The organism is Silvimonas iriomotensis (genome assembly GCF_014645535.1).
GTDB classification, from domain to species: domain Bacteria; phylum Pseudomonadota; class Gammaproteobacteria; order Burkholderiales; family Chitinibacteraceae; genus Silvimonas; species Silvimonas iriomotensis.
Map to the genome: position 1 here is coordinate 57672 of NZ_BMLX01000007.1, position 56984 is coordinate 114655.

Genomic DNA, 56984 nt, shown 5'->3' on the forward strand with positions numbered 1-56984 from the left:
GATCGGCCTGGGCACTCTGGCCCGCGGCAAACGCCTGGTTCAACCGGGTAATGTCAGACGGATGCCAGGCGTGCAGCCGCGCATGCAGGCGATCCAGATCGGCCAGAATGCTGGCGGTGGCCGCTTTGGCTTGATCCTCGGACGTACCGTAAATGGTGATCTGCACGCTGGTGCCAAAGACAAAGCTCTCTTGCTGGTACACCGGCGGTTTGCCGCAAGCGGCCAGCAACAGCGTGCACAACAGCGCCAGCAAACGGACAAACGCGCGCATCAGGCGAGTTTGCGCTCAAGCGCGTCGATAAACAGCGCGGCGACATCAATGCCGGATTGATCCGTGATTTCCTGAAAACACGTCGGGCTGGTGACGTTGATCTCTGTGACGTGCTCGCCAATCACATCCAGACCAACCAGGAACAAGCCTTTGGCAGCCAGTTCCGGCCCCAGCGTCTGGGCAATCTCGCGGTCTTTGGCCGTCAGTGGCCGGGCCACGCCGGTGCCACCGGCCGCCAGGTTGCCGCGGGTCTCGCCTGCCTTGGGGATGCGTGCCAGGCACCAGTCCACCGGCTGGCCATCAATGATCAGCACGCGCTTGTCACCGTCCTTGATGGCCGGCAGATAGCGCTGCGCCATGATGGTGGCGGTTTCATTGGCAGTAAGCATTTCAATGATCGAGCCGATGTTCGCGTCATCCGGACGGATGCGGAAAATGCCCATGCCGCCCATGCCATCAAGCGGCTTGAGAATCACATCGCCGTGTTCAGCCAGAAACGCGCGGATATCTGCTGCGCGCTGGGTCACCAGCGTCGGCGCGGTAAATTGCGGGTGTTTGAGAATGGCCAGTTTCTCGTTGTAGTCACGCAGCGTCTGGCCCGGGTTGAATACGCGCGCGCCTTGCGCTTCGGCCAGCGTCAGCAGATGCGTGGCGTACAGGTATTGCTGGTCAAACGGCGGGTCTTTGCGCATCAGCACCGCGTCAAAATCCTTGAGCGCCAGGTGCTGCGGTTCTGCCAGCGCAAACCAGTGCTTGTATTCCTGGGTGGCGGTGAAGGTCAGCCGTTGCGCGGCGGTTTCGACGCTGCCGTTGTGCACGCGCATATCATCAGCCAGCGTCACCCACAGCTCCCAGCCGCGCTTGTTGGCTTCGCGCAGCATGGCGTAGGTAGAGTCTTTGTGGATTTTGAAACCGGCAACGGGATCAGCAATGACAAGCAGGCGCGTGGACATATCCGGTATTCCAGACAAGTGATGACAAAGGGCAGATTTGATACGGAACGAGGCGGTTTCCCGCCTCATTTCCCCAGAGCCTGTCTACGATCTGCTGCGCGTCCATGACTGGCTAAGCAGATCTGGAACAGGCAGTGCCTGCATCAGGCTGCGAACGAGAGTTGGGGCTCCGGCGCGGTGGCCTCAATTTCGTGCGAAGCCGCCAGCAGCGCCAGCCGCGCCACCACACCGTACGAGTAGAAACGGTTGGGCGCGCTATCCGGTGCACCGTCGCAATCGGGCGTGGTACACGGCGAGGCAAACGCCAGCGGCTCAAAATGCATGCCCGGCGCGTTCAGGTTTTCTTCCGGGCCACGGCCCGTGTGCACGCGGTAGAAGCCGCCCACCACAAAGCGGTCGATCATGTAGACCACGGGCTCGGCCACGGCATCGTTGATGCTCTCGAAGGTCGGCACGCCTTCTTGCACGATCACGTCGTGCACTTCCAGGCCTTCCTTGATCACCGACATCTTGTTGCGTTGCTTGCGATTCAGGCCAATGACCTCATCCGCCGACTTCACGCTCATGATGCCCATGCCATAAGTACCGGCGTTGGCTTTGACGATCACGAACGGCTCGTGGTCGATGCCGTGTTCCTTGTACTTGACGCGGATTTTGGCCAGCGTGCTGTTCACCGCATCGGCCAGTTGTTCTTCACCGGCGCGGGCGTGGAAATCCAGGCCGTCGACGTGGGCAAAGTACGGGTTGATGGTCCACGGATCAATGCCGATCAGTTTGGCAAAATCAGCGGCAACGTTGTCATAGGCCGCAAAGTGCGTGGTCTTGCGGCGCACTGCCCAGCCGGCATGCGGCGGCGGCACCACAATCTGCTCAACGCCATCCAGAATGCCAGGAATGCCGGCAGAGAGGTCATTGTTCAGCAGCACGGCACACGGATCGAACCCGGCAAGGCCGACGCGGTTGCCGTTGCGCACCAGCGGCTCCAGCGTCAGTTTCTGGCCATCAGGCAGATCAAACGTGGTCGGCTCGGTGATTTCGGGGTTAAAGGTGCCCAGGCGCACCACCAGACCGGCCATTTTCATGATGCGGGTCAGCGCGGCGACGTTTTGCAGGTAAAAGGTATTGCGGGTGTGGTTTTCCGGGATCAGCAGCACGCGGCGTGCGTCCGGACACATGTTTTCCAGCGCCGTCATCACGGCCTGGACACCCAGCGGGTGAAATTCTGGATTGAGGTTGTTGAAACCGCCCGGGAACAGGTTCATGTCCACCGGCGCCAGCTTGTAGCCGGCATTGCGCAGATCCACCGAGCCGTAGAACGGTGGCGTCGATTCCTGCCACTGATTACGGAACCAGTGTTCGATTTCCGGCTGGGCCGAGAGAATGCGGCGCTCCAGATCCAGCAAGGGGCCAGACAGCGCGGTGGTGAGATGCGGAACGGTCATGGGGAACACTCGTCAAAAACAGCGTCAGCCAGAAATGCGGGCGGCATCCAGATAATACAACCCGCATGAGCATGTTTCACGTTCATCACGTCATCAGGTGACGGGTAGTCGCCCTGATTACAACCAGCCTTTTCGCTTGAAGAACCAATAAGGTGCAATCCCGGACATCACCATCAGCACCAGCGCGAACGGGTAGCCCAGATGCCAGCGTAATTCCGGCATGTCGCCAAAATTCATGCCGTAGATGCTGGCAATCACGGTTGGCGGCAGGAACACCACGGCGGCAATCGAAAAGATCTTGATGATCTTGTTCTGCTGCAAATTGATCAAGCCCATCACCGCGTCCATCAGGAAGTTGATCTTGTCGAACAAAAACGCAGTGTGGCTGTTCAACGATTCCAGATCACGCAGTACCTCACGCAGGTCTTTTTCCTGGTTCTTTTGCAACACGCGACAACGCAGCAAGAAAGACAGCGAGCGGCGCGTATCCATCAGATCCAGCCGTACCTTGCCGTTCAAGTCTTCCTGCGCGGCAATGTCGGCAACCGTGTCGGCCATGGCCGAGTCGGTCATTTCGGCATTGCGGTCCAGCACGCGGCGGCTGACTTTATCCAGATCGGTGTACACGCCTTCAAGCACGTCGGCGGCGTATTCCACCGCCACATCGTAAATGGACAGGAGAACGTCCTCGGCAGTTCGCACAAAATCGACCTGCATGCGGGCGCGCATGCGAAACAGCCGGAAAGCCGCCAGTTCTTCAGTACGGATCGACAGCAGGCGTCCTTCGTTCAAAAGAAAGGACACGGTGACGACTTCGCCGCTGTCATGATGCTGATGCAGGAAAAACGAATTGAGGTGAATCCCCGCCTCATCGACAAAACAGCGTGCCGAATCCTCGATGTCTTCCATCTCTTCGTCATCAAGTTTGAGGTGAAACACCTCTCGCAGCAGGGCGCGTTCGTGCTCGTTCGGCTCAACTGAATCAATCCAGACCACATCAGGGCGGATCAGGTCTTCGGCCGACTCAACGGGCACCGGCCGCAGCCGTTTGTCTACAAAACCATAAGCGGTCAGCATGGGATCGTCCTGCAAGGTTACCGCGCGCATTATAAGAGAACCCTGCGCCGCGCGCCTGGCTGGCCGCCTTGTAAATGCTCTACACTCTGTAGATGCCCACGTACCAAGAACTGGCCCGCGACAGCGGCCTTGACCGCCCCGATATCCACGCCCTGTTTCATCATCTGGGCGGATACAACCGTGCCTTCCTGATCACCCATGGTGATGAAGCCGCCGACCCCGCATTTGCCGAACGCTTTACCGCGCTGGCCGCGCGCCGCCGCGCTGGCGAACCGGTCGCCTATTTGCTGGGCGAGAAAGAGTTCTACAGCCTCACCTTCCAGGTCGGCCCGGGTGTGCTGATCCCGCGGCCGGAAACCGAATTGCTGGTGGATCTGGCGCTGGAACGCCTGCCGCAGGGCGGTGCGCTGGTTGATCTGGGCACCGGCAGCGGCATTATCGCCCTCACCATTGCCCATGAACGGCCGGACGCAACGGTGACCGCGCTGGATGTCTCTGCTGCCGCGCTTGAGATCGCCCGCGCCAATGCCAGTCGCCTTGCGCCGCAAGTGCGCGTGCTGCAAAGCGACTGGTACAGCGCACTGGGCCATGAACAATTTGCGGTGATTGTCTCCAACCCCCCTTATATCGAGCAGGATGATCCCCATCTGCAACAGGGCGATCTGCGGTTCGAGCCCCGCTCGGCCCTGACCGATGAGGCCGACGGGCTGGTGCATATCCGCAGCATCATCAACGGTGCCCGCCCGCGTTTGCTGGCGGGCGGCTGGCTGCTGTTTGAACACGGGTTTGATCAAGGCCTGGCCGCCCGTGACCTGCTGGAAGCGGCGGGTTTTGACCAGGTGCAGACCTGGCAGGATATCGCCGGCATGGACCGGGTCAGTGGCGGGCTTGCCCTGGCTTGACCGGAAAGCGTAAAATACCCGAGTAAATTAATCAGTTAAGGGCGCTGCCATCATCGCGGTGCCGCAACATACAGCGAGTTACCCTATGAGCATTCAGGAATCCATCCGTCAGACCGTCACCGAAAACCAGGTCGTGCTGTTCATGAAAGGCACGCCGACTTTCCCGCAGTGCGGCTTCTCTTCCGCTGCGGTCAGTATTCTGAAGTCCTGTGGCGCTGATTTTGTGGCCGTGAACGTGCTGGCCGATAACGATGTACGCCAGGGCATCAAGGAATACTCCAACTGGCCGACCATTCCGCAGCTCTACATCAAGGGCGAGTTTGTCGGTGGCTCGGACATCATGCGTGAGCTGTTCAGCTCTGGCGAGCTGCAACAAATGCTGCAACAAGGCTGATTGCCGGCGTCTGCAGACAACAAAAAACCCCGCCGATGCGGGGTTTTTTGCTGCGTGGCGTCAGTGACGCTCAGTGATGCCAGTAACCACCACGCCAGCCCCAGCCGCCACCCCAACCCCGGTAATAACCGTAGTTGATCGACAGTGCCGGGTACACCAGCGGCGCAGCAACCACCACCGGTGCAGTCTGGTACACCACCTGCGGTTGTTGCACCACCACGGTTTGCGGTTGATCCACATAGGTCGTGGTCGTTACCGGCGCAGTCTGCGCGGGCGGTGGCGAACCGCCATCCACACCAATGGATACCGGCACCTGGCGGCCCGGATCATAAGCCATGCGCGTGGTATAGCGCTGACCTGCGTATTCATAGGTCACGTCGTAGCCGACGGTGCGTTGCTGCTGGGTTTGCGTCGTCGCACAACGGTGGACCGTCTGGGTGGACACGCCGGCATTCTGGTTGGCGATATTGTCACCAGCCAGCGCACCCACGACGGCACCCGCCGCCGTCGCCGCGACATTGCCGTTGCCCTTGCCCACGGTATTGCCCAGCAAGCCGCCAAAAATACCGCCCAAAAGCGCGCCACCATACGTGCGCGGCTGCTGTACCTGGACTTGTTCATCCCAGCATGACTGTTGCGGCACCGACACCTGCTGCACCACCGGCACGGTGCTGATCACGCGACCGTACTCCGCGGCTTGTGCCAGACCGGCAACCCCGGCAAGACTCATCAGCAGAACGACTTTTTTCATTTTCCCACTCACTTGCAGCACCCGGCTGCGTGTTGTTCCCGTGCGCTCATGGCGCCGGTATTCCTATTTTGTGCCTGATGCGGTTCTCGCACCAGGGCGTAGCTCACACCCCGAATCTACGCTGTTTACAATGACTTGGAGCAACAAACACGACGTCCGGTTCGTGCTTTTTCGTATTCTTTACAAATGAAAGCCGGCAGATACAAAACCGCCCCAGCGGTTATCATGCAAACACCATTGCCAGCCACTTCGGGGTCCGCATGCCTTACTCTCTGGCCAATCAACTGGTCGTTGCCATTTCATCGCGCGCGCTGTTCGATTTCGAATCAGAAAACACGCTGTTCGAATCCGGTGATGCGACGGCCTACAAGGCGCTCCAGCTCAAACTGCTCGACAAACCGGCGGCGCCGGGCGTGGCCTACGCGCTGGTGCAAAAGCTGCTGGCCCTGAACGACGGCGACGCGCATCGGGTCGAGGTGGTGATCCTGTCGCGCAATGATCCGGTCAGCGGCTTGCGGGCATTTCGTTCTGCCCAGCACCACGGCCTGACGCTGGAACGCGGCGTGTTCACCCAGGGGCGGCCGCCGTTCAAATATCTGAACGCGCTGCACGCCAACCTGTTTTTGTCCATGAACGAAGCTGACGTACGCGATGCGCTGGCCGCCGGTTTCCCGGCGGCGCAGGTGTACCCGCAATCCGTGCACGCCGCTGGCCGGCACCCGGACGAAATCCGCATTGCCTTTGACGGCGACGCCGTGTTGTTTTCCGATGAAGCCGAACGCATTTACCAGCGCGATGGCCTGCCGGCTTTTCACCGGCACGAGCGGGATCATGTCACGCGCCCGCTTCCGCCCGGCCCGTTCAAACCGCTGCTCGAAGCCCTTCACCGCTTACAACGCGCCGAAGCCCCGGTGCGTTTACGCACGGCCCTTGTGACCGCCCGCAGCGCCCCGGCCCACGAACGCGCCATCCGCACCTTGATGGACTGGCAGATTGAAGTGGACGAAGCCATGTTCCTGGGCGGACTGGAAAAAGGCCCGTTCCTGCGCGAGTTCGAGCCGGACTTTTTCTTTGACGACCAGACCGGCCACTGCATTTCCGGCGCGCTGGCAGTGCCAACCGGCCAGGTCATTGCCGGCGTTGCCAATGACCCGGACGAATCTGGCGCACTCAAAGCGGGCGCCACAGTCATCAACAAAGTCTGAAACGCCCGAAAAACAGCCACGCGAAATTCGCATCGCATTAAATCGGTGCGTTTATTGCCAGCCTCAAACATCGCATGAACCATTTTGGTTCACAAAACGCACTTGTTTGTAATTAAAATCGAACAATATCAATACAAATCAAGGCGTTGAATTTCTGGCACACAGATTGCTTTTGGTGCACACCTACAAAAGTGCGCCACATTGAGGCGCACATTGCCCGACTCTGTGGAGCTTTTTTGTGAATCAACTTCCTGCCAGTAGCGACGTGCTGTTCATTCTGCTCGGCGCCATCATGATTCTGGCCATGCACGCCGGCTTTGCCTTTCTGGAACTGGGCACGGTACGCCAGAAAAACCAGGTCAACGCCCTCGTCAAAATCCTGACGGACTTCGCGGTCTCGGCCATTGCCTATTTCTTCATCGGCTACGGCATTGCCTACGGCGTGCATTTCATGGTGCCGGTGCACGACCTCAACGTGGGTCAGGGCTATGGCCTGGTGCGCTTTTTCTTTTTGCTGACCTTTGCTGCGGCGATCCCGGCCATCATCTCTGGCGGCATTGCTGAACGCGCACGTTTTCACCCGCAATCGGCCGCGACCTTCATGCTGGTCGGTTTCGTCTACCCGTTTTTTGAAGGCATGATGTGGAACGGCAACTATGGCGTGCAAGCCTGGTTGCAGAACCATTTTGGTGCGCAGTTTCATGACTTTGCCGGCTCGGTCGTCGTGCATGCCGTCGGCGGCTGGATCGCCCTGCCCGCCGTGCTCTTGCTGGGCGCCCGCAAAGGCCGTTACCGCAAGGACGGCGGCGTCAGCGCGCACCCGCCGTCATCAATCCCCTTCCTGGCGCTGGGTGCCTGGATTCTGATCGTAGGCTGGTTCGGCTTTAATGTGATGAGCGCGCAACGCATTGGCGGTATCTCTGGCCTCGTGGCGCTGAACTCGCTGATGGCCATGGTCGGCGGCACGCTGGCAGCCATGTTCGCCGGCAAGAACGACCCCGGCTTTATCCACAACGGCCCGCTGGCCGGCCTTGTTGCCGTCTGTGCCGGCAGCGATGTGATGCACCCGCTGGGCAGCCTTGTGGTCGGCGCCATTGCCGGCGGCATGTTCGTCTACCTGTTCACCATCACGCAAAACCGCTGGAAGATCGACGACGTGCTCGGCGTGTGGCCGCTGCACGGCCTGTGTGGCACCTGGGGCGGGATCGCGGCCGGCATCTTCGGCCAGACCTGGCTGGGCGGCGCCGGCGGCGTGAGCTTTGTCAGCCAGTTGATCGGCACCCTGATCGGCATTGTGATCGCCTTCGCCGGCGGTTTTGCCGTGTACGGCACGCTCAAGAAGCTGGTGGGTTTGCGACTGAGTGAAGAAGAGGAATATAACGGGGCAGACTTGTCCATCCACTACATTTCCGCCACGCCGGAAAGGGAAAGTCACTGGTAAACCCGGTTTACGCCATAAAAAACGCCGTCTGCATTGCAGGCGGCGTTTTTTTTGATCCGTCAATCCGGCAACGGCAGTGCCAGTGTTTCTTTGACTTCTTCCATCACCACATAACTGCGGGATTCCGCCGCGCTGGGCAGGCGCAGGAGGATGTCGCCCAGCAGGCGCCGGTAGTGGCTCATGTCGGGCAGGCGGGCTTTGAGCAGGTAGTCAAAGTCGCCAGAGATCAGGTGGCACTCCAGTACTTCGGGGATGCTGGCCACGGAGCGGCGAAAGTCATCAAACACTTCGCCGGATTTGCGCCCCAGTTTCAGTTCTACAAACACCAGCAGCGGCGCTTCCAGCAATTGGGGGTTGAGCCGGGCGTGGTAGCCGGTGATGACGTTGGTTTCTTCCAGCCGCTTTACACGCTCGGCACAGGGTGTGGCGGTCAGGCCGACGCGCTCGGCCAGTTCGGTGATCGGCATGCGGGCATTGGCCTGCAATAGCCGCAAAATCTTGTAATCGACGCGGTCCAGAGACCGTCCAGCCTGATAACGCGTGCGCATCTCAATGTAGTCCCTGTTTTTGACCTCAAATATGGAGAATATCACTCCGTAAGGCTTCATATACTCGGCTTATTCTCCAACTATATGACATACAACAGTGTGTCAAAAAACCACTGGGTCGAGCGATGAAAGCAATTGTGATTGGTGCGGGTGTAGTCGGTGTCACCACCGCTTATTACCTCAAGGCAGCGGGTTGCGATGTAACGGTGCTGGAGCGGTTATCCGGCCCGGCAGATGAAACCAGTTTTGGTAACGCCGGCCAGGTGTCGCCGGGTTATGCCGCGCCGTGGGCAGCGCCGGGGATTCCCTGGAAAGCCGTGAAATGGCTGTTGCACCCGGAACACGCGCCGCTGCGCATTCGCCCGGATGGTTCTTTCTTCCAGCTGGCCTGGATGGCCCGCATGGTGGCCAACTGTACCGAGGCCGCCTACGCCCGCAACAAAAACCGCATGGTGCCGCTGGCCGAGTACAGCCGCGATTGCCTGCGCCAGTTGCGCAAAGATCTGAACCTGAATTACGAAGAGCGCTCGCTCGGTACCTTGCAGATTTTCCGTAACGACAAACAACTGGCCGCCGGCAAACGCGACGCGGGCCTGCTGAACCAGATGAACGTGGCCAACCGCCTGCTGGATCAAGACAGCCTGCTGGATGTGGAACCGGCGCTCAAGGCCGTCGCGCACAAGCTCACTGGCGCGCTGCAACTACCCAATGACGAAACCGGCGACTGCAAGCTCTTTACCGAACGCCTCGCCGCCATTTGCGAGGGCATGGGCGTGAAGTTCCGCTATGGCGTGACGGTGCAATCGCTGGTCGCCAACAAGGGCCGCATCGACGCGGTAGAACTGGTGGGTGGCGAATCTGTGGTGGCCGATACCGTGGTGCTGGCCGCCGGCTGTGCCTCCCGCGCGCTGGCCTTGCCGCTGGGGCTGGACCTGCCGGTGTACCCGGTCAAGGGTTACTCGATTACCGTGCCGCTGACCAACCCGGAGGGCGCGCCGCGTTCGACCGTGCTGGACGAAACCTACAAGATTGCCCTCACCCGCTTTGATAACCGCCTGCGCGTCGGCGGCATGGCTGAGGTGGCCGGGTTTGACAAGCGCATTGACCCGACCCGTGTCGAGACGCTGAACATGGTCACCAATGATCTGTTCCCGCACGCCGGTGACGTGCGTCAGGCCACGCAATGGACCGGCCTGCGCCCGATGACGCCGGACGGCACGCCGATTGTGGGCGCGACCCCGTACGAAAACCTGTTCACCAATACCGGCCATGGTACGCTGGGCTGGACCATGTCTTGCGGTAGCGCGCGGGTGATTGCCGATGCCGTCCTGGGCCGCCGTTCAGAGATCGACGCCCGTGAACTGGGGATGGTGCGTTATGACAAACGCAATGCCCGTATTCACAGCGGCAATGGCGCGCAGGGTCAGATAAAATGGGCTGATTGATCTTCATCAATCAACCAGCGACCCAAGCCTGCCATGAGTTATCTACGCCAGTTCCCTGCCACGCGCATGCGCCGCATGCGTCGTGACGATTTCTCCCGCCGCCTGATGCGCGAAAACGTGCTCATGCCCAGCGACCTGATCCTGCCGGTCTTTGTGCATGAAGGTGAAAACCGCGAAGAAATCGTCGCGTCCATGCCGGGTGTAAAGCGTCAGTCCATCGACCTTTTGCTCAAGACCGCCAAAGAGGCAGTGGAACTGGGCGTGCCGGCGCTGGCCTTGTTCCCGTCCATTGATCCTGCGCTCAAGACCGAAGGCGCAGAGGAGGCCTGGAACCCGGCGGGTCTGATCCCGCGCACCGTACACGCGCTCAAGCAGGCTTTTCCGCAGCTGGGCGTGATCACCGATATCGCGCTGGACCCGTACACCAGCCACGGTCAGGACGGCCTGATTGATAGCGACGGTTACGTGCTGAATGAAGAAACCGTTGAAGCGCTGATCAAGCAGGCGTTGTGTCATGCCGCAGCGGGCGTCGATATGGTCGCCCCCAGCGACATGATGGACGGCCGCATTGGTTCTGTCCGCGCCGCGCTGGATGAAAAAGGCCATGAAATGACCAGCATCCTGGCGTATTCCGCCAAGTATGCTTCGGCCTTCTACGGCCCGTTCCGTGATGCGGTTGGTTCTGCGGCTACGCTGGGCAAGGGCAACAAGTTCCAGTACCAGATGGACCCGGCCAACTCAGATGAGGCGCTGCATGAAGTCGCCATGGATCTGACCGAAGGCGCCGACATGGTCATGGTCAAGCCAGGTATGCCGTATCTGGACATCGTCCGCCGCGTCAAAGAAGAATTTGGCGTGCCGACCTTTGTCTACCAGGTCTCTGGCGAATACGCCATGCTGCAGGCGGCCATCCGCAATGGCTGGCTGGATGAAAAGAAAGTGGTGCTGGAATCTTTGCTGGCGTTCAAGCGCGCCGGTGCCGATGCAATCCTGACCTATTACGCGCTGGATGCCGCGCGCTGGCTCAAGGGCCAGGTCTGATTGGCCGGCCGTATCCGGCCCACCGCGCAGTAACAAAAAACCCGCCAGTGGCGGGTTTTTTGTTACTGGTTACCGGCAACGCGATACAACTGCGCCGGGATGCGATCCGAAAAAGTAGACCATGCGATGGCACTGCCGCACAGGACGAGCAACAACACAAAATGGGCGGCTTTCATGCTTTTCCTTCTTTGCCTGGAACTGATCTGGATCAGATTCCTTGCCAGCCACTCCGGTTCAACGTGCGTAAATAATCCCTGTTCCCCGCTATTCCCTGCAAATAAAGGGGCGGCGCAAAACGGCGGCGTCGGTTAAAGTGGTGAACATCACTTGCATTTGTTCTCCCCCTCAATGAGTAGCAGCTTGATGCTGGTTGTACTGGCCGTCGCACTGGTTTTGCTGAACGGCTTTTTTGTGGCCGCCGAGTTCGGCCTTGTGAAACTGCGGCAGACCCAGGTCAAGGCCATGGCCCGCATGTACGGTCTGCGCGGCCGTATCCTGGAAAAAACCCACGCCGATCTGGATGCCTATCTCTCGGCCTGCCAGCTGGGGATCACGCTTGCATCACTGGGCCTGGGCTGGGTGGGCGAACCCGCTTTTGCGCACCTGATCGAGCCCGTGCTGGGCTGGGTGGGCGTGACCAGCGCCGAAGTCATCAGCGGCGTGTCTTTTGCCGTCGCCTTCTTCACGATCTCGTTCCTGCACATTGTGGTGGGTGAGCTCGCGCCCAAATCCATGGCGATCCGCAAATCCGCCACCATTGGCCTGTGGACGGCGCCACCGCTGTATGCGTTTTACTGGTTGATGTATCCGGCCATCTGGGCGCTCAACGCCAGCGCCGCGCTGGTACTGCGGTTACTGGGTTTGTCGATGACGCATGAGCACGAAGGCGATTACTCGGCCGACGAGATCAAGCTGATCATGCGCAGCAGCAAGCCGGAGGCCGGGTTTTCACGCAAGGCATGGCGCACGCTGGCGCAGTCGCTGGATTTCCCGTCGCTGGATGTGGCCGACCTGATGCATCCGTTCACCGATGCCGTGGTGCTGGACGCCCGCAATACGCTGGAAGAGAACCTGGACCTGATCGCCAGCAACCGCTACAGCCGTTATCCCTATCTGGATGCCAGCGGCAAGATCAAGGGCGTGATCCACCTTAAAGACATCTTCCTGGCCAGCCGCCATGGCCGCCTGGAAAAAACGCTGGATTCGCTGGTGCGCACTGCAGAGCTGGTGCTGCCTACGCTGCCTGCCCGTACCTTGCTGGAACGCATGCGCAGCGGCTCGCCGCACTTTGCAATTGTGGCCTGGGCCGACGACAACGAAGACCCTGTCGGCTTTATCACCATGGATAACCTGCTGAGCGCCATGGTCGGTGAAATCCGCGACGAGTTCCGCCAGAATCAGGACGACTGGACATCCATGGATGACGGCTCATTGATCGGCAAGGGCACCTTGCCGGTGGTGACGCTGGAACGCGCGCTGGGCATTGATATTGATGTCGATGGTGCTGATACGGTGGGCGGCCTTGTGCAACTGAAAACCGGCCGTGTGCCTGAAGAAGGCGAGCGTATCGAGTTTGATCGCTTCAGCGTGGTGATCAAGAAAATGCGCGGGCCCCGCATTGTGCTGGTCCGCATCTATCCCAGAGTGAAGGCGGTGGCAGCGGAATAAACCCGCTGCCATCCCTGCTGTTTACGCCGGCTTGCTGACCAGCGATTCGCGCTGGGTCAGTTGCGGGAACCAGCGCATCCACAGCCCCACCACAATCAGCGTGCCCACGCCGCCGATCACCACCGCCGGAATCGGCCCCAGCAGCGCGGCCGTCACGCCAGACTCAAACTCGCCCAGCTGGTTGGATGCGCCGATAAAGATCGAACTCACGGCGCTGACCCGGCCGCGCATGGCGTCTGGGGTTTCCAGTTGCACCAGCGACGAGCGCACCACCACGCTGATCATGTCCGACGCCCCCAGCACCGCCAGCGCGCCCAGCGACACAAAGAAGTTGCTGGAAAGCCCGAACACAATGGTCGCCAGCCCAAACAGCGCCACCGCGCCAAACATGATCTTGCCCACGCGCCGCTGCAGCGGGTTGTGCGCCAGGTAGACCGACATCAGCAACGCGCCCACCGCCGGGGCCGAGCGCAACATGCCCATGCCCCACGGGCCGGTATGCAGGATGTCTTTGGCGTAGATCGGCAACAACGCCGTCGCGCCGCCCAGCAGCACGGCAAACAGATCAAGCGAGATCGCCCCCAGGATCACCTTTTTCTCGCGGATGTAGTGAATACCCGCAAACAGGAACGCCAGCGAAGCCGGTGGCTGTTTGTTCTCTACCTTGCGCAACAACGGCAAGGTGCCCACCGCCACCGTGGCAATGAACCAGGCCACCGCACACGTGGCATACACCGCGTCCGGGCCGATGGCGTAAATGAAACCACCCAGCGCCGGGCCAGAGATAATGCCGATCTGCATCACGCTGGAGTTCAGCGCCAGTGCGCGCGGCAGGTCGTCCTCGGTCACCAGGCTGGGCACCAGCGCCTGCAAGCTGGGCGATTCAAACGCGCGGCCCGCGCCAATGCAGAATGCGCCGACATACAACAGCACTGGCGTGAGCAAATGAAAGAAACTTCCCAGCGCCAGCAGCAAGGCGACCGTGCCTTCCAGCCCCTGGCACAAGGTGACAATACGGCGGCGGTCATAGCGGTCTGCCACATGCCCGACGACCAGCGTCAGCAGCAGTTGCGGCAGAAACTGGGCAATGCCGATAAACCCCAGGTTCAGCGCGGAATGGGTCAGGTCATACATCTGCCAGCCCACGGCCACGGCCAGCATCTGGTACGCCAGAAAAGAGCCCAGGCGGCTTGCCAGGAAGTGTCGGTAGGGTTTCAGTGCCAGTAGCGATGAGGCCATTGCGGGCGTATTCCGGGAAATGGAAAACGGAACCGGCAAACGCCGGTTCCGTTTATACAAACTCTGGGTGGGCCGCAGCCGTTGACAGGCTGCGGCCAACATCAACTCGCAACGGGTCAGTCCTTACTGGCAGGGCATTACGCGCCACCAGCAAAAGCCCAACCCGACACGATCAAGGAGCCGGGTTAGGCTGCTTGACGTGAACGGCTTCAATCTCGGCGAGGATCTCTGCGCCGAGCGTCACGTTCACGCTTTCGATGTTCTCTTTCAATTGCGCCATGGTGGTGGCACCAATCAGGTTGCTGGTCACAAACGGGCGGCTGTTCACAAACGCCAGCGCCATCTGGGCCGGGGACAACCCGTATTTGCGGGCGATCTCGACATACCCGGCAATGGCGGTTTCCACTTCCGGTTTGGTATAGCGGGTAAAGCGCTGATACAGCGTGACACGGCCATCCGCCGGGCGCTGACCATTGAGGTACTTGCCCGACAACGTGCCAAACGCCAGCGGCGAATAAGCCAGCAGGCCGACGTGTTCACGGTGGCTGAACTCGGACAGGCCGATTTCAAACGTGCGGTTCACCAGCGAATACGGGTTCTGGATCGACACAATGCGCGGCAGGTTGTGCTTTTCCGCCGCAGCCAGGAACTGCGCCACGCCCCACGGCGTTTCGTTGGACACGCCCACATGACGCACCTTGCCGCTCTTGACCAGTTCGGCCAGGGCCGACAGCGTTTCGTCGATCGCCACGGTTTCTTCACCATCCACCCACGGATACGCCAGGCGCCCGAAGGTATTGGTGCTGCGATCCGGCCAGTGCAACTGGTACAGATCGATGTAATCCGTCTGCAGGCGCTTGAGGCTGCCTTCCACCGCCGCAAACAAGCTGGCGCGGTTGTGATTGGTCTGACCACCACGGATATGGTTGGGCTGATGCGCCTGACGCACCGGGCCGGCCGCCTTGGTGGCAATCACCACCTCTTTGCGACGGCCAGTCTTTGCCAGCCAGGTACCAATGTACTCCTCAGTGCGGCCCTGGGTTTCCGGCTTGGGCGGCACCGGGTACATCTCTGCTACATCAAGAAAATTCACGCCTTGCGTGAGCGCGTAATCAATCTGCTCATGCGCCTGCGCTTCAGTGTTCTGCTCGCCCCAGGTCATGGTGCCAAGGCCGATCAGGCTGACTTCCAGATCGGTACGACCAAGCTTGCGGTATTCCATTGTGTCTCCTGGTTCTCGTGGACGCATGTCGCGTTGACGGCCAGACATACACTCTCTGGCCGGTTTGAATCCTGCGTGCGAACTTCGCGGCGGCGGGCCCGATGATACCGGCTTTATGATTTCAAATGTAACGACTCACTCGAAAAACCGTTGACCCGACCGGTCGTATATTAACCTGTTTCAAACGCCAGACTATGCCGAATGGATGACCTCCGCCCCCCAATGGGCAGCCCTGGCAATGCCAATTGCGGCGGATAAAACCAGCGCAGCAGCTGCTGTGGCCGTTGCCGTTGCCGTTGCCGTTGCCGTTGCCGTCGCAGTTGCCGTCGCAGTTGCTGTTGCAGTTGCTGTTGCAGTTGCTGTTGCAGTTGCTGTTGCTTTTGACTTGCCTCCCCTTGACTGCGCCGAGCATCGCAGCAAGGCGCGGCGATCAAGGCGAAGCGGTAGGCCAAAGGCCGAACTCGCGAGCCAGCCGCGACTTGCGAGAAGCACAGGGAACTCGCGTAGCGAGCGCAGTCGCCGGGGTCGCCTTTCTTTTGGGTACTTTTCTTTGGCGATCCAAAGAAAAGTACCGTGCTCCGGGCACCCCCGGGTATCAAAACCACCGCGCCGTCAGGCGCTAACAAAGGGTTTCTCGCCAGCAAAGGCCACCTACGGCGGCCAACTGGATTCCGGCCTCCGCCAGAATGACGAGGCAGCTGGCACTGCCAAGCAATACTTCTCGCCTCAAACACCCCATTCTCACCAACAAATCACCACAACCACCTCAAACCCCAAATCCCAAAACCCAAAACCTCAATTCATCCGCCCCAACTTCCTCACCAGCTGCCGCAACAACTTCACCCCTACCGGCCAATCCCCATGCCCCGAATCCACATTGATATGCCCCACGCCCGAGAGCGGCACCAGCTCACTCCCCCACGTCGCCGCCAGCGCCGTTGCGCGGTCCAGCGTGCAAGTGGGATCGTTGTCGCTGGCCACCACCACGCTGGGGAACGGCAAGGGCCGTGCCGGCAAAGGCATGAAGCCCTGAAAGCTGTCCGGTGCTTCATCGCGGGTGACATCGGCCGGCGCCACCAGCAGCGCACCGCCAATCTGATGCGCGCGACGGGTGAGTGCGGACCAGTGCCCGACTGTCACGCAGCCCAGACTGTGCGCCACCAGCACGGTGCGGCCGGGGGCTTTGTCCAGCGTGGTTTCCAGGCCGGCCACCCATTCCGCGGCGCGCGGGTTGTTCCAGTCGCGCTGCTCTACCCGGATCAGTTCCGGATACTGCTCGCACCAGCGGGTCTGCCAGTGTTCGTCGCCAGAGCCGCGCCAGCCTGGCGCCACCACAATGCTGTTGCCGGCCTCCAGCCAGCGTTCAATCGGGTCGATCATCATTGTGCTTATCCCCGTGGTTCACCCAGATAGAACCCTTGCAGCAGATCGGCGCCGGCATCGCGCGCAATGCTGTGCTGGGTTGCGGTTTCAATGCCTTCCACCACAACGGTGGCGTCCAATTCGTGCAGCAGGGCCACCAGCCGGGGCAGTGCGCGCTGCAGGCGTGGCGAGGTGGCAGCTTCGGCAATCAGCACCCGGTCCAGCTTGACCACGTGCGGCTCCAGCTGCCACAGGCGATCCAGATTGGCGTGGCGGCTGCCAAAGTCATCAATGGCAATGCGGTAGCCCAGGCTGCGATAGTTGTTCACGGCATCGCGCACGCGGTTCAGTTCGCCCGGCGCGATTTCGTCTTCGACGATTTCCAGCACAATTTGCGCCGGTTGCCAGTTCACGCTTTGCAACACGCGTTCAAACACCACGCCGTGCCGCTCCACACCGGTCAACAGGCCGGGGTGTACGTTCAGGAACAGGCATTTCTGGTCGCTGTGAAACGTGGCGTAGTTGTACAGATGCAGCGTGCGCGCCAGCCGGTCAAAACTGATCAGGCGGCCATGCGCGGCAGCGGCCTGGAAGGCACCAGCGGGCGATAATGGCTTGCCGCGGGCAGAGGCGCGCAGCAGCGCTTCATGACCTTGTACGTTGCCGTGGGCATCCAGCAACGGCTGAAACACGCTGGTCAGGGCCAGCCCCAGCGCGCGCACGCCCATCCCCCGCGAGCCATCAATGCTGAAGCTGGCTTCGGGCCAGTCTTGCCGGATAAAGTCCGGCAACGGCAGAACGGGAAGGTGGGTTTCCGGATGCGTCATGGCTCTTGCAGTTGCAGCCGCAAACCGCGGCAAAACGGTGGATCAGCGCGGATTACGGCAAAAAAAACGCCAGGCCCCAGGACCTGGCGGTCAGACCGTGGTGAAAAACCGTGATCCGTGATTACTTGTTCGGTTGCGGTGTCAGGCGCAGATACGGGCGCACGGCACGATAACCCTTGGGGAAACGTTGCTTGATTTCGGCCTCGTCCTGCAAGGAGGGCACGATCACCACTTCATCACCGTCCTGCCAGTTGGCCGGCGTGGCCACTTTGTAGTTGTCCGTGAGTTGCAGCGAATCAATTACGCGCAGGATTTCATTGAAATTGCGACCCGTGCTGGCCGGATAGGTCAGCGTGGTACGGATCTTCCTGGCCGGGTCAATGATGAACACCGTGCGTACGGTGGCATTGGCCAGTGAATTCGGGTGAATCATGTCGTACAGCGTGGCCACTTTTTTATCCGCATCGGCAATGATGGGGAAATTGACCCGCGTGTTTTGCGTTTCGTTGATGTCTTCAATCCACTTGGTATGAGAGTCGAGCGGGTCCACGCTCACGGCCAGCGGTTTGACGTTCCGCTTCTTGAATTCGTCCGCCAGCTTGGCGGTGTAGCCCAGTTCGGTGGTGCAAACCGGGGTGAAATCAGCGGGGTGAGAGAACAGGACAATCCACTTCTCGCCAGCCCATTCGTGGAAATGGATCGGGCCTTCGGAAGACTCTTGGGTGAAATCGGGGGCTACATCGCCCAGGCGCAGCGTCATCGTGTTACTCCTGCTTCAAATCTGGTCAGCATCCGTGTTGGTGACAGGGCCGCAGCAGGGCGGCCCGCCCGTACGAACGCCAGGTCCGCGACCGGCATCCGTACCCTGCTTATAGCCTTTTCCGGTTCAGCGTGCGTTATAAATCTGGTCGAACACACCGCCATCAGCGAAGTGGGTTTGCTGTGCCTTGGCCCAGCCACCAAACACATCGTCGATATCAAACAGTTGTACTTTGGGGAACTGGCCGGCGTACTTGGCGTACACGTCCTTGTCGATCGGGCGGTAGAAATTGCGGGCGGCAATTTCCTGGCCTTCCTTGCTGTACAGGTACTTCAGGTATTCCTCGGCCACCTTGCGGGTGCCCTTCTTGTCGACCACCTTGTCCACCACGGCTACCGGCGGCTCGGCCTTGATCGAGATCGACGGCGTCACGATGTCAAACTTGTCGGCGCCAAATTCTTTCTGCGACAGCACGGCTTCGTTTTCCCAGGCCAGCAGTACATCGCCCAGACCACGCTGGGTGAAAGAGATCGTCGAGCCGCGCGCGCCGGTATCGAGCACCGGAACGTTCTTGTACACCTTCTGGATGTAGTCTTTGGCCTTGTCGTCCGAACCGTAGGTCTTCTTGGCCCAGCCATAGGCAGCCAGGTAAGCCCAGCGTGCGCCGCCGCTGGTTTTCGGGTTGGCGGTAATCACTTTTACGTCAGAGCGGACCAGGTCGGTCCAGTCCTTGATGTGCTTGGGGTTGCCCTTGCGGACGAGGAACACGATGGTGGAGGTATACGGGGTAGCGTTATCCGGCAGTTTCTTTTGCCAGTCCGGCGCCAGCAGCTTGCCCTTGTCGGCCAGCACGTCAATGTCGTAGGCCAGCGCCAGCGTCACCACATCGGCCTGCAGGCCATCCAGGACAGAACGCGATTGCGCGCCAGAGCCGCCGTGCGATTGCCGAATGGTGACGTCGTCGCCGGTCTTGGCCTTGTAGTACTTGGCAAAGGCCTTGTTGTAATCCTGGTAGAGCTCACGGGTCGGGTCGTAGGACACGTTGAGCAATTCAAAGCTGGCGGCCAGCGAAGAAGTGGCGGCGAAAGCAAATACGAGCGAGGTCAACAACGGCTTGAAACGCATGGCGGCAGATCCCTTTAGGCTTGTTATTTATCAAGACAAGCCAGATCATGCCATTTAGCTATTTAACGACAAAGACTATTAAACTACTTTCTAATGCTTTTCAGAAATATACGAAAAGCTCGCGTTCCAGCGCCACGTGACAGGCCAGACGCGGCAATTCCGGGCTGTCTGGCTGCTCTTTGGCGGCCGATGGCGCCATCAGCCCTAGGCGGATCAGCACATTGCGTTCAATCCCCGACAACTGCACGGGCCTGGGCTGGCCTTCATGCAGCAGACGCACCAGACACGCCCCGCACGTGCCCTGCCCGCAACGCCAGCTCATGGGCAGTGTGCCGGCGCTGACCTGATCGCGCACCACATCAATCAGACGCTGGCCCGGCTCGCCCTGGACCGAGAGCGGGCTGGCCAGCTTTTCAGAGACAAAGGTTACGGTGGGCATGGGGGCTCAGGATCTCGGGAAAATGGGTTGGGACTGCTAGCCAGAACACCACACCCTGGCATCCTGCCATTGCGTGATTCCTGCCCAGCCAGGAATCCAGTTCTGAACGCGTGCGCCGCCATTGAATGTTCTTGCCAGCAAAAGCCCACCTGCGGTGGGCGTGCTGGATTCCTGCCTGCGCAGGAATGACGAGTTAGTGGTGGTGCCAGGGGAAGTGTGATTTGCGGGCGACGCAGGCAGGCACAATTTGCCAACGTGCACATCGCCACATGGCTCATACGCCGCGCGCGGCACACCGCACACCGCACACCGCACACCTCACTCCTCACTCCTCACTCCTCACTCCTCACACCTCGCATCCCGCAGGCCCCGCCTCACGGCTTCTTGTATGCCACGCAATCGACTTCCACCTTGCAGTCGATCACCATGCTGGACACCACGCACGCACGTGCCGGCGGGTTTTCGCCGAAGTATTCCTTGAAGACCTTGTTGAAAGACTGGAAGTCACGCGGGTCGTCCAGCCAGACACCACAGCGCACCACGTGCTCTGTGCCGTAGCCGGCTTCTTTCAGGATGGCGATCAGGTTCTGGATGGTCTTGTGTGATTGCGCGACGATGCCGCCCTCAATCACTTCGCCGTTTTCCATTGGCGTCTGGCCGGATACAAACAGCCAGCCATCCGCGCCGGCAGCGCGGGCAAAGGGCAGATGCTGGCCGCCAGTACCGGTGCCACCGCCAACGCCGTAACGGGTAATGTCGCTCATGAGTTACTCCTTGTTCGTTGAAATCAGTTCAGGCCGCAGACGCGGCTGCGGGCAATTTGTTGCCAACACGACCACGCCGCAGGAAACGCCCGGCACGGCGGCCGGTGGGTTGTTTGCTGGTGGCGGATAACACGCCGTTGACCCACACCGCGGCGATACCTTCGGCCGCTTGTTGCGGGTCGGTAAAGGTGGCCAGATCACGTACGGTTTCCGGGTCAAACAAAACGAGATCGGCCCAGTAGCCTTCGCGGATGAAACCGCGTTCGGCCAGGCCAAAGCGCTCAGCCGACAATCCGGTCATCTTGTGCACGGCTTCGGGCAATTCAAACAGTTGCTGTTCGCGGCAGTAATAGCCCAGCACACGCGGGAAGGCGCCCCACAGCCGTGGGTGCGGCATGGGGTCGTTGGGCAGGCCGTCCGAGCCCACGGCAGTGGCCGGGTGTTTGAGCACGTTGCGCACGTCCGCTTCGCTCATGCAGTGATACACCGCGCCGGCCGGTTGCAGGCGTTTGGCCGCTTCCAGTTGCGGTACGCGCCACTCTGCGGCGATCTCGGCCAGCAGCTTGCCGCCCATGGCCGGATGCGGTGTCGACCAGGTGATCAGGATGTCGATCTGGTCAGTGACTTGTTTCAGGTCCAGCGTCGATGAACTGGCGGTATAGGGATAGCAGTCGCAGCCGACCACTTGCTCTTTGCGCGCAGCGTCCAGCGCCTTGAGGACATCCACCGTGCGGCCCCAGTTCTCGACACCGGCGCATTTCAGGTGCGAGATCACCACCGGCACGCGCGCATGTTTGCCGGTCTGGAACGCTTCATCCATGGCGTCCAGAATCTCGGCAAATTCGCTGCGCAGATGGGTGGTGTAGATGCCGCCGGCGTCGGCCAGCGGCTCGGCCAGCGCCAGCACTTCCTGGGTGCTGGCGGCAAAGGCGTTGGCGTAGGCCAGACCGGTCGACAGCCCCAGCGCGCCGTAATCCAGCGCTTCGGCCAGTTGGGCGCGCATGGCGGCAATTTCTTTGGGCGTGGCGGCCCGGTCCAGCGTATCCATATGGTTCTGCCGCAAAGCGGTATGGCCGATCAACGCCGCCACATTGACCGACGGGCTGGCCGTGTTCACCGCATCGGCATAGGCGCCAAAGCTGGGGTAACGGAACGCCTCTGCCGTGCCCAGCAGGTTCATCGGGTCAGGCGGGTCACCCTTGAGCGTCACGGGCGAGGCGCTGATGCCGCAGTTGCCGACAATCACGGTAGTCACGCCTTGCGAGAGCTTGGGCCACATCTGCGGCTGGCGGATGACATTGGTGTCGTCATGCGTGTGCACGTCGATAAACCCCGGGCTGAGCACTTTGCCGTTGGCGTCGATGACCTCGGCCGACACCCAGTCTGCCAGCGTGCCAATCGCCACAATGCGGCCTTGCGTCACCGCAACATCGCCATTCCGGGCCGGTGCACCGCTGCCGTCAATAATGCGCGCGTTGCGGATTAACAGATCACATTGGGACATGGGCTTGCTCCTTTCAATCTACTCAGGCCGCGCCTGCGGCCGTACTGCCAGGGGGCGGGGTGAGGGCTGCGCGGGGCCTTAGTCGCCCAGAGGCTGGCGATCACCGCCGCCGCGGCCGGTATCCAGTACGTATTTAATCCGGCGCAACAACTCTTGCGCGCGGGTGTGTTCCAGCATGGCGACTTCCGTGGCCAGGATATCCAGCATCATCAACATGGCGTAGCGCGAGCTGGAGGGTTTAAAGACAAAATCGGTTTCCATGATCTGGATCGGCAGCAGATGATCTGCCAGCCTGGCCAGTGGCGAGCCGAGCGCGGTGATGGCGATGATTTGCGCACCGTATTCCCGGGCGATGCGCACACTGGTCAGCATTTCCGGCACCTGCCCGGTAACGGAAAACGCCAGCACCACCGCGCGGTGGTCCATGGTGGCCGCCACAACGCGCTGCAAGACAGCGTCCTGGTAAGTGCTGACCGGAATACCAAAGCGCACCAGCCGGAAGCGCGCTTCATCCGCCGCCACGGTAGAACCGCCGCCCATGCCAAAGGCGTAGACCATATTGGCCTTGCGCACGGCCTGCGCCGCGCGCTTGACCACATCCATGTTCACCAGCGCCCGGTTGGCTTGCAGCATGGCGACGATGTCCTGGTAGACCACATCGGCACTGTCTGCCGGCGCGTCGTCTGGCCGCGGCTGCAAAAAGCGCGAGCCGATGGCCGCCGCCTGGGTCAGCCGGCGCTTGAGTTCCCGCACATCGGTACACCCCAGCGCTTTGGCGAAGCGGGTGACACTGGCTTTGGATACACCCGCCTCTTGTGCCAGCGTATCAATGCTGGCCGCCCCGGCCACTGACAAATCCGCCAGTATCCAGCGCGCGACCTTCTGCTCGGACAGGCTGAGCTGGTCGATGCGTTCTGCAATGCGCGTGACGATGTCGAATGAGGCTTCCATGTTTGCCGCTGATCCAGTGCGATGTAGTTTGCGCTTGACTGTTACTTTATAACAGATCAAATTCAGAAGTAACACGTTTTGCCTCAAACAGGCGCCACAACTCCAGACAAATGGTGATTTAAATGGCTGATACAAAATACCAGACCGGCATGATCGACCCACTGAACAAAGGCGTTGGCGCGCTGACCGACCCGGTCGCCCCCAGCGCAGCGGGCACGCTGGGCTGGAATCTGCTGGACGAAGAACTCAGCCTGCCCGCCGCCGTACTGTATGAAGACCTGATCCAGCACAACCTGACCTGGATGCAGCAATTTGTGACCGAGTACGGCGCCAGGCTGGCTCCGCACGGCAAGACCACCATGGCGCCCAAGCTGTTCGCCCGGCAGATTGAAGCCGGTGCCTGGGGCATTACGCTGGCCACTGCACACCAGACCCGCGTGGCCTACGAACACGGCATCCGCCGCGTGCTGATGGCCAACCAGCTGGTGGGCCGGCGCAATATGGAAATCATCGCAGACCTGCTGCGTGATCCGGCTTTCGAGTATTTCTGTCTGGTCGATTCGGCCGCCGGCGTCGATCTGCTGGGCGCGTTCTTTGCCAGCCGCGGCCAGACGCTGCAAGTGTTGCTGGAACTGGGCGTCAGCGGTGGCCGCACCGGCGTGCGTGACAGCGCGCAGCAGGCCGAGGTGCTGGCCGCCGTCGCCCGCTGGCCCGATGCCCTCAGGCTGGCTGGCGTTGAAGTCTATGAAGGCGTGCTCAAGGAAGAAGCGGATATCCGCGCCTTCTTGCAACGCGCCGTGGCAGTCACGCATGAACTGGCCCAGGCCGGGCTGATTCGCCGCACACCCGCCGTGCTGACCGGCGCGGGTTCAGCCTGGTATGACGTGGTGGCTGAGGAATTCAGCAAAGCGCAGATCGGCATGCCGCTGGAAGTTGTACTGCGGCCAGGTTGTTACCTCACGCATGATGTCGGCATTTACAAGGCCGCCCAGGCGCAGATCCAGACCCGCAATCCGATTGCGCGCAAACTGCGCTCCAGCCTGAAACCGGCGCTGCAGTTGTGGGCGTGCGTGCAATCGATTCCGGAACCAGAGAAAGCCATCATCGCCCTGGGCAAACGCGATGCCGCCTTTGATGCCGGCCTGCCCACGCCAGCACAGTTGTTCCGCCCCGGCAGCAGCAAAGCGCCCGTCGCTGTGCCCGCGCACTGGCAACTGACCGGCATGATGGATCAGCACGCCTACCTGCAAATCCAGCCGGGTGACGATGTGAAAGTGGGCGATCTCATCGCGTTTGATATCTCCCACCCTTGCCTGACGTTCGACAAATGGCGGCATATTCCGGTGCTGGATGCCGACTTCAACGTCATTGACGTCGTGCAGACTTTTTTCTGACCAGCGCGCGCCATGCCACCCGCGCGCCGGGTGGCATGCATCGTTAGCGCCTTATCAGCCGGATGGCACATGTCATCTCCCCGGATTTGCCCCGATGATGGATGTAGCGTTCGTCGGGGCGACTACGGTTCTTCCCTGATACACGACAAAAACTGTCGATGTTAACGTTAACATAAGTCGTAAATCATGATGTTATAAAGAAATCGCCTAACCGCTTTTTCGGGGCGGCGATGGGCCAGACGGTGAAGGCGTATGGGAGTGCGCTACAAATTCGCCGGTAAAACGGTCCGGACCTAACTACAAAGCTTTTAACTGCGACTGACAAAACGGCGTCACTGCCGGCGCGTTGGTCGCATCACAAGGCGAAACAGGAGTCGACTCGAAAATGGTGCAGGGAAGCATGCTGCTGATCTACGCCCTGGTGGCGATTATCGCGCTGATCGTATTGATCGCGCGCTTCAAGATGAACCCGTTCATCACGCTGCTGGTGGTGTCTTTTGTACTGGCGGTCTCGGCAGGCATGCCGATGACGACCATCGTCAAATCCTTTGAAACCGGCGTCGGCAACACGCTGGGGCATATTGCACTGGTGATTGCGCTGGGCACCATGCTGGGCAAGATGATGGCCGAATCAGGCGGGGCGGAGCGCATTGCCCGTACGCTGATAGACTGGTTTGGCGAGAAAAACGTGCACTGGGCCATGGTCACCATCGGCCTGATTGTCGGCCTGCCGGTGTTCTTTGAAGTCGGCTTTGTGCTGCTGATCCCGATTGCGTTCAACGTTGCCAGACGCACCAATACCTCCATGGTGCTGGTGGGGATCTCCATGGTGGCGGGCCTGTCGGTGGTTCACGGCCTGATCCCGCCGCACCCGGCGGCGCTGCTGGCGGTGACGGCTTATCACGCCGATATCGGCAAAACCATTCTTTACGCGCTGATCGTTGGCATCCCGACGGCCCTGCTGGCCGGCCCGGTGTTTGCCAAACAGATCAGCAAGTTCGTCAAGCTGGATGGCGAAAACCCGATGATGAAGCAGTTCGCGCAAGAAAAAGAGCGCGATCTGCCCAGCTTTGGCGTAACGCTGGGCACCATCTTGCTGCCCGTTGTGCTGATGCTGCTGGGTAGCTGGGCCGATGTGTTCTTTGCCAATGGCACACTGGGTAACAACATCCTGAAACTGATCGGCAACTCGGTCATGGCGCTGTTGATCGCCACTCTCGTCAGCTTCTGGACGCTGGGTCTGGCCCGTGGTTTCAATCGCGACACCATCCTGAAGTTCAGCAACGAGTGTCTGGCCCCGACCGCCACCATTACGCTGGTGGTGGGCGCAGGCGGCGGTTTTGGTCGTATCCTGATGGATAGCGGCGTGTCCAAAGTGGTGGTGGATATGGCCACCAGCGCACATATCAGCCCTTTGCTGCTGGGCTGGATGGTCGCGGTGCTGATCCGCCTTGCTACGGGTTCTGCCACCGTGGCCATGACCACCGCCTGCGGCATTGTGGCGCCGATTGCCGCTGCGGCCGGCGCGCATGCTGAACTGATGGTGCTGACCACGGGCGCGGGCTCGCTGATTTTCTCTCACGTCAACGACGGCGGTTTCTGGCTGGTGAAGGAATACTTCAACATGACCGTGCCACAAACGCTCAAGACCTGGTCGGTGTGTGAAACGATCATCTCGGTCGTGGCGCTGCTGCTGACGCTGGCCTTGTCCACAGTGGTAGCCTGACGGTTCTTTTTTGCAGCAAACGGCCCGCCGCCGATGCGGGCCGCGTATTTTCGCGGAGCAGTAACATGATTCTGATTTTGATGGGTGTATCGGGCAGCGGCAAAACCACCGTGGGGCAGTTGCTGGCCAGAAAGCTCGATTGCGGTTTCTCTGATGCCGACGTGTTTCACAGCAAAGCCAATATCGAGAAAATGCACAACGGCATTCCGCTGACCGACGACGATCGCTGGCCATGGCTGGCCTCTATCCGGGCGGCGATTGAGGACTATCGCCAGCGCGGTGTCACCCATGTGTTCACCTGCTCTGCGCTCAAGGAAATCTACCGCGAGAAGCTGGCCTACCCGGGCGAGCGCGATATCCATTTCGTGTTGCTCAACGGCAGCGCCGCGTTGCTGCAACAGCGGCTGGCCCAGCGCAAGGGCCACTTTTTTGACCCGCATCTGCTGCAAAGCCAGATCGATATCCTGGAAATGCCGGAACACGCGATCGTGGTCGATATCACGCCGCCGCCAGAAGAGATCGCCGACGAGGTCTTGCGCCAGTTGCAGGCCGCCTGAGCCCTCAGCCCGATCTGCTTTGCCCTACCCGGACCCGGCTTGCTGCCGGGTCTGTTGTATTCATGTCATGGCAAGCCAGGCAGACGGATGGCGCCGTGCCATGCAGCCCGGATACCGCCAGCGCGGCCGCAAGTCCTTTGAATTCGCGGCTTTGGCAGCCCGTCTGATACCCGCCAGTACCCGTCCTGGCTGCACACTGCCACACTTGTGCAACACAAGTATGGTTTGAAACACCCGCCCTGCCGGTTGCCCCGGTTGTGCTACCGCCCATCGTTTTGCTATCTGTAATGTAACTGGCATCATTGCCTGCTATGCCACTGGCATGCATGGCGTCAGTGCGCCGTACCAAACAAAACAAAACAACCCGCCACGCGGTACCACTCTGGAGGAAATGCGCATGCGTATCGGCATCGTCACCGATTCCTGCTGCGATCTGCCGCGCTCGTATCTGGACGAGCATGGCATCGTCATCCTGCCCATCACCATTCAGGATTCCGAAGGCCAGACGTTTATCGACAACCGTGATACTGCGGCCACGCACAAGTTCTATCGGGAACGGCTGGAAGGCGGCAACACGGGTTATGAATCTGCGCCGTATAGCATCGACGAGATCCGCAAGCTGTTCCTGGACAAGCTGGTGGTCGAGTTCGATTACGTGTTCTGCCTGACGGTGATGTCCAGCCGCAGCAAAATCCACGAGAACGCCAGCCAGGCTGCACTGGGCATTCTCAACAGCTACAAGCCGATCCGTGAGAATGCCAATGTCACCGGGCCGTTCTCACTGCGCGTGTTTGACACCAACAACCTGTTCACCGGCCAGGGCCTGATTGTGGGCGAAGTCGCCCGCATGGCCGCGGCGGGGAACTCCACGCTGGAAATCATCCGCCAGATCGAGCGCCTGCAAAAAACCACGCAGGCGTTCCTGATCCCGGAAAACCTGGGCCAGCTGCGCACGCAGGCGCGCCGCAAGGGCGACAAGAGCGTGGGCTTGATGTCGTACATGATGGGCTCGGCGCTGGATATCAAACCGGTGATCCGTGGCTTTCAGGGCAATACCGAACCCGTGGCGCGTATTCGCGGGTTTGAAACCGGCGTGCAAAAGCTGTTTGATCTGACGACGTCACATATCGAAAGCGGGCTGGATGCGCCGATTGTGACCGTCAGTTATGGCGGCGATCCGGCGCGGGTGTCGACCCTGCCAGGGTTCGAGCGCCTGCAAAAGGCCGCACAGCAGCACGGCGTCACCGTACTGGTATCAGAAATGAGCCTGACGGCAGGGGTGAACATCGGGACTGGCGGGGTGTCGGTCGCGTTTGCTTCGCCACGGGAAGCCACCATCGAGTAAGCCTGCGGCGCGCCTTGCGCCTTAGTTCCGCCGCACAATCCGGTCTGCCGCCAGCGGGTGGCCGGCCGGATTGCTGGCGGCGGTATGCCGTTGGATATGCGTGGTCAGCGCCTGCAGATCGGTCAGGGGCGTGACCACGCGATCTGTTCCGTCTCGGAACACCGCGACGCCGTCGCCACCCTCCGCCAGAAAATCACTCATCACCACGCGATAACTCTGGGTCGGCTCCAGCGGATGGCCGTTGAGCACCAGCGAGCCCGCTTCGATGCGCTCCTTGATCGGGGCCGCACCGTCCCACGCGTAGGCAAAGCCGTTGGAGACCTGCATCACGTGCGCGGTCGACGCAGTCAGCACCCATTGTTGTTCCAGCGCGGTCTTGATCTGCGCGCCGGTCAGCGTCATCACCACCAGTTTGTTGTTGAACGGGAGCGAGGCAAACGCATCGCCCCAGGTGATGCTCTCGGTCATGGCCGGCGTGACGGGTAGATCTGCCCGCATGCTGCTGCGGTTTACAAAGGCGATCTGTGTGTTCCACTGCCGCGTGGCGGAGAGGAAAGCATCAGCCACCAGATCGCCCAGCGGCGCTTCGCCGGTATCCGGGTGCATCTTGCCGGCGCGCACCAGCTGCGTCACCGCCAGCTTGCCGACCACGTGCGCTGCGGTGGGGTCAGTCAGCGATTGCGCGCGCGTCACAATGGCGTGCATGGATGGGTCTGGCGGCAACCTGGCCGGATCAACCAGCAGGTTGACCGAGCGCTGGCGCAATTCGCGGCCAGTGACTGCGTCTACCGTCAGCGTAATGCGGGTCAGCAGATGCCCGTAATCGTCCGCCTGCGTCACCAGCCGGTGGTCAACCCGGCACTGATAGCCGCGATGCGTGTGGCCGGAAATCACGGTGCGTACGTCCGGGTCCAGCCGTTTGACGATGCCGACAATCTCGCCCGTCAGCGTGTCGCAGTCTTGCACGTCGTAATGCTGGCGACTGTCGCCGCCCTGGTGGATCAGCGCGACAAACACGCGGATCCCTTGTTTGCGCAACTGATAGACCACGCGGTTGATCGAGGTCGCTTCGTCTTCAAAGCTCAGCCCGGCGACGCCATCGGCATCCACAATCAGCGGCGTGGATTTAAGCACCGCGCCAATAAACGCCACCCGTACGCCATTGACCTCACGCACCGCATAAGACGGCAGGAAGGTCTGGTGCGTGGCGGTGTCGAGCACGTTGGCGGCAATCCAGCTAAAACGCGCACCGTCGTAAGTGGGGGCATATTTGCAGGCGCGTTGCGGGTCGCTGGAATCGCAACCGCCCTTTTGCATGCGCAACAGCTCATCACGGCCGCGATCAAGCTCATGATTGCCCAGCGCAGAGAACTCCAGCCCCAGCTGGTTGAGCGCAGCAATGGTGGGCTCGTCCCGCAGCAGCGCAGAGTTCAGCGGGCTGGCGCCAATCAGGTCGCCCCCGCCGACGAAGATCAGCTGCGGGTTACGCGCGCGCTCCTGCCGCACCAGGCTGGCCAGCGCTTCAATGCCGCCGGCCGGTTGCATGCGCCAGCCGCCGTCCGCCTGCAAGGCGTAAAACGGCGTAGGCAGCAGGTTGCCGTGGAAATCATTGAGCGCCAGGATTTCCACTTCAACCGTGCGATTGGTGACGGGCAGTTCGGCTGCGCTCGCCGCTGTGGCCCAGAACAGGCCCAGCGCTAGCGCAAGGAGCAAGATCAGTCGCATGAATACGGATGCTGCAAAAACAAAACCGGGCGGTTTACACCGCCCGGTCAGGGTCTGGACTTAAGCGAGGTAGCCGATACGGGTCGGCTTCATGTTCTCGTCAAAGTCATAGATCAGCGGTGCACCGTTGGGGATTTCCACGCCCATGATGTCGGCATCAGAAACGTTTTCCAGGTACTTCACCAGTGCACGCAGCGAGTTGCCGTGCGCGGCGATCAGCACGTTCTTGCCTTCGCGCAGCGACGGGGCAATGTCAGACTCCCAGTACGGCAGCACGCGCTCAACGGTGTCTTTCAGGCATTCGGTCAGCGGCACTTCAGCGCGGCTGGCACCCGCGTAACGCGGGTTGCCGAACACATCGCGGCTGTCACCGGCTTCCAGTGCCGGCGGACGCACGTCGTAGCTACGACGCCAGATGCGTACTTGCTCGTCACCATGCTGCGCGGCGGTCTCAGCCTTGTTCAGGCCAGACAGCGCGCCGTAGTGACGTTCGTTCAGGCGCCAGTTGATCTTGACCGGAATCCACATCAGATCCATGGCGTCCTGCACATGCCACAGGGTGCGGATGGCACGCTTGAGCACGGAGGTATAGGCCACGTCGAAGGTGTAACCGGCGGCCTTCAGGCGTTCGCCAGCGCTACGGGCTTCGGCAGCGCCCTTTTCAGTGATATCCACGTCCACCCAGCCGGTGAAGCGGTTTTCCAGATTCCATTGCGATTCGCCGTGGCGCACGAGTACCAGTTTGGCCATGAATTTCTCCGGTTATTGGTTGGCAGCCCGGATTTCCTGTCCAGAGGGCTGCATTTATCAGAAGACTATCAAGGATAGCAGGCACAAGGGGTAGCGCGCACCGTGCGTATTGGCATGCACGCCTGCGGCGGCGCTGCCCGATGACAAAAGCCGCCCCCTGCCCGCTCAGTAATGCGGCGGAATATCTTCGCGCAGCGAGGTGCTGCGGCCGCTGTCGGCCTCCAGCACGCGCACGTTGCCCGCCAGTACCATCAATTCTTGCTGCAGGCGGCTGATCTGCACGGCTTGCTCGGCCACTACGCGGTTCAGTGTGTCGAGCAGGTCATCTTGCAGCGCGACCTTGATTTCCAGTTCAGTAATGCGTGATTCCATAGGTACCTCCATCCGGCCCTGATCAGGGTTTGAGCGGAATAGTCTGGCCGGTGACCGGCACAGCGGTGATGGCGTTGTCCGGGCTGCCATCGACCAGTTTGTCTGAATAACTCAGATAGGTGAGCGCGTTGCGTTTGACATCAACCATGCGCACCACCCGCACGTGCTTGAAGACAAACGACGCCCCTTCCTTGAAGACTTCTTCCTGTTTAGGCAGGGGTTTGACGAATTTGATCGGGCCGATTTGCCGGCAGGCCACAGAAAACCGCGACGGGTCTTTGGCCATGCCGACGGCGCCACTCAGGCCGCCGGTTTTGGCGCGCGATACGTAACAGGCTACGCCGGTGACCGCAGGGTCATCAAATGCCTCGACCACGATCTTGTGATCCGGCCCGATCAACTGGAACGCCGTATCGACCGAGCCGATTTCTTCGGCGTGGGCCGTTGCGGCCAGTAAAACGACAAACGACAGGCATGCAGCTTTCATGGGCAAGACTCCTTTTTTGCCAGCATAGGCATGCGGCCGTTGCCAGAACATGAACGGGTTACAGCCGGCCGAAGGGCAGCAGCATAAGAAAAGCGCAGCACGCTGACCAGCGTTTTGTGTGACCGGCAAAGCAGCGTCAGACCATCTGCTCCGCGCCCCTGTTGAAAGCCTGACAAGTGCGCGCAGCCACCCGTGCCATTTTGAACATGCGCGAACCCTGTTAAACCGCCAGACGGCAGGGTTTGGCCGGTTTTTTAGCTGGCACGCCATGTAAGAAAACGAAGCAGGAAGATTGGGGGATGACAATCTACGTCACTTTACTGACGCAGATTGTTGATAGTGACGATATCAGGCAGTTCTGAAACTTCTACAGAGGTAAGTATATCGGGCGCAAAAAGGCATAAAAAAACCGGCCCCCACCCATGGAGGAGCCGGTCGAAGTCGCGTGCAAAGATAAAGCTACTGCGATGTACTTCTTTTCCTTCCCCTTGCGCTGGCTACCGCTGGCCGTGTGGCCGCGCTGGTGCCCGCTTAACCCTTCACCCCGCCCGAAGTCAGGCCGTTGACCATCCATTTTTGCGAAAGCAAGAACAGCACGGTAATCGGCAGCCCTGACAAGATTGCAGCGGCGGCGAAGTCCCCCCACAGATAGTTCTGCGTGTATAGATATAACTTCGATCCCACGGCGAGCGTGAGGTTTTGTTCTTGATGAAGCAAAACTGATGCCACCGGGTACTCGATGATCGCGCCAATGAACGACAGAAGGAAAACCACGATCAAAATGGGCACCGCCATGGGCAGCAAAACCAGGCGGAAAGTCTGGAAATGGCTGGCGCCATCGACGAGGGCGGCCTCTTCGATCTCGACCGGAATGGTCTCGAAATAACCCTTGATGGTCCAGATATGCAGCGCCACGCCGCCGGCATACGCCAGCACCAGGCTGCCGTGACTATCAATGCCCAGCCAGGGGGCGTAATTACCGATCTGGTCAAAAATGGCATAGATGGCAATCAGCGACAGCACCGAGGGGAACATCTGCATCAGGAACAGTGCGTTCAGACCAAACTTGCGCCCCACAAACTTGAGCCGCGCAAAGGCGTACGCACAGGTGGTCGACAGCGTGAGCACCACCACGGCGGTCATCAGCGCCACCTTGCACGAGTTCCACAGCCAGTGCAGCACCGGGAACGGCGGGTCAACCTGGTGGCCGAACTGGTCGATGTACGAAAAGCCCAGCGCCAGCTTCCAGTGTTCCAGACTGATGTGGTCCGGAATGATGCCGCCCGCGGCAAAGTTCCCCGCGCGCAGCGAGATCGACACAATCATCAAAAACGGGAACAAAGAGAGCGCGATGAACACGATCAGCGCCAGGTGGGTGGCAAACACCCGCCCCGTATGACTTTTATCCAGCACCATGGCCATGGTTTTCTCCTTCGGAGAGTGAGGAGTGAAGGGTGAGGCGTGAGGAGCAAAGGCGCAAATCAACGGCACAGGCCGGTTCCACCCCTCACTCCTCCCACCTCACTCCTCACGTAATTACTTGCGATCCGGCGCGTTCACGCGGGTCAATTTCAGATTCAGCAAAGACAGCGCGCCCACCAGCACAAAGATCACGGTCGAGATGGCCGCCGCGAGGCCAAAGTTCTGGCCGGAATCCTGGAAGGCGATGCGGTAGGTGTAACTGACCAGAATGTCGGTAGAACCGGCCGGGGTCAGGCTGTCGGCAAAGTCCGGGCCGCCAGCGGTCAACAACGAGATCAACACAAAGTTATTGAAGTTGAAGGCAAAGCTGGCCAGCAGCAGCGGCATGATCGGCTTGGCAATCAGCGGCAGCGTAATGCGCGACAGATTGGTCCAGGCACCGCCGCCATGAATGGCCGAGGCCTCGTACAGATCGGACGGGATGGATTTGATCAGCCCCATCACCAGCAACATGATGTACGGATAACCCAGCCAGGTATTCACGATCAGCAGCATGGCGCGCGCCAGCCACGGGTTGGAGAACCACTCTGGCTTGATGCCGAACAGCGAGTGGAGCACATAGTTGATCTCGCCGAAGTTCTCGTTAAAGAGGCCCCGGAAGATCAGGATGGAGATAAACCCCGGCACGGCGTACGGCAGGAACAGCGCTACGCGGTAAATGCCCCGGAACTTGAGCGACTCCCAGCTGAGCGCCACCGCCAGCAAGAAACCCACCACAAAGGTCAGCAACACCGTGCCGGCGGCAAACGAGACCGTCCAGACAAAGATTTTCAGCAGCGGGCCGCGGAACTGGGTGCTGGTAAAGAGCTGGGTGAAGTTGGCCAGCCCGACTTTGACCGTAAAGCCCGGCGCGACTTTCTCGCCCGCTGTGGTTTCATAAAAACCAGTCTTGATATTGGGCTTGAGCACATCGCCCGTTTGCAGGTTCTTCAGCGAACCATCAGCGTTTTGCTGGAACAGCGGCGCCGAGGGCGAGACTTTGGAGAACCCGGAAATCTGGTATTTCGAGACATGATCCGGCACGCTGATGCGCAGTTCTTTCAGCGCCGGCTGCAGGGCAATCACGCCACGGATGGCGATTTTTTCGCCTGCCGGTGCCGCCGTGGCCGGGGCCACCTTGAGTTCAACCGGTTTGCCGGTGGGCTTGTCCAGATTGATGGCGTCCGACACCCAGCTATGGCCGTCGGCGGCGGTCAGGAACACGCGCGCATCGTTGCCGGCAGGGTAAATGGCCATATCCAGCGCATCGCCGCCGGCAGAATAGGTTTGATCCAGGAAATACTGTGTCGCCCGGTCAAACGTCAGCAAATTGGTGGAGCTGTAATTGGTAAATCCAATGCTCACGGTATAAAGCGCCGGGAACACGACAAACACCAGCGCAGCAAAAACGCCCGGATACAGATAGCGCCACGGATACAGGCGCGGCGAGGCCAGCAGCCAGATCGAGCCTGCCAGAATGACAGTAAAGGTGAGCGCAACCCAGGTATGACCCGAGCGGAACACCGCCGTGATCAACCAGATTGATGCCAGAATCAGCACTAGCCCCAGCACGGAGCCGGCCCAGCGGGCCAGTTTGCTTTGCATTGCGGTAGTCCTTGCCGGTAGCTCGATGCCCCGGAACTTCCCTTGAATGAACAGAACACCGCGCGAAGGCGCAGTGGTACTACGGTCCTGGTCTGCCAGAACCGGGGTAAATCATTACCCCGGCGCCGTCAGTTTTCTGGAATTGCCGGCCGGTTCCATCACGTGGCAGCGTCATCAAACCGGCCTCGATACAGCCGGATCAGGCAGCAGGGCAACACCTCGCCCCGCTCACCTCACCCTTCACATCGACTTACTTGGCCTTGATCTTGGCGGCAGCTGCGTCCAGACCATCCTTCACGCCTTGACGGCCTTGAGTGATGTTTTGCAGCGTGGTGGCCATGGTCGACCAGAACTTGCCCATTTCCGGGTTGTTCGGCATCGGGTTGCCGGCTTGCGCGCTCTTCATGGTGGCGGCAATGTTCGGATCAGACTTCAGTTCGTTGTAGAACGCCTTGTTGGCCGGTACGCCCAGCGGCACGTCGTCGTTCATGGTCTTCAGGCCCTTGACCGACAGCATGTAGTTTTCCAGGAACTCGACCGCCAGATCCTTGTTCGGGCTCGATTGCACCACCATGGCACCCAGCACGCCAACAAACGGGGCCGAAGCCTTGCCGTTCACGGTCGGGATCGGGGCTACGCCGAAGTTGATCTTGCTCTTCTTCAGGTTTTCCCAGGCCCACGGGCCGGTGATCATCATGCCGATCTTGCCCTGGTTCACGCCGGCTTCCATTTCAGCGTAGGAAGCGCTCTTGGGCATGGCACCGGTGCTGATCAGCTTCATCAGGGTGTTCATGCCGGCCACTGCACCAGCGTTGTTCACGCCGACGTCGTTGGCATCGTAAGTACCGTCAGCCTTGAGCTTGAACGGGTAGCCACCGCCGGCAGCCAGCAGCGGCCAGGTGAAGTAGGTGTTGGTGTAGTCCCACAGAATGGCCTTCTTGCCCTGACCGGACAGTTTTTTGTCCAGCGCGATCACGTCGTCAAACGACTTGGGCGGAGTCGGTACCAGGTCCTTGTTGTACACCAGGGCCACGGCTTCGATGGCGATCGGGTAGCCCCAGGTCTTGCCACCGGAGGTCCAGGCTTTCCAGCCCAGCTGATCGATTTCGCCCTTGACCTTGGCGCTCGGGTTGATCGGGCTCAACAGACCGGCCGTAGCCCACTCGCCCATACGGTCATGCGGCCAGATGAAAATATCAGGGCCCTTGCCAGCAGCAGCAGCTTGCTGGAACTTGTTGGGGGCGTCTTCCGGACGCTCCACCACCACTTGCACGCCCGTGGCCTTGGTGAATTCAGCACCAATGGCCATCAGGCCTTTGTACGACTTGTCGCCGTTGGTCCAGATCAACAGCTTGCCCGGCTCGCCGGCAAACGCAGACATGGCGCCCAGACCCATTACAGCGGCGGCAACCGACGATACGACAACCCGACCCAAACGACTGCTCGACATATCCATGTGACTCTCCATCAATGTATTTTCAGAGTTTTGAGAGTGAGAAAACCGCAAATCCGCCCCGGATTACAGAGTCATACCAGGTCGACTTGCCGTTACCCCAACCCCGGACGATTCAGGATCGCCAGAACCCTTTTGCCGGCAAGACATGCGCGCATAACGCAGCCAGCCCAAGAGTATTGGTGATACCTATTCCGCCAGGGGGTCCAGCCGGCGCAAGGCAATGCCCTGCGCATTAAACAGATACCCGTGCTTGGGCTTGAAGCCCAGCGTGACCGACTCGCCCACCGCTACATGCTTGAGCGCCGGAATCCGCACCGCCAGGGGCTGCGTGCTGCCCGGATGCTCGACATACAGCACCGATGAATCGCCCAGCCGCTCCAGCACCACCACCTTGCCGCTGACGCAGTTGTCTTGCGTACCTGCCGTCAGATGCTCCGGGCGCACGCCCACGGTGACGGCATCGCCCACCGCGGCATTGCTGCCATCCACCGCCACGCGCACTTGCTGGCCGTCGGCCATGGCCACGGTGACTTCCTGGCTGTTGATCTGGCTGATCTTGCCGATGAGAAAGTTCATGCCCGGCGAGCCAAGGAACCCGGCCACAAACAGGTTGGCCGGTTCGTAGTACAACTCGGTCGGCGTACCGACCTGCTCCAGACGGCCCGCCTGGAACACGACAATGCGGTCGGCCAGGGTCATGGCTTCCACCTGATCGTGCGTAACGTAGATCATGGTGGCGCCCAGTTTGCGGTGCAGCTGGGCAATGTAGATCCGCATCTGTACGCGCAGCGCGGCGTCCAGGTTAGAGAGCGGCTCGTCAAACAGGAACACTTCCGGCTTTTGCACAATGGCGCGGCCAATGGCCACACGCTGACGCTGACCACCGGAGAGTTCCTTGGGTTTGCGTTCCAGCAGGTGATCCAGCTGCAGCACCTTGGCCACGTCCTGCACGATCGGCGTGTACTCGGCCTTTTTCATGTTGGCCAGACGCAGGCCGAACGCCATGTTCTCGAACACCGTCATGTGCGGGTACAGCGCGTAGCTCTGGAACACCATGGCAATGCCGCGTTTGACCGGCGGCAGCTCGTTCATGCGCACGCCACCGATCTGCAGTTCACCCTCGGTGATGTCTTCCAGACCGGAAATCGTACGCAGCAAGGTGGTCTTGCCACAGCCGGACGGGCCGACAAACACGATGAACTCGCCATCGCGGATTTCCAGATCAATACCGTGCAGCGTGGTGACTTCACCAAAGCGCTTCACAATGTTTTTGAGGCTGACTGTTGCCATGCTGTCTCTCTGTTAATCGAAGCCTCAGCGGCGTCGTGATCCGGCGTTGCTCACGCCTCGTCTCACCTGGCCGCTGGGGCTTCTTCAAGCCTGTTGTTACTCAATCCCGGACCATCACGCCTTGACCGTACCAAACCAGCCACCCCACGCCCCCAGCGTGAGCGTCTTGCCAGACAGGCTGGCGCCCGTCAGGCCATGGCCGGCCAGTTCTGCTGCCGCCACCGGCAAATCAAACGTGGTATCGGTATCGCTCAGGTTGAATACGGCGACGATGCTGTGGCCGTCCTGGCTGCGGGTAAAGGCGAGTATCGGTTCAGCACTTTTCAGGAACGTGATATCGCCCGTGATCAGCGCGGGTTGCGTTTTACGCCAGTGCAGAATACGGCGGTAGGCGTTCAGCGTGGAATCACTGTTCGGCTCTTGCGTATCGACCGCCAACGGCACATGCGGCGCCACCACGGGCAACCAGGTGTCGGCCTGGCTGAAGCCGGCGTGCGGTGCATTGTGCTGCCACGGCATCGGCGTGCGGCAACCGTCGCGGCCTTTGAATTCGGGCCACATGGTAATGCCATACGGATCTTGCAGTTGTTCGAAGCTCAGTTGCGCTTCCGGCAGCCCCAGTTCCTCGCCCTGATACAGGCAGGCCGAACCACGCAAGGCGGTTTCCATGGCAACAATCATCGGCGCAAAACGCGGATGTTGCGTGTCTTTGCCCCAACGGGTGACCACACGCACGGAATCATGGTTGCCGGTGGTCCAGCAGCCCCAGCCATCCTTGATCTGCGCTTCCAGGTCTTGCACCTGCTTGCGGATATGCGCCGCGCTGAAATCGGCGGTCAAGAGGTTGAAGCTGTACGCCATGTTCAGCTTGTCGCCGCCATTGGTGTACTGCGCCATGATGGCAATGCTGTTGTCGTCGCCCACTTCGCCCACGCTCATCGCACCATACTGATCCAGCAACGTGCGGATGCGCTGCAAGAACGCGACGTTCTCCGGCTGGGTCTTGTCGTGCAGATGCGCCTGATAACCGTACGGGTTCTCTACGCTGACCGACGCCGTATCACGCACGGTGGCCGGCGGGTTGCTGCGCAATTGCGGGTCGTGGAAATGGTAATTGCAGGCGTCAAAACGGAAACCATCCACACCGCGTTTGAGCCAGAACTCGATCTCGCCCAGGATGGCATCTTGCACCTTGGGGTTGTGGAAGTTCAGGTCCGGCTGGCTGGACAGGAAATTGTGCATGTAATACTGCAGGCGGCGGGTATCCCAGCGCCAGGACGGGCCACCGAAGATCGACAACCAGTTGTTCGGCGGCGTGCCATCGGCTTGCGGGTCCGCCCAGATGTACCAGTCGGCATGATCGTTGGTGCGATCCTGACGGCTGGCCTTGAACCAGGCATGCTGGTCCGATGTATGCGACAGCACCTGATCGATGATGATCTTCAGACCCAGCGAATGCGCTTTGGCCAGCAGGCGGTCAAAGTCATCCAGATTGCCAAACAGCGGGTCCACATCGTGGTAGTCCGAGACGTCATAGCCAAAGTCCTTCATCGGGGACTTGAAGAACGGGCTGATCCAGACGGCATCAACGCCCAGGCTGGCAATGTAGTCCAGGTGGGCGGTAATGCCATTGAGGTCGCCCACGCCGTCGCCGTTGCTATCGGCAAAGCTGCGCGGATACACCTGATAAATGACGGCACCACGCCACCAGGACGCGGTTTGTTGGGCTTGTGCGATGGGTTGAGTGCTCATTTTTCGATCTTCTTGCAGGGTCACTGACCAAAACGTCCTGCCAGATGTTTGGGTCAATGGCACTTGTGTTGCATTGATTGAATCCACTACACCGTGGATCGCCCGGATTGCTGGCTAAGTTATAAACCGCGTCCTGCCCGTTTGCCGGGCCTGACACCGTTTTGCAACACCATTCAAACCGGTTTGAAAACCACTGTGACGCATCTTAATCCCGCACGCGGGTGGATCGAAACTCCGGTAAATCACTTACTATAGCCCCAATTCAAACCGGTTTGAAACGACAAACCCAGCAATCAAGCCGTAGTGGCGACAATCGGCACTACCTGGTTCTTGCTGAAAAAAGCGTCAAACGGCGGGACAGATGTCGCTCAAATGCATCAACCGCGCGGCGGCAAATCGGTATTGCCGCTTACCAGTTCAGGCTTCCACAGGGCCGTGAGCGACTGCGCGTCATGGCCGGCCAGGCTGCCCAGCATCAGATCAGCCAGCGTACGGCCGGCCTGGCGCGCGCGCGGTTGCATGACCGCACTGACCGTCATGCTGTCCGCCAGCAGCGTGGGCAAACCGCCAAAGACAATGACAGAGATATCTTCACCCGGATGCAGCCCGCTCTGGCGCAGCGCGCTCATCACCCCCACCGCAGAGACGTTGTTGTCGACCACCACCGCCGTCGGCCGTTGCGGCATGGCCAGCAAACGGTTCATCGCCGCCGCGCCTTCTGCTGGCGAAAGCCCGCAAGAGATCATGAATTCCGGCTCTACCTGCACGCCACCGGCATTGAGCCCCACCAGGTAACCCCTACGGCGCTGCGCCGCAAAGTTCAGCGACAACGGCGCGCTGATCAAGGCAATGTGCTGGTGCCCCAATTCCGTAAGGCGATCCACCGCCAGCCGCATGCCGTATTCGTTGTCGTAATCGAACCAGGCATAGGGCCTGGCCAGATCACTGCGCCCGTGCGCCACAAACGGGAAATTGCGCTCCTGCAGATACTGCAAGCGCGCATCGTTGACCTCAGTCCGTGCGACGATCAAGCCATCCACCCGCCCGCCCGACACCACGCGCTGGTACGTTTCCAGCTCGTTCTCTTGCGCGGCCGAGACAATGACCAGATCCATCGCCGCCTCACCCAGGCGCTCGGTAATCCCGGCGATGATGTCCAGAAACACCGGATCACCCAGATCAGACGGCTCGAACGGATAAATGATGCCAATACTGTCCGTCTTGCCCGTCGCCAGCCGCCGCGCCACCGTATTGGCCCGATACCCCAGGCGCGCCGCCGCCTCTACCACGCGTTCACGCGTCTCTGCATTGACCTCAGGAAACCCGTTCAGCGCACGGCTGACAGTGGTAGGCGACAACTGGAGATGAGCTGCAAGTTCTCTAAGGTTCATGGACGGTTCTGATTTGGCGTGTCAGCAGATTCTAGTTCAGGCGGCCCGATTTTGGTGAACGCCGCCCGGGCGCATTTTGAGAACGATTTCAAAACCCGATTGTGCGTGACACCGCATGACGTCGTAATCAGGTAAACGCCGAATGAAAATGCCAGGCGGACGGAAGGCCCGGACCGCGAATCTGCAGATTGCCAGCACGGGATGCTGACCGCGCGGGAATGGCGAGATGGCGGGGTGATCCCCGCAACCAGACGGTTTGCGAAGTTGGGGTTGGGGTTGGGGTTGCCGTTGCCGTTGCCGTTGCCGTTGCCGTTGCCTTTGACTTGCCTCCCCTTGACTGCGCCGAGCATCGCAGCGAAGTCCGGGGTTTCGGCGGAGGGGTGTTTGAGCGAAGCGAGTTCCCGCAGCCAGCCGGACTTCGCGAGAAGCGCAGGGAACTCGAAGGGCGCAGTCGCAGGGGTCGCCTTTCTTTTGGGTACTTTTCTTTGGCGACCCAAAGAAAAGTACCGTGCTCCGGGCACCCCCGGTATCAAAACACCGCGCCGAAGGCGCTAACACGAGGTTAAGCTTCCACAGGCAGTCAAGGTAGATTGCCGCCACCGCTCCGAATCCACCCTACCCGCCAGCTCTGGCCACAACCACCTCATCCCCTCAACCACCCCTCCGCCTTCACCTTAAGCTGCCGCTCCAGCTCACTCCCATGCGTCGCCATCACGTTCTCCACCGGAAACCCGCTTTTATCCAGCAAATAAGCCAGCGCAGCGTACTCCCGTGGGTAACGGTCCAGCGTGGCCAGATCAATCTCCACCGCCCCGCGCGGAAAATTGAAAGTGCCCAGGTCGTAAATGGCATGGCGCTGGACAATCCCCCACACGCCATCACGTTGTTCCACCTGATCATAAAAGCGCGAATAACACGTGCAACCCAGCCCCAGCTTGACGTTCTCGCCCAGGATCAGCGCATTGGTTTCCACCACCGCGCGGTTGCCGTTGAAGGTGACCGTCGGTGCGGCGACCACATGCTTGGTGCGCAGGTCAGACTTGCCCATGCGCATGGATGCATCGACAAAATCACTGGCAAGACCGTCAAACCAGGTGATCTCGATGCGGCCATCGGCGTGAAACAGGCCGCGCAGTTTGTCCCACTGGGCCAGGTCGCGGAACATCCAGCCGGTCATCAGATCGGCAATGTGCTGGCGGTCGGCAAGGCGTGCTGTGTCCATGGTGATTTCCTTTTTCCGTGTGCGGCGACGTGCCGCGTTGAATGCAGCATGGACCATCAGGCGACGAAAATGAAATAGATTGATATGATGAATCAATCACTTAATCTGATTGATCATCCAGTATGGATTTACGCCAGCTCCGCTACTTTCTGGCCGTGGCCGAAGAAGCCCATTTTGGCCGCGCCGCAGAACGGCTGCATATTGTCCAGCCGGCCTTGAGCATGCAGATCAAGGCGCTGGAAGACGAACTGGGCGGCCCCTTGTTTGTACGCACCAGCCGCAAGGTAGAACTCACCGCCGCCGGTGAAGTCTTGCTGATCGAAGCCCGCCGCACGCTGGAGCAAGCCGAGCGCGCGCGCGTGGCGGTGCAGGATTCACTCAGCGGCCAGTTGGGCACCGTGCGCATCGGCTTTGCCGGCAACGCCGTGTTCAGCGGCCAGCTGGTAACCGACCTGCACCGGTTTCACCGCGCCTATCCGCACGCCGGGCTAGAGGTCGTGGAGGTGCCGCCGCAAGAACAACTGGATGCGCTGCTGGCCGGGCGGATCGACGTCGCCTACTGCCCGGATCACGGCGGGCTGGCCACGCCGGGGCTGGATGTGGTGCAGGTAGGCGAATGGCCCTTGCTGGCGGCCATGGCGACCGATCACCCGCTGACCAGCCGGGTGCATATCGGCTTGTCGGATATCGCCGCGCAGCCGCTGATCATTTATAGCGCGCAGGAAGACAGCGACGGCGTGCTGGATGTACTGCGGGCCGAGTTCGGGCGTGAGCCGGTAATTGCCCACCGCGCCAGCAATACACTGAGCGTGGTGGCGCTGGCTGCTGCCGGCCTGGGAGTGGCGCTGGTGCCGGCCTCGCTGGCGGAAATCGCCATGCCTGGCATGACCTACCGCGCCATCATGCATCCTGCGCTGTCGGCCAGCCTGGTGCGGATCAACCGCAGCGACGAAACCACGGGCGCAGTGCGCGCTTACCTGGCACTGGCCGATACACCGGAAGACGGGCTGGACGACTAAGCAGGCCGCTCAGTCAAATTTGAAAGCGATGGTTTCTTCACCACGCCGGAACAGCACATTGGGCCCTTGCAGGGTCAAATGCCATTCTTCGCTGGCCAGCGGCTTTTTGCGACGAAACGCGCGCACATTCACCACCGCCACATTCACGCCGTGGTCCGGATCGCGCACGGATTCATACAGGATCAGATCTACATTACCCGCCTCACGCGCGGCGCTGCCCAGTTCGTGCGTTGAGGCGTAGTTATCGGGCTGGTTCCACAATTCGGCGTGATCACTGAACGGCGGCTGCGTCAGGTCTATGGCCTTGCCCGCCACACTGATCTGGAACAAGGTACGCGCCAGCGTGACGTGCGTATCGCGCAGGCCTTCAGACGCCCGGTTAAACCGATGCTGCCAGTAGCCGGATTCAGCCATGGCGGTCACTTTGTGATTGGCCGCATACAACATCCCCAGCGCCCCTGGCCGCACAAAGCGGCTGCCATTGGGCGGATGCGCCGGATAACGGAACGGCGTCGCCAGCAGGTAATGCAACTTGCTGGCTTCGGCCGGCAACGGCGGCTTGTTGTCGTCCAGAATGGCTTCCAGCAGCGCTTGTTCGTCCGGATCGTTATCCACCAGCGCCAGCGTTGCCACTTCGCGCTGGGTTTCCACCGAACGCCAGGGCTTGAGCGTGACTTCTGCGTTAGATACGGCCGCGCATGGAATCAAGATAAATGCCTACCTGAAACAGACCCGCCGCACCACGGCGCAGGATATCGGACGGCACGCCGCCCAGATCGGTATTGGGCGAGTGCATCCAGCGGCGGATCAAATCCTCCTGCCCGCCCAGAATGCTCGACAACGAGCGGTACACGCGGATCAGCGCCAGCGCGACATCCCACTCGGGCCGGTGAATGTTGAGTTCATACTGGCCGTGCACCATACGGCTGACACTGGCACCAGACAAACCCAGCAAACGGCCCAGGTCAGATTGACGGAAATCCAGCTTCTCAGCCGTGCGCACCACGGCCCGGGTCACCACGGCTTCTTCTTGCGGTGTCGGTTTTTGCAGAGCGGTCATGGTGGATCTCCTTTTTCTACTGAAAATATACCACGCATTCTTTTCCAAAGAAAAACCCGGCCGGTTAAACGGCAACGGGCTCTCATCATCTCGCCCGCACCTGGCACGGCGCATGAGGCGGATGGGGCAGCGATGCATCGGCCTGCCCGGATACTGTGGCGCTACTGCCGGTAAAGGTTGGCCTCTACCGCTTCCTTCATTCAATGCTTGCGGACTTGCCCGCATCGCAACTGGATTCCCGCCTTCGCGGGAATGACGAAGTTGGGGGCGACGCAAGTCATCCTTGCGGGCAAAGAACCCGACCATCACTGCGGCTGTCGCTGTTGCAGTTGCAGTTGCAGTTGCTGTTGTAGTTGCCGTTGCCTTTGACGTTGGCCCCCTTGACTGCGCCGAGCATCGCAGCAAGGCGCGGGGTTTCGGCGTAAGGGTGTTTGAGGGCTTTAGCCCGAGTTCCCTGGAGCCAGCCGCGCCTTGCGAGAAGCACAGGGAACTCGCGCAGCGAGCGCAGTCGCCGGGGTCGCCTTTCTTTGGTTACTTTCTTTGGCGACGCAAAGAAAGTAACGTGCTCCGGCCACCGCCGGTATCAAAACACCCGCGCCGTCAGGCGCTAACACACGCCGTTACTACCGCAAAGGTGGATTGTCGCTACCACTCCAAATCCACCCTGCACACGAACAAAACCTTCCCGCCCCAGACTGGATTCCCGCCTCCGCAAGAATGACCCAGCGGTGACCAGCCCAGCCAGGCCAGACAAAATTCAATGCCCCCCACCACCAGACCCCGCCGAATTCCCGAACGGCGGCCGCGCAAACCACACCACCACCACCAGCGCGAGGAAAATCACCCCCAGCAGCCAGAACACTTCCTTGGTGGCGATCATGAACGCCTGCTGGCTGATCACCTGGTCAATCTGCGCATAAGCAGACTGCCCGGCCACGCCCAGGTCTTGCAGCTTGCCCAGATAATCCGACGTTGCCGGGCTGGCACTGGTGATGTTCTCGGTCAAACGCGCATGGCTGAACGTCTGGCGCCGATCCCACAGGAACACGGCGATGGCGGTGGCGAAACTGCCGGAAATGGTCCGGAAGAAGTTCGACAAGCCAGAGGCCGAGGCCATTTGCCCGCCATTCAGCCCGGACAAGATGATCTGGTTGATCGGGATAAAGAAACACGCAATGGCAATACCCTGGGCAAACCGCGCCATGGCGATGTAACCAAAGTTGGTTTCCAGGGTAAAGCCGGAGTACCAGAACATGGTGGCAGCGAAGGTTGCAAACGCCACCGAAGACACCAGCCGCAGTTCGAGCTTGTTGATGTTCTTGCCGATAACGGGCGACAGGAACAGCGCCAGCACCCCGCCCGGCGCGGTAGCAATACCGGCCCAGGTGGCGTTGTAACCCATCACGGTCTGCAGCCACAGCGGGAACAGCACGGTCGAGCCGAAGAAGCAGAACATGCCCAGCGACAGCACGATCACGCCAATGCGGAAGTTGTGCCGCTTCAAGAGCGTCAGATCAACGATCGGGTGCTCATCCGTCAGTTCCCACGCCACAAAATAGCTGATGGCCATCGTGGCAATCACCGCCAGCGTCACAATGAACGTGGAGTTGAACCAGTCCAGGTCGTTACCGTTATCCAGCATCATCTGCAGGCTGCCCACACCCAGTACCAGCAAGATCAGGCCCACGACGTCGATCGGTTTTTTCACCGTCGGCGTTTCGCGGTGCTTGAGCAATTGCCAGGAGGCAATCCCCGCAGCAATCCCGATCGGCACGTTGATGTAGAAAATCCACGGCCAGCTGTACTGGTCGGTGATATAGCCACCCAGCAACGGGCCAAAGATCGGCGCGACAATGACGGTCATGGACCACAGCGCTAGCGCCACGCCTTTTTTCTCGGGCGGGTAGTTGTTCAGCAACAGCGTTTGCGACAGCGGCACCATCGGGCCGGAGACGAGGCCTTGCAGGAAGCGGAATGCCACCAGCATGGGCAGGCTATTGGCCAGACCACACATGATGGACATCAGCGTGAACAACAGAACGGACATCGAAAAGCATTTGACCTGGCCAAAGCGGCCGGCCAGCCAGCCGGTCAGCGGCACGGCAATGGCCGCGGCCAGACCGTAAGAGCTGATCGCCCAGGTCCCCTGGTTGGCCGCCACCGCCAGATCACCGGCAATGTGCGGCACGGACACGTTCACAATGGTCGTGTCCAGAATTTCCATGAACGTGGCGAACGAAAGCGCCACGGTCATCATGCCCAGTTTGGCGCCGTGCAAGGGCGCCGGGCTGGGTGCAACCGCCTGAGAACTGGCAGTCATGTTGAGCCTCCAGACGGAGTTTGCCCGTCATGGCCGCAGATGATGCGGCCACAACCGGCTATTTGATTACGGTAAGGATCCAGCGGTTTTCACGGCTGGCCACCCAGCGCACAAACGGCAGGCGCAGCGGTTCGGGCACCAGCGATGCCAGTGCCATCAGCACGGCCAGCCCGGTCCACGAACTCACCAGCTGCCGGATCAAGGCAACCGTGGCGTGATGGTCAGCGTTAAAGATCACTTGCCCAGATTCTTGCGCACGATGCTATCGGCCAGCTTGTCGGCTTCCTGCATCGGTTGGCTGAAGGCTTCGGTGCTGAACAGCGGCTTGTTTTCCGGTGCGGAAGACAGCACGGCACCGTCGCGGCTGTGGGTATCAACTTCCACCACCATCGACAGACCAACGCGCAGCGGGTGATCAGCCAGTTCTTTCTTGTCCAGCTCAATCCGTACCGGCACGCGCTGAACCACCTTGATCCAGTTACCGGTGGCGTTCTGCGCTGGCAACAGGCTGAACGCGCTACCCGTACCGGCGCCCAGACCCACTACCTTGCCGGAGTACTCGACCTTGCCGCCGTAGATATCGGCAGTCAGCTTTGCCGGCTGGCCAATGCGGATATTGCGCAGTTCGGATTCCTTGAAGTTGGCATCTACCCACACTTGATCCAGCGGCACGATCGACAGCAGCGATTGTCCCGGGGTGATGCGGGCGCCCACCTGCACGCCACGCTTGGCCACATAGCCAGACGCCGGCGCGACGATGGCGTTGCGCTGTACCGAGAGCCACGCTTGTTCAAAATTGGCGCGGGCACGCAGCACGGTCGGGTTGTTGGGGATGTCCACACCGTCAATCGAGGCATGCGCGGCAGCGGCTTGTTTCTCTGCAACATCCAGCGCGGCCTTGGCGGTTTCGACCGAGTCTTTGGCGTGCGAGACTTCTTCGCTCGACACGGTATGGTCCGCGGCCAGCGGGGCGCGACGGTTCAGGTCGTCTTGCGCCTTGGCCAGATCGATCTTGCGCTGGGCCAGGGCAGCGTCATATTGCGCGGCGTTGGCGTATTGCTGGCGCAACTGGCGCACGGCATCGCCCAGGGCGGCTTCAGACTGGGCCAGCGCCACTTTGGCGTCGACCGGGTCCAGCTTCACCAGTTCTTCACCGGCTTTGACAAACTGGGTTTCGTCCGCGCGGATTTCCGTCACGGTGCCGGTCACCTGGCTGGTCAGCGTCACCAGGTTGCCGCCGACGTAGGCGTTGTCGGTTTCTTCACGTTGCGACAACACGGTCGCGTAGTAAATGCCATAGCCAATGCCTGCCAGCACGAACACGGTGGTCAGGATCGCCATCACCGGCTTGCGGCGTTTTTGCTCTGCCGGTTGGGCTGCGTTGGTTTCGGTGGTCATTGCAAATATCTCCGGAATCGGGGCGGCTAACAAAATCCTGCTGGCTGTGGCGCACTCGCTTGCCAGCAGAATTTTGTTAGCCACCCCCTGTTTATTTTCATCAGGCCGGCAAACCGCCAGCCGCTTCAATCAAGTCTGTTCAGTTCGCTTTGGCAACCGTATCTGCTGGCGCTTCGTAGCCACCACCCAGTGCGTGGGTCAGGCCGATTTCAGCAGCAAGCTGGCGGTTCTTCAGAATCAGCAACTGTTCCTGGATCATCAGCACCGGCAACTGGGCGCGCAGCACGGAACCCTGATCGGTCAGGCCGTTCTGCATGCGGCGTTGCTGGTTGTCGCGCACGGCTTCAGAGGCACGCAGGTACGCCGTCATGGCTTTTTCCTGATCGGCCAGACCTTGCAGGGCGATACCCTGGTTGGCCACGTCCTGCACCGCGTTGACCAGCGCCTGGTTGTACTGGGCGATGATCACGTCACGCTGGGCGCGATCACCCTGCAGACCGGCCGAGAGACGACCGTTATCGAAAATCGGGAAGCTGATGCCCGGCGTGATGCCCATGGTGCGGGTACCGCGCTTGAGGAAGTCATCCAGACTGATACTGGAGAAACCAATGAACGCCGAGATATTGATATCCGGATAGAACGCGGCCTTGTCGGCTTCTGTGCGCTTCACGCTGGCTTCAACCCGCCAGCGCGCCGCTTGCAGATCCGGGCGACGCGACAGCAGATTCAGGCCCAGATCAGTCGGCACACCCCCGGCCGACGCCGGCAGCGGGATAGCCTTGAGTTGATCAATGCTGGTCACATCACCGGTTGCACCGACCAGCGCGCGCAGGGCTTCGCGGTCTTTGCGTTCGCTGGTGCGCAACTGGGCAATCACGCTGTCCTGGTTGGCCACGTCACCGCGTGCGCTGCGTTGCACGGCATCGGTATCCAGACCGCTTTGCACCCGGCGGGCGGCGATCTGATGCAGACGGTCTTGCACGTCGCGCTGTTGTTCCACCACCTGAATGCGGGCCTGGTCGGCTTGCCAGTCGAAATACGCCTCGGCGACAGCTGCAGTCAGTTGTTGTTCTGCGGCGGCGTAATCGGCCTGGGCAGCGGCGGTTTCGCCCAGCGCGGCAGAGATCTCGGCCTTGTGCTTGCCCCACCAGTCAAAATCGTAAGAGGCATTGATCATCGGCTCGGTGTCGGTAATCCAGTTACCGGCCAGCGGCGGCGGGTAGATACCGTACTTGGAGGTCAGCTCACGCGTGGCCCTGACGCTGGCATCCACGTTGATGCCATCGGCAGCGCGCGCCTGGCTGACGGCGGTCTGGGCCAGCGCCACGCGGCTTTGCGCCACAGCCAGCGACGGCGAACCCTTGAGGGCCGCATCAACCAGCGCGTTCAGTTGATCATCGTGATAACGCGTCCACCAGCGGGCGGCGGGCCAGCCTTCCTGTGCCAGCTTGAGCTGGGTGGAAAGCTGCGCAGCGGCGGCGTCGCGCATCTGTACTGTCGGATGGTCATCCGGGATGCTGGCGCAACCCGCCAGCAATACCAATATGCCAAATGCAAGCTTTTGTTTCATGGCGTTATAATCAAAAGTTAAATTATTTGAGCAAAAAAAAGTGGCCGAAATCAACCAACCACTTTTATGGATTCTGTTTACAAACAATGGCTCAGGCGAAACCGGCCAGCAGTTTTTTCAGGATGACTTCCAGCTGGTCGCGTTCGTCGTCGCTTAGCACCTTGAACGCCACGAATGCGTAATCCTGGATTTTGGGCAGGAGTTCCTTGACCAGTTCGTCGCCATGCGGGGCCAGATAAAGGTCAATGCGGCGGCGGTCTTCCGGGTTGGGCTCGCGGGAGAGGAGTTCCTTGGCCACCAGCTCATCACAAATCCGCGTGACATTGGCACGGGATTCCCCGGTGGCTTCGGCCAGATCAGAGGGGTTGAGCGGCTTGCCTTGCGAGCTGACCAGCATGATCAGCGCCAGAAAACTGATGCGGTTCAGGCCGTATTCACGCAGCACCTGATTCATGCGCGAGTTAAAACCGCCGGCCACGTGCTGCAGCAGCATTTTGAGCAACACCGCCTGACGGTTGCTGCCGGGAACACGGGAGCAAACACGGTCAATGCGGTTTTCGATATCCGCAAAGCTGGGGATATCGGTCTGATCATGGATTTCGTTCATGAATAAATAGTAAATAGTTGTACTATTTTTGGCAAGAAATATTTGAACTGGCTAGCGTTCCGTTGGTCAGCACGGCGGCAACCTGCGCCTGCAAAGCGGGGATGACCTCTAGCTCGAACCACGGATTACGCTTTAACCACAACTGGTTGCGCGGGCTGGGATGCGGCAGCACAAAGGTCTGCGGGGCGTAGTCACGCCAGGCCTGAACTGTGGCAGTCAGATCAGCCTTGCGGGCGTCACCCAGATAAAACGCCTGGGCGTATTGACCAATCGCAAGCACCAGTTTGACGCCAGCCAGCAAAGGCAGCAGTTGCGGATGCCACAACGCCCGGCATTCTGGCCGTGGCGGCAGATCGCCAGACTTGCCCTTGCCCGGGTAGCAAAACCCCATCGGCACAATGGCAAAGCGGGCCGGATCATAAAACGTGGCCTCGTCCACGCCCAGCCACTGGCGCAATCGCTTGCCTGAGGCGTCCGACCACGGCACGCCGCTGGCATGCACTTTGGTGCCCGGCGCCTGCCCGATCAACAAGATCGGCGCGCGCGCATCAGCCACCAGCACCGGGCGCGGGCCCAGCGGCAAATCAGCGCATTGATGACAGGCGCGGATGTCAGTCAGCAGGTTTTGCAGGGAGATCATGGCAACACGGAACCAGGCAGTGCACAAAGCGTAGTGTAACGGCGCTTTTTATCCGCGCGTGGGCGCGTTAAAGTTGCGTACATGAAACTGGCAATCGATCGCATTCTCCAATCCCAAGGCTTCGGCACCCGCAAAGGCTGCCGCGAGCTGGTTACCGACGGCGACGTCTCCATCAACGGCGAGGTCATAGACGACTGGCGCACCGTGGTGGAAACGGACGGCCTTGTTATCACCTTGTTCGGCGAGGAAGACTGGCCTTACCGCGCGCAAGTGTATGCGGCGCTCAACAAGCCGCCCAACTACGAGTGCTCGCGCAAGCCCAGCCATCACCCCGGCATTCTGACGCTGCTGCCCGAGCCCCTGCGCTGGCGCGACGTGCAGCCCGTCGGCCGGCTGGATCATGACACCACCGGCCTGATCCTGCTGTCCGATGACGGCGCGTTCATTCATGCGCAATCGCACCCGCGCCACCATCAGCCCAAGACCTACCTGGCAACGCTGGCCGAGCCCGCCACCCAGGCGCTGGCGGACGAACTGCAAAGCGGCGTGCAACTGCATGATGAACCCGCACCGATTGCGGCGCTTTCGGCCAGGCTGGTTGATCCGCTGCATCTGGAAATCATGCTCGACCAGGGCAAATATCATCAGGTCAAACGCATGCTGGCCGCCGCCGGCAATCATTGCGCCGCATTGACCCGCGTGGCGATTGGCGGCCTGACGCTGTCCTCGCTCAACCTGGCCGAGGGCGAGTGGTGTTATCTGACCGAGGCCCAGATCGTGGCCCTGAACAGCGAACCGGATACCGGCGCATAACAAGATGAAATATCTGGAGATCTCTGCCGGCCCGCAGGCGTATCAGCAAATCGGGGCCGAAGGCTTCAAGGCTGATTTGTTCTCGCATCTGGGCGCGGCGGCCGGCGGCCCCAAATGGCAGGTGCTGGCGCGGCTGGACCGGGTGCTGTTTGGCGAGTGGTTGCCGCAACGCACGCGGGCGCTGCACGCGGTGGGTGCCTCGATTGGTGCCTGGCGTCTGGCTGCCGCTGCGGTACAAGACCCGCTGGCCGGGCTGGATCGCTTTGAAGCCGCCTACCTGGCGCAGCGTTACAGCCTCAAGCCGACACCGGCAGAAGTTACCCGCGTGGCCAGAGAGATCATGGACAGCATGCTGGGTGCCGATGGCGTGGCGCAGATTCTGGCCAACCCGCGCATCCATCTTTCCATTCTGACCGCCCGCGGCCTGAACGGCGTGGATGGCACCGGCAGCGGCCGGGACAAACTGGCGCTGGGGCGCGCGGTGCTGGCCAATGCCCGCGGCCGGCGCAACATGGCAGATTATTTCCAGCGCGTGGTGTTTCATACCGGCCAGACGCCCACCCGGTTTATGGATGACGGCTTTGGCGATACCGCCATCGCCCTGGATCAAACCAACTTTACCGCCGCCTTGCTGGCCAGCGGCACCATTCCGGGCGTGCTGGAAACCGTGCGCGACATTCCCGGCGCCCCGGCGGGCGCGTATCTGGATGGCGGTTTGATTGACTACCATATGGATCTGGCACTCAACCAGCCGGAAGGCTTGCTGCTGCTGCCGCATTTCTCGCACCGCGTAACAACCGGCTGGCTGGATCAGTTCTTGCCCTGGCGCAAGCCGCGTTATCTGCACCGCACCTTGCTGATGACGCCCACGGCCGAGTTCCTGCAACTGCTGCCCAACGGCCGCGTGCCCAGCCGCAAGGACTTCGGCCGCTACGCCGGGCGTGATGCAGAGCGGGAGCGCGACTGGAAAAAAGCCATCGATCTGGGCCAGCACCTGGCCGATGACTTTGCCACCTTCATGCACAGCAAAGAACCATTGCAGTGGGTGCGGCCGCTGGCCAGCTGACGCCGCTGGCGCGCGGGTTCGTCATTTTCCTGCACACCCGCTGCAACGCTCAGCCTTTTGCACAGACGGCGGTGGCATAATGCCGCCATCGTTTACATCCAACTTTATTTGAGCACGCCATGGCCATTCTGATCAGCGGTTCCATTGCCTACGACACCATCATGGTGTTCCAGGACCAGTTCAAGAACCACCTGCTGCCTGACCAGCTGCACATTATCTCCATCTCTTTCCTGGTGCCGGAAATGCGCCGTGAGCTGGGCGGCTGCGCCGGCAACATTGCCTACACGCTCAAGGGCCTGGGTGGCGATCCGCTGATGGTGGGCACCGTGGGCAGCGACTTCGGCCCCTACGCCGCGCGCCTGGATCAACAAGGCATTTCGCGCGCCGGTATCAAGGAATTGCCGGAACACTTCACCGCACAATGCTTTGTCACGACCGACCTGGACGATAACCAGATCGCCGCTTTCCACCCGGGCGCGATGAATTTCTCGCACTTCATCAATAGCAAAGACATCGGCGTACCGGTAGAGCTGGGGATTGTCGGGCCGGATGGCAAGCTGGGTATGCAGGCGCGGTGCCGCCAGCTGGCCGAGGCCGGCGTGCCGTTCATTTTCGATCCGGGTCAGGGCATGCCGCTGTTCTCGGGCGACGAACTGATGGAGATGACCGAACAGGCCGACTACCTGACGCTGAATGACTACGAAGCCGAAGTCATGTCGCGCCGTTGCGGGGTATCGATTCCTGATCTGGCCAAAAAGGTAAAAGCGCTGATCGTGACCTACGGTGGCGAAGGCTCTGAAATTTACGCCAATGGCGAAATCCACCGCATTCCGGTGGTTGCGGCCGAAGCGGTGGTCGACCCGACCGGTTGTGGTGACGCGTTCCGTGCCGGCCTGTTGTACGGCATCAGCCACGGTTGGGACTGGCCGAGCACCGGCCGCCTGGCCTCTTTGCTGGGCGCCCTGAAAATTGCCCGCCGCGGCGCGCAAAACCACGATGTGGTGCTGGCCGACGTCAAAGCCCGCTTCGAGCAGGAATTCGGCCAAAGCTGGCCAGCCTGAGCGCACGCGTAAATACAGCCCGGTGTGCCACACCGGGCTGTTTCTCATCAAACCTGGGTCTGATTACAAGAATCCGGTTTGACCTGGATTAAAAGCAACCGGCGCCAACGCGCCTAAGCTCCTGCGCTTTGCCACCCTCGGCGGAGCGCATCATGCGTGGTCCTCATCTCGTTTGCCCGGCAGGCAGTTTGCCGGCGCTGAAAAAAGCCGTCGATCACGGCGCCGACGCGGTTTACGTCGGCTTCAAAGACCCCACCAATGCCCGCAATTTTGCCGGGTTGAATTTCACCGACGCCCAACTGGCCGAAGGCGTGGCCTACGCCCATCGCAACGGGCGCGAAGTGCTGGTGGCCATCAATACCTACCCGCAAGCCGGCCAGACCAGCCACTGGCACCGCGCGGTTGATCGCGCCGCAGAACTGGGCGCCGACGCCGTCATCATGGCCGATCCCGGTCTGCTGGATTACGCCGCGCGTACCTGGCCGGCGCTGCGACGCCATCTCTCGGTTCAGGGGTCGGCCACCAACGCCGACGCCATCAACCTGGCGCATGAGCACTTCGGCATTTCGCGCGTGGTTTTGCCGCGGGTGCTGACTTTGCCGCAAGTGGAATACGTAGCCGCGCATACCCCGGTCGAGATCGAAGTATTCGGCTTTGGCAGTCTGTGCGTCATGGCCGAGGGCCGCTGCGCGCTGTCATCGTGGGTGACGGGGGAATCGCCCAACACGCACGGCGTCTGTTCGCCCGCCGCGCATGTGCGCTGGGATCAACACGGCGACACGCTGCATGCCCGGCTCAACGGCATGCTGATTGACCGCTTCGGCAAAGATGAACCCGCCGGTTATCCAACGCTATGCAAAGGCCGGTTTGATGTGGCCGGCGACACCTATTACGCGCTGGAAGAGCCCACCAGCCTCAATACGCTGTCCATCCTGCCGGAGCTGATCCGCATGGGCGTGGCGGCCATCAAGGTCGAAGGCCGCCAGCGTAGCCCCACCTACACCGCCCAGGTCACCCGCGTGTTGCGTGCCGCCATTGATGCGGCCAGCCAGGACCGCTACAGCGTGCGCCCGGAGTGGCAAAGAGAGCTGACCGCGATTTCCGAAGGCCATCAGCAAACGCTGGGCGCCTATCACCGTCCGTGGCGCTGAGCCGCATACAAGGAGGCAATCATGAAACTCACCCTTGGCCCGCTGCTCTACTACTGGCCGCGCCAGCAAGTGCTGGACTTCTATGCCGCCGCCGCCCACTGGCCGGTTGACACCATTTACCTGGGCGAAGTGGTCTGCGCCCGGCGCCATGAACTGCGTACTGCCGACTGGATCGCGCTGGCGCAAGACCTCAAGACCGCTGGCAAAACCGTCGTGTTGTGTTCGCAGGCGTTGCTGGAATCGGCCGGGGATCTGATCAGCCTGCGCAAACTGGCCGAAGCCGGTTTTGCCCTGGAAGCCAACGACATGGGCGCCGTGCGTGTCGCCCATGAGGCCGGCGCGCCCATCATTGCCGGGCCGCATCTGAATATCTACAACGGCGCCACACTGGACTGGTACGCCAGCATGGGCGCGGTGGGCTGGGTACCGGCGCTGGAAATGTCGGCCGTTGCGCTACGCCAGTTGCTGGCCGAACGCACCTGTACCATCCCCACCGAAGTGTTCGCCCATGGCCACGCACCGCTGGCGTTTTCAGCGCGCTGCTTTACCGCCCGCCATTTCGATCTGAACAAGGACGCCTGCGAATTCCGCTGCATTGAGCACCCGGATGGCTTGCCGGTACACACGCGGGACGGGCAACCGTTCTTGCGTATCAACGGCATCCAGACCCAGTCGGCCACCTGCCAGAGCCTGTGGCATGACCTGCCGGACCTTGCCGCCAGCGGCGTAGACGCGGTGCGCATCAGCCCGCAAGCGCAGTACACCGCCGAGTGGATTGCCGCGTGGGCCGCCGCGCTGGCGGGCACCGCCGTCACGCCGGATTTTGCGGCCTGGCAGCCAGAAGGCGTCTCCAACGGCTACTGGCACGGCCAGGCCGGGCTGGCGCACATCACCGGGAGCACCAGATGATCCGCTTTTTCACGACCCTCCCCGCCAAAGCCCTGCCCCGCCTGCCGGAGGCACCGCCGGCCCGCGTTGCCGCCTTCATCCTTAACCGGCTCGCCCCGCGTTTGTGGCAAGACGAAGATTTTGCCTGGCTGGCTGGCCGCGCCATTCGCATTGCCCTGACCGAACCCGCCATCGGGATGACGTTGGGCCACGATGGCCAGCGCTTCATTGCCCTGCGGCGCCCGGGCGATGTCACCCTGCGCGCCGGCTGGCGCGATTTTGTGGCCATGATGCGGCAAGAGTCAGACCCCGATACGCTGTTCTTCCAGCGCCGTCTGCAGATTGATGGCGATACCGAACTGGGCCTGCATCTGAAGAACCGGCTGGATGCGACCGACTGGGACCAGTTGCTCCGCAGCTTGCCCGGCCCGCTGGCGCAGTGGCTGGGGCCAGCCTGAGCAGACACCCCTGCGCGCTATCCCCATAAACAAAAACGCCTGGCAGCAACCAGGCGTTTTTTTTGGCAGTGGTGCCGGGCAACCGGCACATCATGCAGTCAGTCTTACTTTTTCTTCCTGGTTTCGCCCGTAGCAGCGGCCGGCTTCTTGTTGCCGCGCTCTTTGGCGATCAGCTGGTCAATCACGGTCAGCACGGTACCGTCTTCCTTGCCCACCATGGACGGCGCAGTCACAAACTTGCCGTTGACGATGAAGGTCGGGACGCCATCGATATGGTAGGTATCCACCAGTTGCGCCAGCTTGCCCACTTCAGCGGCAGCAGAGAATGAGGTGTAGGCGGCCTTGAACTTGTTCACGTCAATGCCTTGCTTCTTCACCCAGTCGTACAGGGTTTCTTCGCGGCGCAGTTCAATGCCGTCACGCTGGATGGCGTTGAACACGGCTTGCTGGTACTTGCCGGCAATGCCCATCTGGTTCAGCGCAATGAAAATCTTGGCGTGCGCTTCGATATCGCTGCGGCCTTGCCAGACCACGTGATAACGGATGAAGTTCACATCAGACGGCAGCTTGGCCGCCCATTGTTCAACATACGGCTCAACATGGAAGCAATGCGGGCAGCCGTACCAGAAGAACTCGATCACCTCGATCTTGCCTGGCACCTGCACCGGCACCGGTTGGGCCATCAGCTTGTATTCCGTGCCTTCCTTGATATCGGCTTGGGCTGCAGTCGCGGCGACAAAACCCACAGCCAGCAACAGCGATTTGATCCAGCGAGTCATTGCTAACTTTCCTTTGTGTTTGAGGTGGCAACGACGGCTCAGACCATCGTTACCCGTTCAGATTCAATGCCGGCAAAAATTTTTTTGACCCGTCTTCAACGAAAGACCGGCAAGCCCGGTTTACTGGGCTTTCACCTGGGCGCTGACAATGCCGTTGGCCTTCAGATCAGCCCGGGCCTTGTCCATATCCGACACGCTGGTAAACGGGCCCACGCGCACGCGGTGCCACACGCCCTTGTCCTGGGTTTCCACGGTCTGGATACGCGCTTCAATACCGATCAGCGCCAGCT

Annotated in this window: 56 protein-coding genes (2 of these 56 cut by a window edge); 18 read left to right on the plus strand and 38 right to left on the minus strand. The window is 60.7% G+C overall.

Annotated elements, in window-relative coordinates; translation table 11 throughout:
• The 4 genes from IEX57_RS18395 to corA all read right to left on the minus strand — a co-directional run.
• A protein-coding gene (locus tag IEX57_RS18395) for an FAD:protein FMN transferase (RefSeq protein ID WP_188706312.1) crosses the window boundary here: on the minus strand, positions 1-271 show its 5' end (the start). It extends 764 nt beyond the left edge of the window; the window shows 271 of its 1035 coding nt (coding positions 1-271); the start codon lies at positions 269-271; its stop codon lies off the left edge, out of view.
• Positions 271-1224: a glutathione synthase gene (gshB, locus tag IEX57_RS18400; protein WP_188706314.1), complete on the minus strand. Its 954-nt coding sequence runs from the start codon at positions 1222-1224 to the stop codon at positions 271-273. Before gshB ends, IEX57_RS18395 begins: the two co-directional genes overlap by 1 nt.
• Before the next feature lie 143 nt (positions 1225-1367).
• Positions 1368-2666 (minus strand): glutamate--cysteine ligase, encoded by a 1299-nt coding sequence (gshA, locus tag IEX57_RS18405; RefSeq protein ID WP_188706316.1) that lies wholly within the window; start codon positions 2664-2666, stop codon positions 1368-1370.
• A gap of 117 nt (positions 2667-2783) precedes the next feature.
• Positions 2784-3743, minus strand: a complete 960-nt coding sequence (corA, locus tag IEX57_RS18410) for a magnesium/cobalt transporter CorA (RefSeq protein WP_188706318.1) — start codon at positions 3741-3743, stop codon at positions 2784-2786.
• 92 nt (positions 3744-3835) lie between these two features.
• Between corA and prmC the strand changes: the two genes are divergently transcribed.
• Both prmC and grxD read left to right on the plus strand, forming a co-directional pair.
• The gene (prmC, locus tag IEX57_RS18415; protein ID WP_188706321.1) at positions 3836-4645 is read left to right on the plus strand and encodes a peptide chain release factor N(5)-glutamine methyltransferase; all 810 of its coding nucleotides are present in this window, start codon (positions 3836-3838) and stop codon (positions 4643-4645) included.
• A gap of 85 nt (positions 4646-4730) precedes the next feature.
• A complete protein-coding gene (gene grxD / locus IEX57_RS18420; protein WP_188706323.1) occupies positions 4731-5039 on the plus strand; it encodes a Grx4 family monothiol glutaredoxin in 309 nt (102 codons plus the stop codon).
• Positions 5040-5109: 70 nt separating this feature from the next.
• On the opposite strand, the gene IEX57_RS18425 is transcribed toward grxD, so the two are convergent.
• Positions 5110-5790, minus strand: a complete 681-nt coding sequence (locus IEX57_RS18425) for a glycine zipper 2TM domain-containing protein (RefSeq protein WP_188706325.1) — start codon at positions 5788-5790, stop codon at positions 5110-5112.
• A gap of 260 nt (positions 5791-6050) precedes the next feature.
• Here IEX57_RS18425 and IEX57_RS18430 point away from each other — a divergent pair, with 260 nt between their 5' ends.
• The gene (locus IEX57_RS18430) at positions 6051-6995 is read left to right on the plus strand and encodes a 5'-nucleotidase (protein WP_188706327.1); all 945 of its coding nucleotides are present in this window, start codon (positions 6051-6053) and stop codon (positions 6993-6995) included.
• Between the two features lie 238 nt (positions 6996-7233).
• Complete coding sequence (locus IEX57_RS18435) at positions 7234-8436, plus strand: ammonium transporter (protein ID WP_229709100.1); 1203 nt, start codon at positions 7234-7236, stop codon at positions 8434-8436.
• Positions 8437-8495: 59 nt separating this feature from the next.
• Here IEX57_RS18435 and IEX57_RS18440 read toward each other — a convergent pair whose 3' ends face one another.
• Complete coding sequence (locus IEX57_RS18440; protein ID WP_188706329.1) at positions 8496-8984, minus strand: Lrp/AsnC ligand binding domain-containing protein; 489 nt, start codon at positions 8982-8984, stop codon at positions 8496-8498.
• Between the two features lie 125 nt (positions 8985-9109).
• On the opposite strand from IEX57_RS18440, the gene IEX57_RS18445 reads away from it, so the two are divergent.
• The 3 genes from IEX57_RS18445 to IEX57_RS18455 all read left to right on the plus strand — a co-directional run bounded on the left by IEX57_RS18445 (position 9110) and on the right by IEX57_RS18455 (position 13138).
• On the plus strand, positions 9110-10429 hold the full coding sequence (locus IEX57_RS18445) for a D-amino acid dehydrogenase (RefSeq protein WP_188706331.1): 1320 nt from the start codon (positions 9110-9112) through the stop codon (positions 10427-10429).
• Between the two features lie 33 nt (positions 10430-10462).
• Entirely contained in the window at positions 10463-11470 is a 1008-nt protein-coding gene (hemB, locus tag IEX57_RS18450; protein WP_188706333.1) for a porphobilinogen synthase, read from the plus strand.
• Positions 11471-11833: 363 nt separating this feature from the next.
• Entirely contained in the window at positions 11834-13138 is a 1305-nt protein-coding gene (locus IEX57_RS18455; RefSeq protein WP_229709111.1) for a hemolysin family protein, read from the plus strand.
• A gap of 21 nt (positions 13139-13159) precedes the next feature.
• Here IEX57_RS18455 and IEX57_RS18460 read toward each other — a convergent pair whose 3' ends face one another.
• The 10 genes from IEX57_RS18460 to IEX57_RS18505 form a co-directional block, all read right to left on the minus strand.
• Entirely contained in the window at positions 13160-14377 is a 1218-nt protein-coding gene (locus tag IEX57_RS18460) for an MFS transporter (protein ID WP_188706339.1), read from the minus strand.
• A gap of 172 nt (positions 14378-14549) precedes the next feature.
• Entirely contained in the window at positions 14550-15599 is a 1050-nt protein-coding gene (locus IEX57_RS18465) for an NADP(H)-dependent aldo-keto reductase (protein WP_188706341.1), read from the minus strand.
• 795 nt (positions 15600-16394) lie between these two features.
• Positions 16395-16982 carry an RBBP9/YdeN family alpha/beta hydrolase gene (locus IEX57_RS18470; protein WP_188706343.1) on the minus strand — a complete coding sequence of 196 codons (588 nt, stop codon included), beginning with the start codon at positions 16980-16982 and terminating at the stop codon, positions 16395-16397.
• Between the two features lie 5 nt (positions 16983-16987).
• Positions 16988-17788 (minus strand): EAL domain-containing protein, encoded by an 801-nt coding sequence (locus tag IEX57_RS18475; protein ID WP_188706345.1) that lies wholly within the window; start codon positions 17786-17788, stop codon positions 16988-16990.
• Positions 17789-17909: 121 nt separating this feature from the next.
• A complete protein-coding gene (locus IEX57_RS18480; protein WP_188706347.1) occupies positions 17910-18548 on the minus strand; it encodes a peroxiredoxin in 639 nt (212 codons plus the stop codon).
• 126 nt (positions 18549-18674) lie between these two features.
• On the minus strand, positions 18675-19673 hold the full coding sequence (locus tag IEX57_RS18485) for a sulfate ABC transporter substrate-binding protein (RefSeq protein WP_188706349.1): 999 nt from the start codon (positions 19671-19673) through the stop codon (positions 18675-18677).
• Positions 19674-19773: 100 nt separating this feature from the next.
• Positions 19774-20112, minus strand: a complete 339-nt coding sequence (locus IEX57_RS18490) for a 2Fe-2S iron-sulfur cluster-binding protein (protein WP_188706351.1) — start codon at positions 20110-20112, stop codon at positions 19774-19776.
• Between the two features lie 374 nt (positions 20113-20486).
• Entirely contained in the window at positions 20487-20876 is a 390-nt protein-coding gene (locus IEX57_RS18495) for a RidA family protein (protein ID WP_229709101.1), read from the minus strand.
• A gap of 28 nt (positions 20877-20904) precedes the next feature.
• The gene (locus IEX57_RS18500) at positions 20905-22380 is read right to left on the minus strand and encodes an N-acyl-D-amino-acid deacylase family protein (RefSeq protein WP_188706353.1); all 1476 of its coding nucleotides are present in this window, start codon (positions 22378-22380) and stop codon (positions 20905-20907) included.
• 78 nt (positions 22381-22458) lie between these two features.
• Complete coding sequence (locus IEX57_RS18505; RefSeq protein WP_188706355.1) at positions 22459-23331, minus strand: MurR/RpiR family transcriptional regulator; 873 nt, start codon at positions 23329-23331, stop codon at positions 22459-22461.
• A gap of 122 nt (positions 23332-23453) precedes the next feature.
• On the opposite strand from IEX57_RS18505, the gene IEX57_RS18510 reads away from it, so the two are divergent.
• The 4 genes from IEX57_RS18510 to IEX57_RS18525 all read left to right on the plus strand — a co-directional run bounded on the left by IEX57_RS18510 (position 23454) and on the right by IEX57_RS18525 (position 28353).
• Positions 23454-24725 (plus strand): amino acid deaminase, encoded by a 1272-nt coding sequence (locus tag IEX57_RS18510; RefSeq protein ID WP_188706357.1) that lies wholly within the window; start codon positions 23454-23456, stop codon positions 24723-24725.
• Between the two features lie 385 nt (positions 24726-25110).
• Positions 25111-26451, plus strand: coding sequence for a GntT/GntP/DsdX family permease (locus IEX57_RS18515; protein ID WP_188706359.1), 1341 nt, complete (start codon positions 25111-25113; stop codon positions 26449-26451).
• 65 nt (positions 26452-26516) lie between these two features.
• Positions 26517-27008: a gluconokinase gene (locus IEX57_RS18520; RefSeq protein ID WP_188706361.1), complete on the plus strand. Its 492-nt coding sequence runs from the start codon at positions 26517-26519 to the stop codon at positions 27006-27008.
• 397 nt (positions 27009-27405) lie between these two features.
• Positions 27406-28353, plus strand: coding sequence for a DegV family protein (locus IEX57_RS18525; protein WP_188706363.1), 948 nt, complete (start codon positions 27406-27408; stop codon positions 28351-28353).
• 21 nt (positions 28354-28374) lie between these two features.
• On the opposite strand, the gene IEX57_RS18530 is transcribed toward IEX57_RS18525, so the two are convergent.
• The 12 genes from IEX57_RS18530 to IEX57_RS18585 all read right to left on the minus strand — a co-directional run bounded on the left by IEX57_RS18530 (position 28375) and on the right by IEX57_RS18585 (position 41864).
• The gene (locus tag IEX57_RS18530) at positions 28375-30078 is read right to left on the minus strand and encodes a bifunctional metallophosphatase/5'-nucleotidase (protein ID WP_188706365.1); all 1704 of its coding nucleotides are present in this window, start codon (positions 30076-30078) and stop codon (positions 28375-28377) included.
• Between the two features lie 60 nt (positions 30079-30138).
• Positions 30139-30828, minus strand: a complete 690-nt coding sequence (gpmA, locus tag IEX57_RS18535; protein WP_188706367.1) for a 2,3-diphosphoglycerate-dependent phosphoglycerate mutase — start codon at positions 30826-30828, stop codon at positions 30139-30141.
• Between the two features lie 165 nt (positions 30829-30993).
• Positions 30994-31200, minus strand: coding sequence for a SlyX family protein (locus IEX57_RS18540; RefSeq protein WP_188706369.1), 207 nt, complete (start codon positions 31198-31200; stop codon positions 30994-30996).
• A 22-nt stretch (positions 31201-31222) separates the two neighbouring features.
• The gene (locus tag IEX57_RS18545; protein WP_188706370.1) at positions 31223-31687 is read right to left on the minus strand and encodes a CreA family protein; all 465 of its coding nucleotides are present in this window, start codon (positions 31685-31687) and stop codon (positions 31223-31225) included.
• A 531-nt stretch (positions 31688-32218) separates the two neighbouring features.
• Positions 32219-33109, minus strand: coding sequence for a maltose ABC transporter permease MalG (gene malG, locus IEX57_RS18550; RefSeq protein ID WP_188706372.1), 891 nt, complete (start codon positions 33107-33109; stop codon positions 32219-32221).
• Between the two features lie 114 nt (positions 33110-33223).
• On the minus strand, positions 33224-34753 hold the full coding sequence (gene malF / locus IEX57_RS18555; RefSeq protein WP_188706373.1) for a maltose ABC transporter permease MalF: 1530 nt from the start codon (positions 34751-34753) through the stop codon (positions 33224-33226).
• Positions 34754-35003: 250 nt separating this feature from the next.
• Entirely contained in the window at positions 35004-36221 is a 1218-nt protein-coding gene (malE, locus tag IEX57_RS18560) for a maltose/maltodextrin ABC transporter substrate-binding protein MalE (RefSeq protein ID WP_308433884.1), read from the minus strand.
• A gap of 174 nt (positions 36222-36395) precedes the next feature.
• On the minus strand, positions 36396-37499 hold the full coding sequence (locus IEX57_RS18565; protein WP_188706375.1) for an ABC transporter ATP-binding protein: 1104 nt from the start codon (positions 37497-37499) through the stop codon (positions 36396-36398).
• 114 nt (positions 37500-37613) lie between these two features.
• Positions 37614-39251 (minus strand): alpha-glucosidase, encoded by a 1638-nt coding sequence (locus tag IEX57_RS18570; RefSeq protein WP_188706377.1) that lies wholly within the window; start codon positions 39249-39251, stop codon positions 37614-37616.
• Between the two features lie 377 nt (positions 39252-39628).
• Positions 39629-40642 carry a substrate-binding domain-containing protein gene (locus IEX57_RS18575; RefSeq protein WP_188706379.1) on the minus strand — a complete coding sequence of 338 codons (1014 nt, stop codon included), beginning with the start codon at positions 40640-40642 and terminating at the stop codon, positions 39629-39631.
• Entirely contained in the window at positions 40639-41139 is a 501-nt protein-coding gene (locus IEX57_RS18580) for a hypothetical protein (RefSeq protein ID WP_188706381.1), read from the minus strand. Before IEX57_RS18580 ends, IEX57_RS18575 begins: the two co-directional genes overlap by 4 nt.
• 146 nt (positions 41140-41285) lie before the next feature.
• Complete coding sequence (locus tag IEX57_RS18585; RefSeq protein WP_188706384.1) at positions 41286-41864, minus strand: nuclear transport factor 2 family protein; 579 nt, start codon at positions 41862-41864, stop codon at positions 41286-41288.
• Between the two features lie 122 nt (positions 41865-41986).
• On the opposite strand from IEX57_RS18585, the gene IEX57_RS18590 reads away from it, so the two are divergent.
• Complete coding sequence (locus IEX57_RS18590; RefSeq protein WP_188706386.1) at positions 41987-42883, plus strand: LysR substrate-binding domain-containing protein; 897 nt, start codon at positions 41987-41989, stop codon at positions 42881-42883.
• 9 nt (positions 42884-42892) lie between these two features.
• Here IEX57_RS18590 and IEX57_RS18595 read toward each other — a convergent pair whose 3' ends face one another.
• The 8 genes from IEX57_RS18595 to IEX57_RS18630 form a co-directional block, all read right to left on the minus strand.
• On the minus strand, positions 42893-43591 hold the full coding sequence (locus IEX57_RS18595; RefSeq protein ID WP_188706388.1) for an RES family NAD+ phosphorylase: 699 nt from the start codon (positions 43589-43591) through the stop codon (positions 42893-42895).
• Entirely contained in the window at positions 43566-43943 is a 378-nt protein-coding gene (locus IEX57_RS18600) for an antitoxin Xre/MbcA/ParS toxin-binding domain-containing protein (protein ID WP_188690753.1), read from the minus strand. The genes IEX57_RS18595 and IEX57_RS18600 overlap by 26 nt, the downstream gene beginning before the upstream one ends.
• Positions 43944-44700: 757 nt before the next feature.
• Positions 44701-46263, minus strand: coding sequence for a DHA2 family efflux MFS transporter permease subunit (locus IEX57_RS18605; protein ID WP_188706391.1), 1563 nt, complete (start codon positions 46261-46263; stop codon positions 44701-44703).
• A 58-nt stretch (positions 46264-46321) separates the two neighbouring features.
• The gene (locus tag IEX57_RS18610; protein WP_188706393.1) at positions 46322-46501 is read right to left on the minus strand and encodes a hypothetical protein; all 180 of its coding nucleotides are present in this window, start codon (positions 46499-46501) and stop codon (positions 46322-46324) included.
• Entirely contained in the window at positions 46498-47661 is a 1164-nt protein-coding gene (locus IEX57_RS18615) for an HlyD family secretion protein (protein WP_188706394.1), read from the minus strand. The genes IEX57_RS18610 and IEX57_RS18615 overlap by 4 nt, the downstream gene beginning before the upstream one ends.
• Positions 47662-47800: 139 nt before the next feature.
• Positions 47801-49231, minus strand: a complete 1431-nt coding sequence (locus tag IEX57_RS18620) for an efflux transporter outer membrane subunit (RefSeq protein WP_188706396.1) — start codon at positions 49229-49231, stop codon at positions 47801-47803.
• 91 nt (positions 49232-49322) lie between these two features.
• Positions 49323-49838 (minus strand): MarR family transcriptional regulator, encoded by a 516-nt coding sequence (locus IEX57_RS18625; protein ID WP_188706398.1) that lies wholly within the window; start codon positions 49836-49838, stop codon positions 49323-49325.
• 22 nt (positions 49839-49860) lie between these two features.
• Positions 49861-50478, minus strand: coding sequence for a uracil-DNA glycosylase family protein (locus IEX57_RS18630; RefSeq protein ID WP_188706400.1), 618 nt, complete (start codon positions 50476-50478; stop codon positions 49861-49863).
• An 81-nt stretch (positions 50479-50559) separates the two neighbouring features.
• On the opposite strand from IEX57_RS18630, the gene IEX57_RS18635 reads away from it, so the two are divergent.
• From IEX57_RS18635 to ubiT, 6 genes are all read left to right on the plus strand, one after another.
• Positions 50560-51291, plus strand: a complete 732-nt coding sequence (locus IEX57_RS18635; RefSeq protein ID WP_188706402.1) for a pseudouridine synthase — start codon at positions 50560-50562, stop codon at positions 51289-51291.
• Positions 51292-51295: 4 nt separating this feature from the next.
• On the plus strand, positions 51296-52357 hold the full coding sequence (locus IEX57_RS18640; protein ID WP_188706404.1) for a hypothetical protein: 1062 nt from the start codon (positions 51296-51298) through the stop codon (positions 52355-52357).
• Positions 52358-52476: 119 nt separating this feature from the next.
• Positions 52477-53418, plus strand: coding sequence for a carbohydrate kinase family protein (locus IEX57_RS18645; protein WP_188706407.1), 942 nt, complete (start codon positions 52477-52479; stop codon positions 53416-53418).
• Positions 53419-53567: 149 nt separating this feature from the next.
• Entirely contained in the window at positions 53568-54569 is a 1002-nt protein-coding gene (ubiU, locus tag IEX57_RS18650) for a ubiquinone anaerobic biosynthesis protein UbiU (RefSeq protein ID WP_229709112.1), read from the plus strand.
• 21 nt (positions 54570-54590) lie between these two features.
• Positions 54591-55478 carry a U32 family peptidase gene (locus tag IEX57_RS18655; RefSeq protein WP_188706411.1) on the plus strand — a complete coding sequence of 296 codons (888 nt, stop codon included), beginning with the start codon at positions 54591-54593 and terminating at the stop codon, positions 55476-55478.
• Positions 55475-55915: a ubiquinone anaerobic biosynthesis accessory factor UbiT gene (gene ubiT, locus IEX57_RS18660; RefSeq protein ID WP_188706413.1), complete on the plus strand. Its 441-nt coding sequence runs from the start codon at positions 55475-55477 to the stop codon at positions 55913-55915. The genes IEX57_RS18655 and ubiT overlap by 4 nt, the downstream gene beginning before the upstream one ends.
• Before the next feature lie 104 nt (positions 55916-56019).
• Here the strand turns inward: ubiT and IEX57_RS18665 are convergent, their stop codons facing one another.
• Positions 56020-56694 carry a thiol:disulfide interchange protein DsbA/DsbL gene (locus IEX57_RS18665; protein ID WP_188706415.1) on the minus strand — a complete coding sequence of 225 codons (675 nt, stop codon included), beginning with the start codon at positions 56692-56694 and terminating at the stop codon, positions 56020-56022.
• Between the two features lie 120 nt (positions 56695-56814).
• A protein-coding gene (locus IEX57_RS18670; RefSeq protein ID WP_229709103.1) for an SPOR domain-containing protein crosses the window boundary here: on the minus strand, positions 56815-56984 show its 3' end. Its footprint extends 448 nt past the window's final position; the window shows 170 of its 618 coding nt (coding positions 449-618); the start codon falls outside the window, past its right edge; its stop codon occupies positions 56815-56817.

What these genes read in the sequence shown, in the direction of transcription:
- IEX57_RS18630 (WP_188706400.1), bottom strand. Translation starts at nt 50,478, where the DNA reads ATGATCTCCCTGCAAAACCTGCTGACTGACATCCGCGCCTGTCATCAA.
- IEX57_RS18590 (WP_188706386.1), top strand. Translation starts at nt 41,987, where the DNA reads ATGGATTTACGCCAGCTCCGCTACTTTCTGGCCGTGGCCGAAGAAGCC.
- IEX57_RS18485 (WP_188706349.1), bottom strand. Translation starts at nt 19,673, where the DNA reads ATGCGTTTCAAGCCGTTGTTGACCTCGCTCGTATTTGCTTTCGCCGCC.
- IEX57_RS18500 (WP_188706353.1), bottom strand. Translation starts at nt 22,380, where the DNA reads ATGTCCCAATGTGATCTGTTAATCCGCAACGCGCGCATTATTGACGGC.
- IEX57_RS18475 (WP_188706345.1), bottom strand. Translation starts at nt 17,788, where the DNA reads ATGACGCATCCGGAAACCCACCTTCCCGTTCTGCCGTTGCCGGACTTT.
- IEX57_RS18510 (WP_188706357.1), top strand. Translation starts at nt 23,454, where the DNA reads ATGGCTGATACAAAATACCAGACCGGCATGATCGACCCACTGAACAAA.
- IEX57_RS18665 (WP_188706415.1), bottom strand. Translation starts at nt 56,694, where the DNA reads ATGACTCGCTGGATCAAATCGCTGTTGCTGGCTGTGGGTTTTGTCGCC.
- IEX57_RS18515 (WP_188706359.1), top strand. Translation starts at nt 25,111, where the DNA reads ATGGTGCAGGGAAGCATGCTGCTGATCTACGCCCTGGTGGCGATTATC.
- gshA (WP_188706316.1), bottom strand. Translation starts at nt 2,666, where the DNA reads ATGACCGTTCCGCATCTCACCACCGCGCTGTCTGGCCCCTTGCTGGAT.
- prmC (WP_188706321.1), top strand. Translation starts at nt 3,836, where the DNA reads ATGCCCACGTACCAAGAACTGGCCCGCGACAGCGGCCTTGACCGCCCC.
- IEX57_RS18585 (WP_188706384.1), bottom strand. Translation starts at nt 41,864, where the DNA reads ATGGACACAGCACGCCTTGCCGACCGCCAGCACATTGCCGATCTGATG.
- malG (WP_188706372.1), bottom strand. Translation starts at nt 33,109, where the DNA reads ATGGCCATGGTGCTGGATAAAAGTCATACGGGGCGGGTGTTTGCCACC.
- IEX57_RS18490 (WP_188706351.1), bottom strand. Translation starts at nt 20,112, where the DNA reads ATGCCCACCGTAACCTTTGTCTCTGAAAAGCTGGCCAGCCCGCTCTCG.
- hemB (WP_188706333.1), top strand. Translation starts at nt 10,463, where the DNA reads ATGAGTTATCTACGCCAGTTCCCTGCCACGCGCATGCGCCGCATGCGT.
- IEX57_RS18525 (WP_188706363.1), top strand. Translation starts at nt 27,406, where the DNA reads ATGCGTATCGGCATCGTCACCGATTCCTGCTGCGATCTGCCGCGCTCG.
- IEX57_RS18545 (WP_188706370.1), bottom strand. Translation starts at nt 31,687, where the DNA reads ATGAAAGCTGCATGCCTGTCGTTTGTCGTTTTACTGGCCGCAACGGCC.
- IEX57_RS18620 (WP_188706396.1), bottom strand. Translation starts at nt 49,231, where the DNA reads ATGAAACAAAAGCTTGCATTTGGCATATTGGTATTGCTGGCGGGTTGC.
- IEX57_RS18445 (WP_188706331.1), top strand. Translation starts at nt 9,110, where the DNA reads ATGAAAGCAATTGTGATTGGTGCGGGTGTAGTCGGTGTCACCACCGCT.
- IEX57_RS18565 (WP_188706375.1), bottom strand. Translation starts at nt 37,499, where the DNA reads ATGGCAACAGTCAGCCTCAAAAACATTGTGAAGCGCTTTGGTGAAGTC.
- IEX57_RS18570 (WP_188706377.1), bottom strand. Translation starts at nt 39,251, where the DNA reads ATGAGCACTCAACCCATCGCACAAGCCCAACAAACCGCGTCCTGGTGG.
- IEX57_RS18615 (WP_188706394.1), bottom strand. Translation starts at nt 47,661, where the DNA reads ATGACCACCGAAACCAACGCAGCCCAACCGGCAGAGCAAAAACGCCGC.
- IEX57_RS18540 (WP_188706369.1), bottom strand. Translation starts at nt 31,200, where the DNA reads ATGGAATCACGCATTACTGAACTGGAAATCAAGGTCGCGCTGCAAGAT.
- IEX57_RS18645 (WP_188706407.1), top strand. Translation starts at nt 52,477, where the DNA reads ATGGCCATTCTGATCAGCGGTTCCATTGCCTACGACACCATCATGGTG.
- IEX57_RS18575 (WP_188706379.1), bottom strand. Translation starts at nt 40,642, where the DNA reads ATGAACCTTAGAGAACTTGCAGCTCATCTCCAGTTGTCGCCTACCACT.
- IEX57_RS18655 (WP_188706411.1), top strand. Translation starts at nt 54,591, where the DNA reads ATGAAACTCACCCTTGGCCCGCTGCTCTACTACTGGCCGCGCCAGCAA.
- IEX57_RS18455 (WP_229709111.1), top strand. Translation starts at nt 11,834, where the DNA reads ATGCTGGTTGTACTGGCCGTCGCACTGGTTTTGCTGAACGGCTTTTTT.
- gpmA (WP_188706367.1), bottom strand. Translation starts at nt 30,828, where the DNA reads ATGGCCAAACTGGTACTCGTGCGCCACGGCGAATCGCAATGGAATCTG.
- IEX57_RS18600 (WP_188690753.1), bottom strand. Translation starts at nt 43,943, where the DNA reads ATGACCGCTCTGCAAAAACCGACACCGCAAGAAGAAGCCGTGGTGACC.
- IEX57_RS18520 (WP_188706361.1), top strand. Translation starts at nt 26,517, where the DNA reads ATGATTCTGATTTTGATGGGTGTATCGGGCAGCGGCAAAACCACCGTG.
- grxD (WP_188706323.1), top strand. Translation starts at nt 4,731, where the DNA reads ATGAGCATTCAGGAATCCATCCGTCAGACCGTCACCGAAAACCAGGTC.
- IEX57_RS18530 (WP_188706365.1), bottom strand. Translation starts at nt 30,078, where the DNA reads ATGCGACTGATCTTGCTCCTTGCGCTAGCGCTGGGCCTGTTCTGGGCC.
- corA (WP_188706318.1), bottom strand. Translation starts at nt 3,743, where the DNA reads ATGCTGACCGCTTATGGTTTTGTAGACAAACGGCTGCGGCCGGTGCCC.
- IEX57_RS18640 (WP_188706404.1), top strand. Translation starts at nt 51,296, where the DNA reads ATGAAATATCTGGAGATCTCTGCCGGCCCGCAGGCGTATCAGCAAATC.
- IEX57_RS18505 (WP_188706355.1), bottom strand. Translation starts at nt 23,331, where the DNA reads ATGGAAGCCTCATTCGACATCGTCACGCGCATTGCAGAACGCATCGAC.
- IEX57_RS18480 (WP_188706347.1), bottom strand. Translation starts at nt 18,548, where the DNA reads ATGACGCTGCGCCTGGGCGATGTAGCCCCCGATTTCACCCAAGAGTCT.
- malE (WP_308433884.1), bottom strand. Translation starts at nt 36,221, where the DNA reads ATGGAGAGTCACATGGATATGTCGAGCAGTCGTTTGGGTCGGGTTGTC.
- IEX57_RS18605 (WP_188706391.1), bottom strand. Translation starts at nt 46,263, where the DNA reads ATGACTGCCAGTTCTCAGGCGGTTGCACCCAGCCCGGCGCCCTTGCAC.
- malF (WP_188706373.1), bottom strand. Translation starts at nt 34,753, where the DNA reads ATGCAAAGCAAACTGGCCCGCTGGGCCGGCTCCGTGCTGGGGCTAGTG.
- IEX57_RS18465 (WP_188706341.1), bottom strand. Translation starts at nt 15,599, where the DNA reads ATGGAATACCGCAAGCTTGGTCGTACCGATCTGGAAGTCAGCCTGATC.
- gshB (WP_188706314.1), bottom strand. Translation starts at nt 1,224, where the DNA reads ATGTCCACGCGCCTGCTTGTCATTGCTGATCCCGTTGCCGGTTTCAAA.
- IEX57_RS18460 (WP_188706339.1), bottom strand. Translation starts at nt 14,377, where the DNA reads ATGGCCTCATCGCTACTGGCACTGAAACCCTACCGACACTTCCTGGCA.
- IEX57_RS18495 (WP_229709101.1), bottom strand. Translation starts at nt 20,876, where the DNA reads ATGAGCGACATTACCCGTTACGGCGTTGGCGGTGGCACCGGTACTGGC.
- IEX57_RS18625 (WP_188706398.1), bottom strand. Translation starts at nt 49,838, where the DNA reads ATGAACGAAATCCATGATCAGACCGATATCCCCAGCTTTGCGGATATC.
- IEX57_RS18425 (WP_188706325.1), bottom strand. Translation starts at nt 5,790, where the DNA reads ATGAAAAAAGTCGTTCTGCTGATGAGTCTTGCCGGGGTTGCCGGTCTG.
- IEX57_RS18430 (WP_188706327.1), top strand. Translation starts at nt 6,051, where the DNA reads ATGCCTTACTCTCTGGCCAATCAACTGGTCGTTGCCATTTCATCGCGC.
- ubiT (WP_188706413.1), top strand. Translation starts at nt 55,475, where the DNA reads ATGATCCGCTTTTTCACGACCCTCCCCGCCAAAGCCCTGCCCCGCCTG.
- IEX57_RS18635 (WP_188706402.1), top strand. Translation starts at nt 50,560, where the DNA reads ATGAAACTGGCAATCGATCGCATTCTCCAATCCCAAGGCTTCGGCACC.
- IEX57_RS18440 (WP_188706329.1), bottom strand. Translation starts at nt 8,984, where the DNA reads ATGCGCACGCGTTATCAGGCTGGACGGTCTCTGGACCGCGTCGATTAC.
- IEX57_RS18470 (WP_188706343.1), bottom strand. Translation starts at nt 16,982, where the DNA reads ATGATGATCGACCCGATTGAACGCTGGCTGGAGGCCGGCAACAGCATT.